Source organism: Streptomyces sp. NPDC059255, assembly GCF_042752355.1.
Taxonomy (GTDB): domain Bacteria; phylum Actinomycetota; class Actinomycetes; order Streptomycetales; family Streptomycetaceae; genus Streptomyces.
In genome coordinates this window covers 79,966-137,141 of sequence record NZ_JBHYZP010000007.1, presented here as the reverse complement: position 1 = coordinate 137,141, position 57,176 = coordinate 79,966, and the positions used below count along the sequence as shown (strand labels likewise).

The 57,176-nt window shown below is 71.4% G+C and carries 50 protein-coding genes (2 of these 50 only partly in view); 16 read left to right on the top strand and 34 right to left on the bottom strand.

Annotated elements, in window-relative coordinates; translation table 11 throughout:
• From ACFXKG_RS12240 to ACFXKG_RS12215, 6 genes are all read right to left on the bottom strand, one after another.
• A protein-coding gene (locus ACFXKG_RS12240; protein WP_382889352.1) for a cysteine desulfurase crosses the window boundary here: on the bottom strand, positions 1–174 show its 5' portion. The gene continues 1,083 nt to the left of window position 1, outside the view; 174 of the gene's 1,257 nt are visible here — the first part of the coding sequence; it begins with the start codon at positions 172–174; the stop codon falls past the left edge of the window.
• The gene (gene sufC / locus ACFXKG_RS12235; RefSeq protein WP_382889350.1) at positions 171–935 is read right to left on the bottom strand and encodes a Fe-S cluster assembly ATPase SufC; all 765 of its coding nucleotides are present in this window, start codon (positions 933–935) and stop codon (positions 171–173) included. Before sufC ends, ACFXKG_RS12240 begins: the two co-directional genes overlap by 4 nt.
• Before the next feature lie 7 nt (positions 936–942).
• On the bottom strand, positions 943–1,260 hold the full coding sequence (locus tag ACFXKG_RS12230) for a non-heme iron oxygenase ferredoxin subunit (RefSeq protein WP_384836209.1): 318 nt from the start codon (positions 1,258–1,260) through the stop codon (positions 943–945).
• Positions 1,260–2,441 carry a Fe-S cluster assembly protein SufD gene (sufD, locus tag ACFXKG_RS12225; RefSeq protein ID WP_384836206.1) on the bottom strand — a complete coding sequence of 394 codons (1,182 nt, stop codon included), beginning with the start codon at positions 2,439–2,441 and terminating at the stop codon, positions 1,260–1,262. The genes ACFXKG_RS12230 and sufD overlap by 1 nt, the downstream gene beginning before the upstream one ends.
• A 140-nt stretch (positions 2,442–2,581) precedes the next feature.
• Complete coding sequence (gene sufB / locus ACFXKG_RS12220) at positions 2,582–4,003, bottom strand: Fe-S cluster assembly protein SufB (protein ID WP_384836203.1); 1,422 nt, start codon at positions 4,001–4,003, stop codon at positions 2,582–2,584.
• Positions 4,000–4,767 (bottom strand): helix-turn-helix transcriptional regulator, encoded by a 768-nt coding sequence (locus tag ACFXKG_RS12215; RefSeq protein ID WP_384836200.1) that lies wholly within the window; start codon positions 4,765–4,767, stop codon positions 4,000–4,002. Before ACFXKG_RS12215 ends, sufB begins: the two co-directional genes overlap by 4 nt.
• A gap of 179 nt (positions 4,768–4,946) precedes the next feature.
• On the opposite strand from ACFXKG_RS12215, the gene ACFXKG_RS12210 reads away from it, so the two are divergent.
• The 3 genes from ACFXKG_RS12210 (at position 4,947) to ACFXKG_RS12200 (ending at position 7,844) form a co-directional block, all read left to right on the top strand.
• A complete protein-coding gene (locus ACFXKG_RS12210) occupies positions 4,947–5,930 on the top strand; it encodes an ABC transporter ATP-binding protein (protein ID WP_384836197.1) in 984 nt (327 codons plus the stop codon).
• Positions 5,927–6,730, top strand: coding sequence for an ABC transporter permease (locus ACFXKG_RS12205; RefSeq protein ID WP_384836194.1), 804 nt, complete (start codon positions 5,927–5,929; stop codon positions 6,728–6,730). Before ACFXKG_RS12210 ends, ACFXKG_RS12205 begins: the two co-directional genes overlap by 4 nt.
• 145 nt (positions 6,731–6,875) lie before the next feature.
• Positions 6,876–7,844: a heme A synthase gene (locus ACFXKG_RS12200; RefSeq protein WP_384836191.1), complete on the top strand. Its 969-nt coding sequence runs from the start codon at positions 6,876–6,878 to the stop codon at positions 7,842–7,844.
• A gap of 26 nt (positions 7,845–7,870) precedes the next feature.
• Here the strand turns inward: ACFXKG_RS12200 and ACFXKG_RS12195 are convergent, their stop codons facing one another.
• The 3 genes from ACFXKG_RS12195 to ACFXKG_RS12185 form a co-directional block, all read right to left on the bottom strand.
• Positions 7,871–8,977 carry an amidohydrolase gene (locus ACFXKG_RS12195; RefSeq protein WP_384836188.1) on the bottom strand — a complete coding sequence of 369 codons (1,107 nt, stop codon included), beginning with the start codon at positions 8,975–8,977 and terminating at the stop codon, positions 7,871–7,873.
• 259 nt (positions 8,978–9,236) lie between these two features.
• The gene (locus ACFXKG_RS12190; protein WP_384836185.1) at positions 9,237–9,653 is read right to left on the bottom strand and encodes a hypothetical protein; all 417 of its coding nucleotides are present in this window, start codon (positions 9,651–9,653) and stop codon (positions 9,237–9,239) included.
• Between the two features lie 119 nt (positions 9,654–9,772).
• Positions 9,773–10,726, bottom strand: coding sequence for a heme o synthase (locus ACFXKG_RS12185; protein WP_382889331.1), 954 nt, complete (start codon positions 10,724–10,726; stop codon positions 9,773–9,775).
• Positions 10,727–11,049: 323 nt separating this feature from the next.
• On the opposite strand from ACFXKG_RS12185, the gene tkt reads away from it, so the two are divergent.
• The 5 genes from tkt to pgl are packed head-to-tail and all read left to right on the top strand — an operon-like array spanning position 11,050 to position 17,643.
• Positions 11,050–13,140 (top strand): transketolase, encoded by a 2,091-nt coding sequence (tkt, locus tag ACFXKG_RS12180; RefSeq protein WP_384836182.1) that lies wholly within the window; start codon positions 11,050–11,052, stop codon positions 13,138–13,140.
• A 34-nt stretch (positions 13,141–13,174) separates the two neighbouring features.
• Complete coding sequence (gene tal, locus ACFXKG_RS12175) at positions 13,175–14,293, top strand: transaldolase (RefSeq protein ID WP_384836179.1); 1,119 nt, start codon at positions 13,175–13,177, stop codon at positions 14,291–14,293.
• 4 nt (positions 14,294–14,297) lie between these two features.
• Complete coding sequence (gene zwf, locus ACFXKG_RS12170; protein ID WP_384836176.1) at positions 14,298–15,830, top strand: glucose-6-phosphate dehydrogenase; 1,533 nt, start codon at positions 14,298–14,300, stop codon at positions 15,828–15,830.
• Positions 15,827–16,864 carry a glucose-6-phosphate dehydrogenase assembly protein OpcA gene (gene opcA, locus ACFXKG_RS12165; protein ID WP_384836173.1) on the top strand — a complete coding sequence of 346 codons (1,038 nt, stop codon included), beginning with the start codon at positions 15,827–15,829 and terminating at the stop codon, positions 16,862–16,864. Before zwf ends, opcA begins: the two co-directional genes overlap by 4 nt.
• Positions 16,861–17,643 carry a 6-phosphogluconolactonase gene (gene pgl / locus ACFXKG_RS12160; RefSeq protein WP_384836170.1) on the top strand — a complete coding sequence of 261 codons (783 nt, stop codon included), beginning with the start codon at positions 16,861–16,863 and terminating at the stop codon, positions 17,641–17,643. Before opcA ends, pgl begins: the two co-directional genes overlap by 4 nt.
• A 129-nt stretch (positions 17,644–17,772) precedes the next feature.
• Here the strand turns inward: pgl and ACFXKG_RS12155 are convergent, their stop codons facing one another.
• The 16 genes from ACFXKG_RS12155 to ACFXKG_RS12080 all read right to left on the bottom strand — a co-directional run bounded on the left by ACFXKG_RS12155 (position 17,773) and on the right by ACFXKG_RS12080 (position 36,790).
• Positions 17,773–19,464, bottom strand: a complete 1,692-nt coding sequence (locus ACFXKG_RS12155) for a PH domain-containing protein (RefSeq protein WP_384836167.1) — start codon at positions 19,462–19,464, stop codon at positions 17,773–17,775.
• On the bottom strand, positions 19,461–19,958 hold the full coding sequence (locus ACFXKG_RS12150) for a PH domain-containing protein (protein ID WP_384836164.1): 498 nt from the start codon (positions 19,956–19,958) through the stop codon (positions 19,461–19,463). Before ACFXKG_RS12150 ends, ACFXKG_RS12155 begins: the two co-directional genes overlap by 4 nt.
• A gap of 4 nt (positions 19,959–19,962) precedes the next feature.
• Complete coding sequence (pgi, locus tag ACFXKG_RS12145) at positions 19,963–21,615, bottom strand: glucose-6-phosphate isomerase (protein WP_384836546.1); 1,653 nt, start codon at positions 21,613–21,615, stop codon at positions 19,963–19,965.
• A 90-nt stretch (positions 21,616–21,705) separates the two neighbouring features.
• Entirely contained in the window at positions 21,706–22,917 is a 1,212-nt protein-coding gene (locus tag ACFXKG_RS12140; protein ID WP_384836161.1) for an MFS transporter, read from the bottom strand.
• 167 nt (positions 22,918–23,084) lie between these two features.
• Positions 23,085–23,420 (bottom strand): RNA polymerase-binding protein RbpA, encoded by a 336-nt coding sequence (locus tag ACFXKG_RS12135; protein ID WP_078854845.1) that lies wholly within the window; start codon positions 23,418–23,420, stop codon positions 23,085–23,087.
• A 183-nt stretch (positions 23,421–23,603) separates the two neighbouring features.
• Complete coding sequence (gene secG / locus ACFXKG_RS12130; protein ID WP_030353663.1) at positions 23,604–23,834, bottom strand: preprotein translocase subunit SecG; 231 nt, start codon at positions 23,832–23,834, stop codon at positions 23,604–23,606.
• A 275-nt stretch (positions 23,835–24,109) separates the two neighbouring features.
• A complete protein-coding gene (tpiA, locus tag ACFXKG_RS12125; RefSeq protein ID WP_384836157.1) occupies positions 24,110–24,904 on the bottom strand; it encodes a triose-phosphate isomerase in 795 nt (264 codons plus the stop codon).
• A gap of 6 nt (positions 24,905–24,910) precedes the next feature.
• Entirely contained in the window at positions 24,911–26,122 is a 1,212-nt protein-coding gene (locus tag ACFXKG_RS12120) for a phosphoglycerate kinase (protein WP_384836154.1), read from the bottom strand.
• A 138-nt stretch (positions 26,123–26,260) separates the two neighbouring features.
• Positions 26,261–27,265, bottom strand: a complete 1,005-nt coding sequence (gene gap, locus ACFXKG_RS12115) for a type I glyceraldehyde-3-phosphate dehydrogenase (protein WP_365808621.1) — start codon at positions 27,263–27,265, stop codon at positions 26,261–26,263.
• A 224-nt stretch (positions 27,266–27,489) separates the two neighbouring features.
• Positions 27,490–30,462 carry a M14 family zinc carboxypeptidase gene (locus ACFXKG_RS12110; protein ID WP_384836151.1) on the bottom strand — a complete coding sequence of 991 codons (2,973 nt, stop codon included), beginning with the start codon at positions 30,460–30,462 and terminating at the stop codon, positions 27,490–27,492.
• Between the two features lie 195 nt (positions 30,463–30,657).
• A complete protein-coding gene (whiA, locus tag ACFXKG_RS12105) occupies positions 30,658–31,647 on the bottom strand; it encodes a DNA-binding protein WhiA (RefSeq protein WP_046495602.1) in 990 nt (329 codons plus the stop codon).
• Positions 31,638–32,672: a uridine diphosphate-N-acetylglucosamine-binding protein YvcK gene (yvcK, locus tag ACFXKG_RS12100; RefSeq protein WP_382889306.1), complete on the bottom strand. Its 1,035-nt coding sequence runs from the start codon at positions 32,670–32,672 to the stop codon at positions 31,638–31,640. Before yvcK ends, whiA begins: the two co-directional genes overlap by 10 nt.
• On the bottom strand, positions 32,669–33,607 hold the full coding sequence (rapZ, locus tag ACFXKG_RS12095; RefSeq protein WP_384836147.1) for an RNase adapter RapZ: 939 nt from the start codon (positions 33,605–33,607) through the stop codon (positions 32,669–32,671). Before rapZ ends, yvcK begins: the two co-directional genes overlap by 4 nt.
• The gene (gene uvrC / locus ACFXKG_RS12090) at positions 33,600–35,696 is read right to left on the bottom strand and encodes an excinuclease ABC subunit UvrC (protein ID WP_384836144.1); all 2,097 of its coding nucleotides are present in this window, start codon (positions 35,694–35,696) and stop codon (positions 33,600–33,602) included. The genes rapZ and uvrC overlap by 8 nt, the downstream gene beginning before the upstream one ends.
• 74 nt (positions 35,697–35,770) lie before the next feature.
• Positions 35,771–36,199, bottom strand: coding sequence for a Rieske (2Fe-2S) protein (locus ACFXKG_RS12085; protein WP_384836543.1), 429 nt, complete (start codon positions 36,197–36,199; stop codon positions 35,771–35,773).
• A gap of 96 nt (positions 36,200–36,295) precedes the next feature.
• Positions 36,296–36,790 carry a MarR family winged helix-turn-helix transcriptional regulator gene (locus ACFXKG_RS12080; RefSeq protein ID WP_384836141.1) on the bottom strand — a complete coding sequence of 165 codons (495 nt, stop codon included), beginning with the start codon at positions 36,788–36,790 and terminating at the stop codon, positions 36,296–36,298.
• 149 nt (positions 36,791–36,939) lie between these two features.
• Here ACFXKG_RS12080 and ACFXKG_RS12075 point away from each other — a divergent pair, with 149 nt between their 5' ends.
• Complete coding sequence (locus tag ACFXKG_RS12075; RefSeq protein ID WP_384836138.1) at positions 36,940–38,157, top strand: cytochrome P450; 1,218 nt, start codon at positions 36,940–36,942, stop codon at positions 38,155–38,157.
• Positions 38,158–38,251: 94 nt separating this feature from the next.
• Here the strand turns inward: ACFXKG_RS12075 and ACFXKG_RS12070 are convergent, their stop codons facing one another.
• Positions 38,252–39,124, bottom strand: coding sequence for an alpha/beta fold hydrolase (locus ACFXKG_RS12070; RefSeq protein WP_384836135.1), 873 nt, complete (start codon positions 39,122–39,124; stop codon positions 38,252–38,254).
• Positions 39,125–39,281: 157 nt separating this feature from the next.
• On the bottom strand, positions 39,282–42,284 hold the full coding sequence (gene uvrA, locus ACFXKG_RS12065) for an excinuclease ABC subunit UvrA (protein ID WP_384836132.1): 3,003 nt from the start codon (positions 42,282–42,284) through the stop codon (positions 39,282–39,284).
• 229 nt (positions 42,285–42,513) lie between these two features.
• Here uvrA and ACFXKG_RS12060 point away from each other — a divergent pair, with 229 nt between their 5' ends.
• Together ACFXKG_RS12060 and ACFXKG_RS12055 are read left to right on the top strand one after the other, a co-directional pair.
• Entirely contained in the window at positions 42,514–43,200 is a 687-nt protein-coding gene (locus ACFXKG_RS12060) for a maleylpyruvate isomerase family mycothiol-dependent enzyme (protein WP_384836129.1), read from the top strand.
• 62 nt (positions 43,201–43,262) lie between these two features.
• Entirely contained in the window at positions 43,263–43,916 is a 654-nt protein-coding gene (locus ACFXKG_RS12055; protein ID WP_384836126.1) for an MBL fold metallo-hydrolase, read from the top strand.
• Between the two features lie 196 nt (positions 43,917–44,112).
• Here the strand turns inward: ACFXKG_RS12055 and ACFXKG_RS12050 are convergent, their stop codons facing one another.
• From ACFXKG_RS12050 to ACFXKG_RS12030, 5 genes are all read right to left on the bottom strand, one after another.
• Positions 44,113–45,117, bottom strand: coding sequence for a TerC/Alx family metal homeostasis membrane protein (locus ACFXKG_RS12050; protein WP_384836123.1), 1,005 nt, complete (start codon positions 45,115–45,117; stop codon positions 44,113–44,115).
• 274 nt (positions 45,118–45,391) lie between these two features.
• A complete protein-coding gene (locus ACFXKG_RS12045) occupies positions 45,392–47,380 on the bottom strand; it encodes a TerD family protein (RefSeq protein WP_384836540.1) in 1,989 nt (662 codons plus the stop codon).
• A gap of 184 nt (positions 47,381–47,564) precedes the next feature.
• Entirely contained in the window at positions 47,565–48,131 is a 567-nt protein-coding gene (locus ACFXKG_RS12040; protein WP_365808823.1) for a TerD family protein, read from the bottom strand.
• 191 nt (positions 48,132–48,322) lie between these two features.
• Positions 48,323–50,452, bottom strand: coding sequence for an excinuclease ABC subunit UvrB (gene uvrB / locus ACFXKG_RS12035; RefSeq protein ID WP_384836120.1), 2,130 nt, complete (start codon positions 50,450–50,452; stop codon positions 48,323–48,325).
• An 88-nt stretch (positions 50,453–50,540) separates the two neighbouring features.
• Positions 50,541–51,434 carry an MHYT domain-containing protein gene (locus tag ACFXKG_RS12030; protein ID WP_384836117.1) on the bottom strand — a complete coding sequence of 298 codons (894 nt, stop codon included), beginning with the start codon at positions 51,432–51,434 and terminating at the stop codon, positions 50,541–50,543.
• Between the two features lie 300 nt (positions 51,435–51,734).
• Here ACFXKG_RS12030 and ACFXKG_RS12025 point away from each other — a divergent pair, with 300 nt between their 5' ends.
• The 4 genes from ACFXKG_RS12025 to ACFXKG_RS12010 all read left to right on the top strand — a co-directional run bounded on the left by ACFXKG_RS12025 (position 51,735) and on the right by ACFXKG_RS12010 (position 55,288).
• Complete coding sequence (locus ACFXKG_RS12025; RefSeq protein WP_384836114.1) at positions 51,735–52,637, top strand: glycerophosphodiester phosphodiesterase; 903 nt, start codon at positions 51,735–51,737, stop codon at positions 52,635–52,637.
• Between the two features lie 97 nt (positions 52,638–52,734).
• The gene (locus ACFXKG_RS12020) at positions 52,735–53,301 is read left to right on the top strand and encodes a methylated-DNA--[protein]-cysteine S-methyltransferase (protein ID WP_384836111.1); all 567 of its coding nucleotides are present in this window, start codon (positions 52,735–52,737) and stop codon (positions 53,299–53,301) included.
• A 104-nt stretch (positions 53,302–53,405) separates the two neighbouring features.
• The gene (locus ACFXKG_RS12015) at positions 53,406–54,374 is read left to right on the top strand and encodes a pseudouridine-5'-phosphate glycosidase (RefSeq protein WP_384836108.1); all 969 of its coding nucleotides are present in this window, start codon (positions 53,406–53,408) and stop codon (positions 54,372–54,374) included.
• Positions 54,371–55,288 (top strand): carbohydrate kinase family protein, encoded by a 918-nt coding sequence (locus ACFXKG_RS12010; RefSeq protein ID WP_384836105.1) that lies wholly within the window; start codon positions 54,371–54,373, stop codon positions 55,286–55,288. Before ACFXKG_RS12015 ends, ACFXKG_RS12010 begins: the two co-directional genes overlap by 4 nt.
• A gap of 66 nt (positions 55,289–55,354) precedes the next feature.
• Here the strand turns inward: ACFXKG_RS12010 and ACFXKG_RS12005 are convergent, their stop codons facing one another.
• Both ACFXKG_RS12005 and ACFXKG_RS12000 read right to left on the bottom strand, forming a co-directional pair.
• On the bottom strand, positions 55,355–55,996 hold the full coding sequence (locus tag ACFXKG_RS12005) for a uridine kinase (protein ID WP_384836102.1): 642 nt from the start codon (positions 55,994–55,996) through the stop codon (positions 55,355–55,357).
• Between the two features lie 100 nt (positions 55,997–56,096).
• Positions 56,097–56,789, bottom strand: a complete 693-nt coding sequence (locus ACFXKG_RS12000) for a winged helix-turn-helix transcriptional regulator (protein ID WP_384836099.1) — start codon at positions 56,787–56,789, stop codon at positions 56,097–56,099.
• Between the two features lie 81 nt (positions 56,790–56,870).
• Between ACFXKG_RS12000 and ACFXKG_RS11995 the strand changes: the two genes are divergently transcribed.
• Positions 56,871–57,176 carry the 5' end (the start) of a pyridoxal phosphate-dependent aminotransferase gene (locus ACFXKG_RS11995; RefSeq protein ID WP_384836096.1) on the top strand. 906 nt of this gene lie beyond the right edge of the window, so the window shows 306 of its 1,212 coding nt (coding positions 1–306); the start codon lies at positions 56,871–56,873; its stop codon lies beyond the right edge, outside the window.

Genomic DNA, 57,176 nt, shown 5'->3' with positions numbered 1-57,176 from the left:
CGCGTTGTGCCGCTCGTAGTACTGACTCAGCGCGTCGAGTACCTGGCGCGGCTTCTGCGAGGTCGCTGCGGAGTCCAGGTACACGAGCTTCTTGCCGTCATGGATCACCCGGTCCAGGATCGGGAAGTCCTTACGGATCGCCTCGGTGTCGAGAAGGCCCGGCAACTGTGTCACGCGGTGACGCCACCCTTCACGTATGCCTCGTAGCCCTCGTTCTCCAGCTTGTCGGCCAGCTCCGCACCGCCGGACTCGGCGATCCGGCCCTGCGCGAAGACATGCACGAAGTCGGGCTTGATGTAGCGGAGAATCCGCGTGTAGTGCGTGATCAGCAGGGTGCCGACCTCGCCGGTCCCCCGGACGCGGTTGACGCCCTCGGAGACGACCCGCAGCGCGTCCACGTCGAGGCCGGAATCGGTCTCGTCCAGGACGGCGATCTTGGGCTTGAGCAGTTCGAGCTGGAGGATCTCGTGGCGCTTCTTCTCGCCGCCGGAGAAGCCCTCGTTCACGTTGCGCTCGGCGAAGGCGGGGTCCATCTGGAGGCGCTCCATGGTCTCCCGGACCTCCTTCACCCAGGTGCGCAGCTTGGGGGCCTCGCCGCGCACGGCGGTGGCGGAGGTGCGCAGGAAGTTGGAGACCGAGACGCCGGGGACCTCGACGGGGTACTGCATCGCGAGGAAGAGACCGGCGCGGGCGCGCTCGTCGGCGGTCATCTCCAGCAGGTTCTCGCCGTCCAGCGTGGCGGTGCCCCCGGTGATCGTGTACTTGGGGTGGCCCGCGAGGGAGTACGCGAGAGTCGACTTGCCGGAGCCGTTGGGGCCCATGATGGCGTGCGTCTCGCCCTGCTTGACGGTCAGGTCGACGCCCTTGAGGATCTCGCGGGCGCCGTTCTCCGCCTCGACGGAGACGTGCAGGTCGTGGATTTCAAGCGTTGCCATGGGTGACTCAGGACTCCTGGGTGACGGAGACGAGCACATCGTCCCCTTGGATCTGTACGGGGTATACGGGGACGGGGCGCGTCGCGGGAAGACCGGACGGCTTTCCGGTACGGAGGTCGAAGCGGGAACCGTGCAGCCAGCACTCGATCGTGCAGTCGTCCACCTCGCCCTCCGAGAGGGAGACGTTGGCGTGCGAGCAGATGTCGTTGACCGCGAACACCTCGCCCCCGGTGCGCACGAGGGCGACCGGCGTGCCGTCGAGTTCCACCCTCTTGGGGGTGTCCTCCTCCAGCTCGCCGAGCGCGCAGACACGGACGAAGGTCATCAGACGGACGCCTCCAGTTCCGTCTCGATCTTGGCCAGCAGGCGCTCCTCGACGTCCGGCAGTCCGATCTGCTGGACCAGCTCGGCGAAGAAGCCGCGGACGACGAGGCGGCGGGCCTCGGTCTCCGGGATGCCGCGGGCCATCAGGTAGAAGAGCTGCTCGTCGTCGAACCGGCCGGTGGCCGAGGCGTGACCGGCGCCGGCGATCTCACCGGTCTCGATCTCCAGGTTCGGTACGGAGTCGACCCGCGCGCCGTCCGTGAGGACCAGGTTGCGGTTCATCTCGTACGTGTCGGTGCCCTCGGCCTGGACGCGGATGACGACGTCACCGATCCAGACGGCGTGGGCGTCGGCGCCCTGGAGCGCTCCCTTGTAGACGGCGTTGGACTTGCAGTGCGGGGCGTTGTGGTCGACCAGGAGGCGGTGCTCCTGGTGCTGGCCCTGGTCGGTGAAGTAGAGGCCGAACAGCTCGGCCTCGCCGCCGGGGCCCGCGTACTGCACGCGCGGGTGGAGCCGTACGACATCGCCGCCGAAGGTGACGACGATGGACTTGAACGAGGCGTCGCGGCCGACCAGCGCGTTGTGCTGGCCGACGTGGACGGCCTTGTCGTCCCAGTCCTGGACGGAGACGACGGTGAGCTTGGCGCCGTCGCCGATCAGGTAGTCGACGTTGGCGGCGAGCACCGCGTCGCCGGTGTGGTCGATGACCACGACCGCCTCGGCGAAGGCGCCCAGCTCGACGACCTGGTGGCCGTAGGCGGTGCCGCCCGCGCCGTGGACGGCGATCCGGATCGGCTCGGCGACGACGGTCTCCTTGGGCACCGAGACGACGGACGCCTTCTCGAACGAGGAGTACGCCTGGGCGGCGACCCGGTCCACCGGGGTGCCCGCCCTGCCGATCCGCGCGTCGTCGCGGCCCACGGTCTCGACGGTGACGCCCTCGGGGGCGCTCACCTCGACCGTGACGCCGCCGTCCACCGCGACGGCGGTGCCGTCGTGCAGCCCGCGCAGCCGCTCCAGCGGCGTGAACCGCCACTCCTCCTCGCGGCCGTGCGGGACGGGGAAGTCCGCCACGTCGAAGGACGGGGGCGCACTCATGCGCGTGGCGACGGTCGACTCGGCGGCCACCGCGATCGATCCGGCGGTCGTGGAGCCCGCCGGAATGTTCTGAGCCTCAGCCATGGCTGTCGTCGTGCTCTCTCTCTGCCTCTGCGTAAGGAAATCGGTCCGCTGCTCCGGTACGCCGATCCGGTCGTACGGGCCGCGGGGTCCTGCTCCGTCGGGCCGGCCGGCCCGACGGAATGACCCGGACTGGTGGGCGGCTAGCCGACGGAGCCTTCCATCTGGAGCTCGATCAGCCGGTTCAGTTCCAGCGCGTACTCCATGGGCAGCTCCTTGGCGATCGGCTCGACGAAGCCGCGCACGATCATCGCCATCGCCTCGAACTCGGAGAGACCGCGGCTCATCAGGTAGAAGAGCTGGTCCTCGGAGACCTTGGAGACGGTCGCCTCGTGGCCCATCGACACGTCGTCCTCGCGGACGTCGACGTACGGGTACGTGTCGGAGCGCGAGATGGTGTCGACGAGCAGCGCGTCGCAGAGCACGTTGGACTTGGAGCCCTCGGCGCCCTCGCCGATCTCGATCAGACCGCGGTAGGAGGTACGGCCACCGCCGCGCGCCACCGACTTGGAGACGATGTTCGACGAGGTGTTGGGGGCCATGTGGACCATCTTGGCGCCCGCGTCCTGGTGCTGGCCCTCGCCCGCGAAGGCGATGGAGAGCGTCTCGCCCTTGGCGTGCTCGCCCATCAGGTAGACGGCCGGGTACTTCATCGTGACCTTGGAGCCGATGTTGCCGTCGACCCACTCCATGGTCGCGCCCTCGTACGCCACGGCACGCTTGGTGACCAGGTTGTAGACGTTGTTCGACCAGTTCTGGATCGTCGTGTAGCGGCAGCGGCCGCCCTTCTTGACGATGATCTCGACGACGGCGCTGTGCAGCGAGTCCGAGGAGTAGATCGGGGCGGTGCAGCCCTCGACGTAGTGGACGTAGGCGTCCTCGTCGACGATGATCAGCGTCCGCTCGAACTGGCCCATGTTCTCCGTGTTGATACGGAAGTAGGCCTGGAGCGGGATGTCGACCTGCACGCCCTTCGGCACGTAGATGAACGATCCGCCGGACCACACGGCCGAGTTCAGCGACGCGAACTTGTTGTCGCCGACCGGGATGACCGTGCCGAAGTACTCCTGGAAGAGCTCCGGGTGCTCCTTCAGCGCGGTGTCGGTGTCGAGGAAGATGACGCCCTGTTCCTCCAGGTCCTCACGGATCTGGTGGTAGACGACCTCCGACTCGTACTGGGCGGCGACACCGGCCACGAGGCGCTGCTTCTCCGCCTCCGGGATGCCGAGCTTGTCGTACGTGTTCTTGATGTCCTCCGGCAGTTCCTCCCACGAAGCGGCCTGCTTCTCGGTGGAGCGGACGAAGTACTTGATGTTGTCGAAGTCGATGCCCGACAGGTCGGAGCCCCAGTTCGGCATGGGCTTCTTGTCGAACAGCCGCAGACCCTTGAGCCGCAGCTTCAGCATCCACTCCGGCTCGTTCTTCTTCTCCGAGATGTCGCGCACGACAGCCTCGGAGAGGCCGCGCTTGGCCGCGGCGCCGGCGGCGTCGGAGTCCGCCCAGCCGAATTCGTACGTACCCAGGCCTTCGAGCTCAGGATGGGCAGTCTCGGTGGGGAGCGTCATGCGGGGTTCCTCCCGGCTGTGCTTTCGGATGCGTGATCGGTGGTCTGTGGGGTGGCTGTCTGGGGGGTAGCTGGGGCGGCGCGCGGAATGAAGGTCGTGCACACGCCGTCGCCGTGGGCGATGGTGGCGAGCCGTTGCACATGTGTCCCGAGAAGCTGGGAGAAGAACTCCGTCTCCGCCTCGCAGAGCTGCGGGAACTTCTGGGCGACATGTGCGACCGGGCAGTGGTGCTGGCAGAGCTGCTCGCCCTGCTGGCCGGGAGCGCCGCGCGCCGTAGCAGCGTACCCGTCGGCGCTCAGCGCCTTCGCGAGCGCCTCGGTGCGCCCGCCGGGCCCGGCGTCGTCGACCGACTTCCGGTAGCTCTCGGCCTGGGCGGCGATCCGGGCCCGGGCGAAGGCGGCGACGGCCGCCTCACCCTGCGCCCCGCCGCCGGCGGAGGCCGCGATCCACTTCAGCGCGTCGGCGGCGAGCTGGTCGTAGGACTGGTCGAAGGCGTCCCGGCCGCAGTCGGTCAGGGCGAACACCTTGGCGGGCCTGCCGCGCCCGCGCGAGCCGTAGACCCGCTGGTCGCGCGGCTCCACCACGGAATCGGCGGCCAGCGCGTCGAGATGCCGGCGGACGGCCGCCTGGGTGAGCCCGAGGCGCTTCGCCAGGTCGGAGACGGTGGAAGGGCCGTGGTCCAGGATGGAGCGCGCGACCCGGTTGCGAGTGGAGTGCTCACCGGTCGCGAGTTCCTCCTGCGGAGCCTCGCCCACGTATTTCACAACGCCATTGTTGCGTAATTCCTTCGGCGCTGACAACCGAGGTGACGGACGGCCTCCGGTGCCCTTCATCACTTAGGGTCACCTAAGCAAGGTTGGTTCCGGCCCTCCTGGCGCCCTTTTCACCCACCTCACGCCCCCGCCGGGCCGGGGTGCCCACCGCCCTGCCTACACTTCCCGGCATGCGCAGCGTCTTCCCGGGCGGCCCCCTGCCCGACAGCGGCACGACCTCGGGCCCGCCCCCGGGAACACCCCTCGTGGAGGTCCGTGGCCTGGTCAAACGGTACGGCACCACCACCGCCGTGAACGGCCTCGACCTGGTGGTACGGGCCGGTACGGTCACCGCGGTCCTCGGTCCCAACGGCGCCGGCAAGACCACCACCGTCGAGACCTGCGAGGGGTACCGGGTGCCCGACGCGGGCTCGGTACGGGTCCTCGGTCTCGACCCGGTCGCGGACGCCGCCGCGCTGCGCCCGCGCATCGGCGTGATGCTTCAGTCGGGCGGCGTGTACTCGGGCGCCCGTGCCGACGAGATGCTCCGCCACATGGCCCGGCTGCACGCCCACCCGCTCGACGTGGACGCCCTGATCGAACGGCTCGGCCTCGGCGGCTGCGGCCGGACGACGTACCGGCGGCTCTCCGGCGGCCAGCAGCAGCGGCTCGCACTGGCGCTGGCCGTCGTCGGCCGCCCCGAGCTGGTCTTCCTGGACGAGCCGACCGCCGGACTCGACCCGCAGGCCCGCCGCGCCACCTGGGAACTGGTCCGCGAGCTGCGCGCCGACGGCGTCGGCGTGGTGCTGACCACGCACTTCATGGACGAGGCCGAGGAGCTCGCCGACGATGTCGTGATCATCGACGCGGGCCGGGTCATCGCCCAGGGCAGCCCCGAGGAGCTGTGCCGCGGCGGTGCGGAGAACACCCTGCGCTTCACCGGGCGCCCCGGGCTCGACCTCGGCTCGCTGCTGAAGGCGCTGCCCGACGGCTCCGAAGCCGCCGAGCTGTCGCCGGGCGCGTACCGCATCAGCGGCTCGGTCGACCCGCAGCTCCTGGCGACGGTGGCGTCCTGGTGCGCGCAGCACGGCGTCATGGCGGACGGGATCTCCGTCGAGCGGCACACCCTGGAGGACGTCTTCCTCGAACTGACCGGCAAGGAGCTGCGGCCATGAGCACGAGCACGGACGGCGCCGCGGGCGGGGGCGCGGGCAGGGGTACGTACGCCCCGGCGCCCGGCGCGGCGCCGCTGGCGCGCATGATCGCGGCGCAGACGGCGTTCGAGACGAAGCTGCTGCTGCGCAACGGCGAGCAGCTGCTGCTGACCGTGATCATCCCCTCGCTGCTGCTGGTGCTCTTCTCGACGGTCGACGTGGTCGACACGGGGAAGGGCGAGGCGGTCGACTTCCTCGCGCCGGGGGTGCTGGCGCTCGCGGTGATGTCCACGGCGTTCACCGGACAGGCCATCGCCACCGGCTTCGAGCGGCGGTACGGGGTGCTCAAGCGGCTCGCGGTGTCGCCGCTGCCGCGCTGGGCACTGATGACCGCGAAGACGTTCTCCGTGCTGGTCACGGAGGTCCTCCAGGTCGTGCTGCTGGCGGTGATCGCGCTGGGGCTGGGCTGGTCGCCGCAGGGCAACCCGCTCGGCGTGCTGCTGCTGCTCGTGCTCGGGACCGCCGCGTTCTCCGGGCTCGGGCTGCTGATGGCGGGCACGCTCAAGGCGGAGGCGACGCTGGCCGCCGCCAATCTGGTCTTCCTGCTGCTCCTGGTCGGCGGCGGGGTGATCGTGCCGCTGGACAAGTTCCCCGACGCGGCGCGCGCGGCGCTGGAGCTGCTGCCGATCTCGGCGCTCTCGGGCGGGCTGCGCGACATCCTGCAGCACGGTGCGGGGCTGGACTGGGGCGGTGTCGGGGTGCTGGCCGTCTGGGCCGTGCTCGGCCTGGGCGCGGCGGGCCGGCTCTTCCGCTGGGAGTAGGGGGCGGGGAGCGCCCGGCGGGCGGCCGCAGGAGTGTCGGGGGAACGGTTCCGGGAGCGTCGACGGCGCCTCCGGAAGCGGCGTCCACCTGCGTGAATGAGGCATACGTACCCCTCGTGAAATCCTGCACAAGCTCCGTCCTACGATGGTGGCCGTGTTGAACCCCCTCGCGTACATCGCCCAGCGCTGGACCCCCTCACCCCGTATGCTCCGGCGTGCCGCGCTCAGCGCCGTCGTGATGAGCGTGGTGATCATCGTGACCGGCGGCGCGGTCCGGCTGACCGGGTCCGGCCTCGGCTGCGACACCTGGCCCAAGTGCACGGACGACAGCCTCATCGCCACACCCGAGCAGGGGCTGCACGGCGCGATCGAGTTCGGCAACCGGATGCTGACGTACGTGCTGAGCGCGGCGGTCGGCTGGGCGATCATCGCGGCGCGCTCCGTCAAGCCCCGGCGGCGCGCTCTGAGCAGGCTCGCCTGGTCACAGTTCTGGCTCGTCATGTTCAACGGCGTCCTCGGCGGCATCACGGTCCTCACGGAGCTCAACCCGTGGACCGTCGCGGGCCACTTCCTGGCCGCCAGCGCCCTGCTCACGGTCACCACCCTCACCTGGCTGCGTACCCGCGAGGGCGACGGCGCGCCGCGCCCGCGCGTGCCGCGTCCGGTGCGCAAGCTCTCCTGGGCACTGGTCGTCTCGTCGGGGGTGCTCATCGCCGCGGGCACGCTGGTGACGGGCTCGGGGCGGCACGCGGGCGACAGCAGCGATGTGCCGCGAATGCCCTTCGACTACGTCACCGTCGCCCATGTGCACGCGGTGTTCGCCTGGGTCGTCTGCGCGCTGGCGGTCGCGATGTGGCTGGTGCTGCGGGTGGTGGACGCCCCGGCCGACACCCGGGCGCGCGCCCGCGATCTGCTGCTGGTGCTGCTCGCGCAGGGCGCCATCGGTTATGTGCAGTACTTCACCGACACCCCTGAGCTGTTGGTCGGTGCCCACATGCTCGGCTCGTGCGTGGTGTGGATCGCGGTACTGCGGGTCGCGGTCAGCATGCGGGAGCGTCCCCGTACGACGGCGGAGATCCCCGCCCAGGCTGACCAGACGCCCGCGACCGTCTGAGGCCGGTGGCCCTTACGGGGCCGGGCTCAGACCTCTGCGAGGCCGTGGACGCGGCGGGCGTTGCCCGCCGCGATCAGCCCGGCCACCCGCCGGGCGTCCGCCGCCGACCAGGCCCCGTCGCGCACCCAGCCGCCGAGGGCCCGCTCCAGCGCCACCCGGAAGACCCGGGCCCCCACCAGATGCAGCTCGGGCAGACCCCGCGCGCCGGTCGAGAAGAGCAGCTTCCCGAACGGCGCGCTCTCCAGCATCTCGGCCAGCACGCCCGCGGCCCCGGCACCCGTACGGGTGAGGACGGAGCCCAGGTCGACGTGGACCTGCGGGAAGAGGCCGGCCAGCAGCGCCGCGTCACGGTGGTACGGATACGTGTCCCGCAGCACGAGCGCGCCGCCGGTCCCGGCCGTGGCGGCGGCGAAGGGGTACGGGTCGGCCCCGCCGCCCGCGCCGAGGTGCAGCGGCAGCCCGGTGCGGACGGCGCTCCAGTGGAGGTGGCGCAGGAGTACGGGGTCGGTGAGCCCTCCGTCACCGGGGCCGCCGCGGGCGCGGGCGGAGAGCCAGCGGCCGGCCGCGCCGCGTACCTCCCCGGGCCCCGGCGGCTCGGGGTCGAGCGCGTGACCCGGGTGGGTCGTGGCGGCGGCGCTGAGGGCGGCGGCCGAGGCGGCGGCGGTGTGGACGGCCTCGGCGAGCCCGGTGAGGAAGGCGCCCACGCCGCCCGCGGTGGCGGCGACCCGCGCGGCGAGGGGTTCGAGCCGGACGATCTCCCGGCCGCAGGCCGCCCCCGCCGCGGCGGTCCCGGCGGCGCCGGTCAGCTCGCCGGCCGGGCTCGTGGCCCCGGGGCCCGTGTCGACCAGATAGGTGGAGATCCCCGTGGCGCGCAGCAGCCGCCGGGTGACCTCCGGGGTGCCGAGTTCCCGGCGGCGGGCGAGGTAGCGGGCCGGTGTGCAGTGCGGCTCCAGGCCGAGCAGCGGCGGGCACCAGCGCCGTACCGCCGCCCCGAGCTGGGTGTCGAAGAAGGTGGTGCCGGGGGCGGGCAGGGCGGCGGCCCCGCCGAGCTGGGCCTCGAAGGCGCCGAGCCCCAGCTCCGTGGTGAGTACGCCGTGGCAGTACTGGTCCACGAGGGACGCTGTCTCGATCATCGGGATTCCCGTCGTGGACCGTGGATCATGGACCGCATGACCGACTGAACCGGTGACCGACGGTCTGACGACCTGGTGCGCGACAACGAGCGGGCTCGCGACGCCAGGCCGTACTCCTACAGTCCTAACGGGTGAACCCGGGTTCCGGTGGCGTCTCGGGGATCTCTCCGGGAGCGCGCGGGGAGCATTTCAGGGGCGCACCCCTGGATCAGGGGCGCACCCCTGGATCAGGGGCGCACCGCCGGATCAGGGGCGCGCTTCAGGCGGGCCGGCGGTCGTCGGGCCGGCCGCCGAGCTGGAGTCCGGCCATCCGTCGCCACTCGTACGGTCCGGTGCGCACCTTGGCCGCGAACTCGCCGTCGAAGGAGTCGTGCACGGTGAGCCCGGCCCGCTCGGCCGCGGCGCTCGCGACCGCGTGCGTGGGGGCGACGAGATCGCCCCACGTGCCGTCCTCACCGACGAGCACGATCCGGGTGCCGGCCTGTCCCAGGTACGCGAGCTGTCCCTCGGCACCGCCGTGCTTCCCCGCGAAGGCGCCGATCTGCTTCGCGAGCCGGGCGGCCGTGCGCGCGGCGCGCGCCTCGTGCCGGCTCCGCGCGCGCTTGTCGACAGTCCCGCCGGTCCCACCGGTCCCGCCGTCGCCGCCGTTCTGATCTGCCTGCTGGGTCTCTGCCATGCACGGGATGCTACCGACGGGTAGATCAACTGGCGACGGGCGGGCCACGTGGCCTTGACCACGTACCCGCCCGTCACCGGAGAGTCTTTTACGCCCCGCACGAAGGCCAGGGGCGGCTGCTAACGGAGGAAGGGGTCCACCGCGACGGCCACGAAGAGCAGCGACACATAGGTGATGGACCAGTGGAACAGCCGCATCTCCTTGAGCTTGGCGCCCGACTCCCCGGCCTTGGCGCGCGACTGGAGCCCGTGCGCCTCCCAGAGCCAGAAGCCGCCGGACAGCAGCGCCACCACCGTGTAGAACCACCCGGTGTACCCCAGCGGCGTCAGCAGCAGCGAGACGCCGACCATCACCCAGCTGTAGAGGACGATCTGGCGGGCCACCACGCGGTTGGTCGCGACGACCGGCAGCATGGGGACGCCGGCCCGCTCGTAGTCCGCCTTCACGCGCATCGACAGCGGCCAGTAGTGCGGCGGGGTCCAGAAGAACATGACCAGGAAGAGGATGACCGCGGCCCAGGACATCGAGTTCGTCACGGCCGACCAGCCGATGAGCACCGGCATGCAGCCCGCGATCCCGCCCCAGACGATGTTCTGGGCGGTACGGCGCTTGAGGATCATCGTGTAGACGACGACGTAGAGAAGGAGCGCCCCCAACGAGAGTGCCGCGGACAGCCAGTTGACGAGAAACCCGAACCAGAGGGTCGATACGACCGTCAACGTCAGGCCGAAGACGAGTCCCTCACGCGGCGAGACCATTCCCGTGACAAGGGGGCGCTGCGACGTCCGGTCCATCAGCGCGTCGATGTCGCGGTCGATATACATGTTGAGCGCATTCGCGCCACCGGCGGAGAGGTAACCGCCAATACACGTAGTGAGCACCAGCAGCAGATTCGGTACGCCCTGCTGCGCCAGGAACATCACCGGAACGGTGGTGATCAGCAGCAGCTCGATGATCCGCGGCTTGGTCAGCATCACGAACGCCTTGACGCGGGCACCGAACGGCCGGTGGCCCCCCGAGCTCGGAGTCAAGGCGACCCCTGCGGGTCGGGACTCGACGGCCGTCACGCACACCCCTGACAGAGAAATCCCAGCAAGCATCCGGGCGTGAAGGCCCCGTAAAGACTTGCGCTTACCACGCCACTCTAGACGTTGCCCATATCGCGATTGCCGCCGGGGTCGGAGCGTGCGGACCCGTGTTGAACGCCGGGTTGAACGCGGTCCCGACCTGTCCCGTACACCCTGCCGACAGCTTGCCGAGAGGCGAAGTCCCCGCACGCACCGCACCCTGGAAAGACGCTCGGAAAGATGTCGGTTGCTGCGGGTAGGCTCGACAATGAACCGGTGCGCCCTCAGACACCGGGATTCGAACATGTGGAGAGGAGCCCTGACTCAGGGTGAGCACCAAGCCGACCACCACAGACCTTGAATGGACCGAATTGGACCGTCGGGCTGTAGACACCGCCCGCGTCCTGGCCATGGATTCCGTACAGAAGGTCGGCAACGGCCATCCGGGTACGGCCATGAGCCTGGCTCCGGCCGCGTACGTGCTGTTCCAGAAGCTGATGCGGCACGACCCCTCCGACGCGCAGTGGACCGGCCGTGACCGGTTCGTCCTCTCCGTGGGCCACTCCTCGCTGACGCTGTACATCCAGCTCTACCTGGCCGGGTACGGCCTGGAGCTGAACGACCTGGAGTCCTTCCGCACCTGGGGTTCGAAGACCCCGGGCCACCCGGAGTACGGACACACGGTCGGCGTGGAGACCACGACGGGCCCCCTCGGCCAGGGTGTCGCGAACGCGGTGGGCATGGCGATGGCCGCCCGGTACGAGCGCGGGCTGTACGACCCGGACGCCGCGGCGGGCACGTCGCCGTTCGACCACACCATCTACGCGCTCGCGGGCGACGGCTGCCTCCAGGAGGGCATCTCCGCCGAGGCGTCCTCGCTGGCCGGGCACCAGAAGCTCGGCAACCTGGTCCTGCTGTGGGACGACAACCACATCTCGATCGAGGGTGACACGGAGACCGCGGTCTCCGAGGACACCATGAAGCGGTACGAGGCGTACGGCTGGCACGTCCAGCGCGTCGAGCAGTCCGCCGACGGCGACCTCGACCCCCAGGCGCTGTACGCGGCGCTGGAGGCGGCCAAGGCCGAGACGGAGCGCCCGTCGTTCATCGCGGCGCGCTCGATCATCGCCTGGCCCGCGCCGCACGCGCAGAACACCGAGGCGGCGCACGGCTCGGCGCTCGGCGCCGAGGAGGTCGCCGCGACGAAGAAGGTCCTCGGCTTCGACCCCGAGAAGTCCTTCGACGTCGCCGACGAGGTCATCGCGCACACCCGTGAGGCGCTCGACCGGGGCCGTGAGGCCCGTACGGCGTGGGAGAAGACCTTCGCCGCGTGGCGCACCGCCAACCCGGAGCGCGCGGCCACGTTCGACCGCGTGCGGGCGGGCGAGCTGCCCGAGGGGTGGCAGGACAAGCTGCCCGCGTTCGAGACCGGCAAGGCCGTCGCCACGCGCGCCGCGTCCGGCAAGGTCCTCCAGGCGCTGGGCGAGGTCATCCCCGAGCTGTGGGGCGGCTCCGCCGACCTCGCGGGCTCGAACAACACCACGATCGACAAGACGTCGTCGTTCCTGCCCGTGGGCAACCCGCTGCCGGAGGCGTCGCCCTACGGCCGCACGGTGCACTACGGCATCCGCGAGCACGCCATGGGCTCGACGATGAACGGCATCGCGCTGCACGGCAACACCCGTATCTACGGCGGCACGTTCCTCGTGTTCTCCGACTACATGCGCCCCGCCGTCCGGCTCGCCGCGCTGATGCGGGTCCCCGTCACGTACGTGTGGACGCACGACTCCATCGGCCTCGGCGAGGACGGCCCGACGCACCAGCCGGTCGAGCACCTGTCGGCGCTGCGCGCCATCCCGGGGCTGAACATCGTCCGCCCGGCCGACGCCAACGAGACGGCGATCGCCTGGGGCGAGATCCTCAAGCGCCACGACAAGGGCGCCCCGCACGGCCTGGCGCTGACCCGCCAGGGCGTGCCGACGTACGAGGCCAACGAGGACGCCGCCAAGGGCGGTTACGTCCTGTTCGAGGCGACGGGCGCGGACGGACAGGCCACGGCCCCCGAGGTCGTGCTGATCGGCACGGGCTCCGAGGTGCAGCTCGCGGTGGAGGCGCGCGAGCAGCTCCAGGCGTCCGGGGTGCCGGCGCGGGTCGTCTCGATGCCGTCGGTCGAGTGGTTCGACGAGCAGGACCAGGCGTACAAGGACAGCGTTCTGCCGCCGTCGGTGAAGGCGCGGGTGGCGGTCGAGGCCGGCATCGGGCTCACCTGGCACCGTTTCGTGGGCGACGCGGGCCGCATCGTGTCGCTGGAGCACTTCGGGGCTTCGGCGGACGCCAAGGTCCTCTTCCGCGAGTTCGGTTTCACCGCCGACGCGGTGGCCGCCGCCGCGCGGGAATCTCTTGAGGCCGCGGCGCGCTGACGCCCATATACGAACTGTAGGAGATGCAAACCTCATGACAGACGCACTCAAGCGCCTCTCCGACGAAGGCGTCGCGATCTGGCTCGACGACCTGTCGCGCAAGAGGATCACGTCCGGGAACCTGGCCGAGCTCCTCGACCAGTCCCACGTGGTGGGCGTGACGACCAACCCGTCGATCTTCCAGAAGGCCATTTCGGGCGGCGACGGCTACGAGCCCCAGCTGACCGACCTGGCGGCCCGGAAGGTCACCGTCGAGGAAGCCGTCCGCATGATCACGACGGCGGACGTCCGGGACGCCGCCGACATCCTGCGCCCCGTCTTCGACGCCACTCAGGGCCAGGACGGCCGGGTCTCCATCGAGGTCGACCCCCGTCTGGCGCACAACACCACGGCGACCATCGCCGAGGCGAAGCAGCTCGCCTGGCTGGTGGACCGCCCGAACACCCTCATCAAGATCCCGGCGACGAAGGCGGGGCTGCCCGCGATCGCCGAGACCATCGGCCGGGGCATCAGCGTGAACGTGACGCTGATCTTCTCGCTGGAGCGGTACCGCGAGGTCATGGACGCCTACCTGACGGGCCTGGAGAAGGCGAAGGCCGCCGGCCTCGACCTCTCCAAGATCCACTCGGTGGCGTCCTTCTTCGTGTCCCGCGTGGACACGGAGATCGACAAGCGGCTCGACGCGCTGGGCACGCCGGAGGCCAAGGAGGCCCGCGGCAAGGCGGCGCTGGCCAACGCGCGGCTCGCGTACGAGGCGTACGAGGAGGTCTTCTCCTCGGACCGCTGGGCCGCCCTGGACCGCGCGCAGGCCAACAAGCAGCGTCCGCTGTGGGCCTCGACGGGCGTCAAGGATCCCGCGTACAAGGACACGCTGTACGTGGACGAGCTGGTCGCGCCCAACACGGTGAACACCATGCCGGAGGCCACGCTGGAGGCCACGGCGGACCACGGGCAGATCACCGGTGACACGGTGCGCGGCACGTACGACCAGGCGCGCGCCGAGCTGGAGGCCGTCGAGAAGCTGGGCGTCTCGTACGACGAGGTCGTCCAGCTCCTGGAGGACGAGGGCGTCGAGAAGTTCGAGGCGTCCTGGAACGATCTGCTCAAGTCGACCGAGGCGGAGCTCAAGCGCCTTGCTCCTTCGGAGGGCTGAACCCTTGACCGCAACCCACGGAGCGAACCCGCTCCGTGACGCCGCGGACCGACGGCTCCCGCGTATCGCGGGGCCGTCGGGCCTGGTCATCTTTGGCGTCACGGGCGATTTGTCCCGCAAAAAGCTGATGCCTGCGGTGTACGACCTCGCCAACCGTGGTCTGCTGCCGCCGGGCTTCTCGCTCATCGGCTTCGCCCGCCGCGAATGGCAGGACGAGGACTTCGCGCAGGAGGTGCACGACGCGGTCAAGGAGCACGCGCGTACGCCGTTCCGCGAGGAGGTCTGGCATCAGCTGGTCCAGGGCATGCGCTTCGTCCAGGGCGACTTCGACGACGACGACGCGTTCGAGAACCTGAAGACGACCATCGCCGAGCTGGACAAGGCCCAGGGCACGGGCGGGAACTTCGCGTTCTACCTCTCCGTGCCGCCGAAGTTCTTCCCGCAGGTCGTCCAGCAGCTCAAGAAGCACGGGCTGGCCGACCAGAAGGAGGGCTCCTGGCGCCGCGCGGTCATCGAGAAGCCCTTCGGTCACGACCTGACCTCCGCCAAGGAGCTGAACAAGGTCGTCCACGAGGTCTTCCCGTCCAACGAGGTCTTCCGGATCGACCACTACCTGGGCAAGGAGACCGTCCAGAACATCCTGGCGCTGCGGTTCGCCAACACCCTCTTCGAGCCGATCTGGAACCGGTCGTACGTCGACCACGTGCAGATCACCATGGCCGAGGACATCGGCATCGGCGGCCGGGCCGGCTACTACGACGGCATCGGCGCCGCCCGTGACGTCATCCAGAACCACCTCCTCCAGTTGCTCGCGCTGACCGCGATGGAGGAGCCCGCCTCCTTCGACGCGGACGCGCTGGCCGCGGAGAAGACCAAGGTGCTGGGCGCGGTGAAGCTGCCCAAGGACCTGGGGGCGGACACGGTGCGCGGGCAGTACGCCGCGGGCTGGCAGGGCGGCGAGCAGGCCGTCGGCTATCTCCAGGAGGACGGGATCGACGCCCGTTCGAAGACCGACACCTACGCCGCGGTGAAGCTGGAGATCGACAACCGCCGCTGGGCGGGCGTCCCCTTCTACCTCCGCACCGGCAAGCGGCTCGGCCGCCGGGTCACGGAGATCGCGGTCGTCTTCCAGCGCGCGCCGCACTCCCCCTTCGACCACACGACCACGGAGGAGCTGGGGCAGAACGCCCTGGTCATCCGCGTCCAGCCGGACGAGGGCGTGACGATGAGGTTCGGTTCGAAGGTCCCCGGCACCTCGATGGAGGTCCGGGACGTCTCGATGGACTTCGCGTACGGCGAGTCCTTCACGGAGTCCAGCCCCGAGGCGTACGAACGGCTCATCCTCGATGTGCTGCTCGGCGACTCGAACCTCTTCCCGCGGGTGGAGGAGGTCGAACTGTCCTGGAAGATCCTCGACCCGATCGAGCACTACTGGGACAAGCACGGCAAGCCCGCGCAGTACGAGTCCGGGACCTGGGGTCCGGTCGAGGCGGACGAAATGCTCGCACGAGACGGACGGAGCTGGCGCCGGCCATGAAGATCGACCTTACGGACACCACGTCCAGCAAGATCAACAAGGCGCTCGTACAGGGGCGCCGCGCGATCGGCACCCCCGCGGTCGGCATGGTCCTCACGCTGGTCATCGTCACCGACGAGGAGAACGCGTACGACGCGCTCAAGGCCGCCAACGACGCGTCCCGCGAGCACCCGTCGCGCAAGCTCGTCGTCGTGAAGCGGATCTCGCGCTCGGCGCGCGACCGGGCCCAGGCCCGGCTCGACGCCGAGGTGCGGGTCGGCACGGACGCGGGCACCGGCGAGACGGTCGTCCTGCGGCTGTACGGCGAGGTGATGGACCACGCCCAGTCGGTGGTGCTGCCGCTGCTGCTGCCCGACGCCCCCGTGGTGGTGTGGTGGCCGGTCAACGCGCCGGTCAACCCGGCGAAGGACGCGCTGGGCAGGCTGGCCCAGCGCCGGGTGACGGACACGTACGCCGCCGAGCACCCGGTGCAGGAGCTGACGGCCCGCGCCGACGCCTACACCCCGGGCGACACGGACCTGTCCTGGACGAGGATCACCCCGTGGCGCTCGATGGTCGCGGCGGCCCTGGACCAGGTGGACTGCTCGGTCACCTCGGTGGAGGTGGAGGGCGAGGAGCACAACCCGAGCGGTGAGCTGCTCGCGATGTGGCTGGCGAACCGGCTGCGGGTGCCGGTGCGGCGCTCGGTCTCGGCGGGCCCCGGGCTCACGGCCGTACGGATGGAGACGACCTGCGGGCCGATCACGCTCGACCGGGCCGACGGCGCGCTCGCCACGCTCTCCATCCAGGGGCAGCCGGACCGCGCGGTCGCGCTGAAGCGCCGGGAGACCTCGGAGCTGATCGCGGAGGAGCTGCGCCGGCTGGACCCGGACGACACCTACGCCTCGGCGCTGAAGTTCGGTGTGCACCGGCTGGGGGAAGCGAAGTCCTCCCTGCCGCCGCTGCCGACGCGGGAGGCGGGGTCGTCGGAGCACGCGCCCGCGCATCCGGTCACGCCCGCGAGCATGCCGGTGAAGAAGGCGGCGTCGAAGTGAGCGCTCCCCAGCTCGTCGTGCACCGCGACAAGGAGCTGATGGCGCAGGCCGCGGCGGCCCGGCTGATCACGAAGATCGTGGACGCCCAGGCCGCGCGCGGCTCCGCGTCGGTGGTCCTGACGGGCGGGCGCAACGGCAACGGTCTGCTGGCCGCGCTCTCGGCGGCGCCCGCCAAGGACGCGATCGACTGGTCGCGGCTCGACCTCTGGTGGGGCGACGAACGCTTCCTCCCGGAGGGCGACCCGGAGCGCAATGTCACCCAGGCGCGGGAGGCACTGCTCGACTCGGTGCCGCTGGATCCGAGGCGGGTGCACGCGATGGCCGCCTCGGACGGTCCGTACGGCAGCGATGTGGAGGCGGCGGCCGCCGCGTACGCCACGGAGCTGGCGGCGGCGGCCCGGCCCGAGGACCACGGCCCGGTACCGACGTTCGACGTGCTGATGCTGGGCGTCGGCCCCGACACCCATGTCGCGTCGCTCTTCCCGGAGCTGCCGGGTGTCCGGGAGACCGAGCGCTCGGTGGTCGCGGTGCACGGCGCGCCCAAGCCGCCGCCGCTGCGGATCTCCCTCACCCTGCCCGCGATCCGCGCGGCGCACGAGGTCTGGCTGCTGGCGGCGGGCGAGGACAAGGCGAAGGCGGCGGAGATCGCGCTGTCCGGCGCGGGCGAGATCCAGGCCCCGGCGGCGGGCGCGTACGGCCGCAGCCGCACGCTGTGGCTGCTGGACGCGGCGGCGGCCTCGGCCCTCCCCCGCGCCCTGTACCCCCCTGCCTCCGCCTGAGGTCGCCCACGCCCGCCCGTACGCGCGGCCCGGCTCGCCTTTCCGGCGGTCCGGGCCGCGCGTGCGTGTGTACGGCCCGGCTCTGTGTACGGCCCGGCTGCGTGTACGACCGGCCCCCGTCGGGCGGATTCAGTGCTTCGGCGGCGCCATCGGCGCCTTCGGCTCTGTCGGCTCGACCGGCTCCAGGAACGGCGTCAGCAGGCCCGGGACCGCCCTCTCCGCGAAGGCGAGCGCCTCGCTCTCCGCGGCGTCGTACACGTGGTACGCGCCCTCTCCCGCGGCCGTCGTCGCCGTCAGGGTGACCAGGCCGGCCCGGCGCTGGAAGAGGGACTGCCTGACGGTCCAGCCGATCACCCCGGAGCGCTGGAGCGCCACCGTCGAGCGGCGGACCGTGCCCGAGCGGGCCACCAGATAGCCGCCGCTGAGTCCGTGGCCGAGATTGCGGTAGGCGTCGAGCGCGAGCAGGACCGCCGCGGGGAGCAGCAGCACCGCGCAGACCGCCGCCACCCGCAGGAGTACGTCGGTCAGCAGCAGCCCGAGCCCCGCGAGCAGCGCCACCGGGAGCAGGGCGGCGGCCAGGGACCAGCGCAGCCGGCGGCCCCGGGCGGCACGCGGGTGATGGGTCAGCGGCGCCCCGCCCGCCGGGTCCGTCGGGGAGACGGCCTCGCGCAGCACGCGCGCGGCCACCGCGTGGGCCACCGCGCGGGGCGCGGCGGGCAGCAGCGCCTTGTTGTCGGCGTGCTCGTCCTCCTCGTCCTGGGTCAGGCCGGTGGCGACCGCGTCGACCCGCGCCGCGCCGGCCAGCCGGACGCCCAGCGGTTCCACGAGTTCCACGCCGCGCAGCCGGCGTTCCTCGATGGAGACCGAGCGGGAGGTGAGCAGTCCGCGGCGGACCCGCAGGGTGCCGCCCGGCTCGCGCTCCAGCCGGTAGTTCCACCACATCTCGACCCACAGACCGAGCGCGCCGACGATGCCCGCGAGGGCCGCCGCCGCCACCAGGGCCAGGATCGTCCAGACGAGCGGGGTGGTTTCGAAGAGGTCCCGTACCCAGTCGATGACCTGGGTCTGCGCGCCGAACCACTCGCTGATCTGGAGCAGTCCGCCGGCCGCCGCGCCGCCGAGCACCGGGGCGACGAAGGAGATCGGCGCGTACCGGATCCAGCCGGGGTCGAGGGCGGCGAGCATGCCCTCGGGGTGGGTCCCCGGCTCACCCGGTGGCCGGTCGAGCAGTTCCGTACGGAGCCGTTCACCCTCGGCGCGGGTGACCGGGTCGAGTTCCAGTGTCGATTCGCCGCCGGAGTGTTCGCCGGTGCCGATACGGACCTTCACCAGGCCGAGGATCCGCAGCAGCGGATGCGCGGTCAGGTCGACGCTGCGGATCCGTTCCCGGGCCAGTGAGCGGCGCTTGACCAGGAACAGCCCCGTGTGGAGTTCGGCGCGCTCGGGCCCTATCCGGTAGCGGGTGCGGCGCCAGCGGACGTACTCGCCGCCCGTGCCGGCGACGACCAGCAGCGCGGCCCCGGCCACCACCCAGGCCACCGACTCCCACAGCGGCATCCGGCCGGCCATCCCGACGGCGGTGGGCAGCCCGGCGCCGAGGACGACCCCGGCCAGGACGAGGGCGGTGACCAGCAGGGTGCGCCGATCGAGCCGCCGCCATTCCGCCTCGGGAGCGGTGAAATCAGCCGCGGAAGCCGGGGTATCCGCCCCAGGGACCGGGACGGGGACGGGACCCACGGCCTCCGCCTCGGGAGCGGTGACCGGAGCCGGGACCGGAGCCGGACCCACCGCCTCCGGCGCCGGTTCCGGAGGGCCGCTCATGTCGCGTCCCCCGGCGTGGCCTCGGTGATGTGGGTCAGGCGCTCGGCGAGGTCCGCCGCCAGCTCGTGGTCGAGGCCCCGGATGTGCACGGCGCCCTTGGACGAGGCGGTCGTGACGATGACCGTGGAGAGCTTGAAAAGCTGCTCCAGCGGGCCGCGCACGGTGTCCACGGTCTGGATCCGGGACATCGGCGCGATCCGCCACTCCTGCCGGAAGAAGCCGGTCCGGACATAGACGGCCTCGTCCGTCACCTCCCAGCGGTGCACCCTGAACCACCACACGGGTATGAGCGCCGTACCGGCGAGGCCCAGCACCGCGAGGACGGCCGCCGGGCCCAGCAGCCATCCCCGCGCGGGGGCGATGAACACGCCGAGCGCGGTCAGCACGGCCACCGGGACCAGGGTCGTCAGCAGGCACTGCGCGCGCCACCAGCCGACGGCCCGCTCGTCCAGCGTGTTGTTCGGCGGCCGCAGCCTTCGCACCCCCTCCCCCATCGGCTCAGCGGCCCCGCAGCGAGCGGTAGGTGGCGACGAGCGCCGCGGTCGAGCCGTCGAGCTGATCGCCCGGGGCCTCTCCGGTGAGCACGGGCTCGATCTTCTTGGCGAGGACCTTGCCGAGTTCGACGCCCCACTGGTCGAAGGAGTCGATGTTCCACACGGCGCCCTGGACGAACACCTTGTGCTCGTACAGCGCGATCAACTGGCCCAGGACGGACGGGGTCAGCGTCTCCGCGAGGATCGTCGTGGTCGGGTGGTCGCCCCGGAACGTCTTGTGCGGCACCAGCTCCTCGGCCACCCCCTCGGCCCGTACCTCCTCGGGCGTCTTGCCGAAGGCGAGCGCCTGGGTCTGGGCGAAGAAGTTGGCCATCAGCAGGTCGTGCTGGGCGACCAGGCCCGGCAGCAGATCGTCCACGGGCCGGGCGAAGCCGATGAAGTCGGCCGGGATGACCTTCGTCCCCTGGTGGATGAGCTGGTAGTACGCGTGCTGGCCGTTGGTGCCCGGGGTGCCCCAGACGACCGGCCCGGTCTGCCAGTCCACCGGATTGCCGTCCCGGTCCACGGACTTGCCGTTGGACTCCATGTCGAGCTGCTGGAGGTAGGCCGTGAACTTCGACAGGTAGTGGCTGTACGGCAGGACGGCGTGCGACTGGGCGTCGAAGAACGCTCCGTACCAGACCCCCAGCAGCCCGAGCAGCAGCGGCGCGTTCTCCTCGGGGGGCGCGGTGCGGAAGTGCTCGTCGACGAGGTGGAAGCCGTCCAGCATCTCGCGGAACCGGCGGGGACCGATCGCGATCATCAGCGAGAGCCCGATGGCCGAGTCGTACGAGTAGCGTCCGCCGACCCAGTCCCAGAACTCGAACATGTTCGCCGTGTCGATGCCGAAGTCGGCGACCTTCTCGGCGTTCGTGGAGAGCGCCACGAAGTGCTTGGCGACCGCCTCGGGGCCGAACCGGCCCTCCGTCAGCAGCCAGTTGCGGGCCGAGGTGGCGTTGGTGATGGTCTCGATCGTGGTGAACGTCTTGGACGCGACGATGAAGAGCGTCTGGGCCGGGTCCAGGTCCCGTACGGCCTCGTGGAGGTCCGCGCCGTCCACGTTCGAGACGAAACGGACCGTCAGGTCGCGGTCGGTGAAGGAGCGCAGCGTCTCGTAGGCCATGGCGGGGCCGAGGTCGGAGCCGCCGATGCCGATGTTGACGATGTTCCTGATGGGCAGACCGGTGTGGCCCGTCCACTCGCCGTGCCTGACCTGGTCGGCGAAGGCGCCCATCCGGTCGAGGACGGCGTGCACCGCCGGCACGACGTTCTCCCCGTCGACCTCGATCACGGCGTCGCGCGGGGCGCGGAGCGCGGTGTGCAGGACGGCGCGGTCCTCCGTGGTGTTGATCTTCTCGCCGCGGAACATCGCGTCCCGCAGCTCCGTGACCCCGGTGGCCGCGGCCAGCTCGCGCAGGAGCGCCAGCGTCTCGTCCGTCACCAGGTGCTTGGAGTAGTCCAGGTACAGGTCACCCACCTGGAGGGTGTAGCCGGTGCCGCGCGCCGGGTCGGCGGCGAACAGCTCCCGCAGGGAGGTCCCCGCCAACTGCTCCCGGTGCTTGCCCAGGGCGCTCCACTCGGGCGTCCGGTTGAGCCTGGTACGGCTTTCCGCGTTCATCTCGGACATCAGCCCACTTCTTCTCGTGCCTGTGTGCGTGCGTGTCTGTGTACGCCTGCGAGTCTGTCTGCCCCCACTGCCGGTCCCAACTTAATTGATCAGAGTGCCGAGCGAGGCGACAGCCAGTACGAAGAGCCCGGCGGCGAGCAGGGCAGGGGTGTTCAGTCCCCAGCCGGCCGCCGCGGCCCCTGCCAGCAGCGCGCCGAGCGGCGCCCCGGCGAACGAGAGCGTACGGAAGGCCGAGCTGATCCGGCCCAGCATCTCGCGGGGGCTGCGCTCCTGCATCAGGGTGGTCTGGCTGACGTTCCACACCATGTTCATCGTGCCGAACACCCCGAGGCAGAGGGCGGGCACCCAGATCTCCCGCACCGAGCCCAGCGCCACCAGACAGCAGATCTGCAAGGACCCGGCCAGGAACATGGCCCGGAGGCGCCCGATCCGCTCGGTGAGCCGCCCGGCGAGCAGACCGCCCACCACGCTCCCCGCGCCGAAGGCCGTGAGGGTCAGCGCGTACGCCCGGTCGCCGCCGCCCAGCCAGCCCGTGACGTGCAGCACCAGCGTGGCGATCAGTCCGCCCATCGCGACGTTGCAGAGCGTCGTGGCCAGGCACAGCCCGCGCAGCGTCCGGTCCGCCACCAGGAACCGGATCCCCGCCGCGATCTCGGCGCGCAGGGTGGATCCCGACGTGCGGGGCGGCCGCTCCGGCGCCGCGATCCGCAGGGAGGCGATCAGCAGGGCCGCCACCCCGTACGTGAGGGCATTGGCCGCGTGCGGCGCGGCCACCCCCACGACCAGCAGCACGGGGACCAGCGGGGCGGCGAGGAAGCCGCTCGCTATCTGCTGCCCGGTCATCAGCCGGGCATTGGCACCGGCGAGGGCCGGCTGCGGCACGAGCGAGGGCAGCAGGGCGGTGGCCGCGTTGTCGAAGAGCGTCTGGAACGTCGTGAGGAGAAAGGCGAGGGCGAGGAGGAGCGCGATCGACGCGTGGCCGAGGCCGACCGCCACGGCGAACGCCGCCATCAGCGCGCCGCGCACCAGGTCGACGCCCCACATCGCCCGCCGCTGGTCCACCCGGTCCGCGACCGCCCCGCCGACCAGTCCGAACAGCAGCCAGGGCAGATAGCCGCAGGCCGTCACCGAGGCGATCAGCAGGGGATCGTCCGTGAGCGAGGTGGCGAGCAGCGGCAGGGCCGCCGTCCGCAGCGCGTCGCCGAACCGCGAGACGACCGCGGCCGACCACAGCCGCCCGAACCCCCCGCGCCAGGCGGGCGCCCGTACCTCCACCGTGCCGACAGCCGTCATCACCGCTCCCCTCAGGTCGACTGCTGCAGACCGTAAGGGGTGCCACTGACAATGCGGCCGGAGAGCGGCGGCGCCGAAAGGACGCGACGCGGGCAAAAACGGTTCGGCCGGACACGCGCCACGTGTCCGGCCGGAAAATCTCTCCCGTACCGGAAGCGGTACGGTCCTTAAAGTTCGCCGCGCAGTTTGGCGAGGGCTTCGGCGAGAATCGCCTCGCCGTCCGCGTCACTGCGCCGCTCCCGCACATAAGCGAGATGGGTCTTGTACGGCTCCGTGCGCGGCGGGTCCGGCGGATTGTCCCGGTCCTGACCGGCCGGGAATCCGCAGCGCGGGCAGTCCCACGTCTCCGGAACCTGTGCGTCACTGGCGAAGCTCGGCACCGTCTCGTGCCCGTTCGAGCACCAGAAGGAGATGCGCAGGCGGGGCGCGGACTCGCCGCGCTCGGCCTCACCCATCGGCCCCGCTCCGACCCGGCTTCCCCGGATCGCGTTGCCACTTGCCACGGTCGTAACTCCCTGCGTGATGGTGCCGCAAAGCATCGGTAGGCAGCTCCGCTGCCGGGCGCCCCAGTCTACGTAAGGCCCAACGCGCGTCCAGTGAAGGGAGTTACCCTCCTGCCGCCGGTCGCGCAACCCATGATAGGCCGCGCCCGCGGCCCCGTACCGCGGCCGTACCCGGGGTCCGGGTCAGCTGTCCAGCTTGAGTACGAGGCCAAGCACGACAATGCACGCGAACCACAGCAGCCCGACCACGACGGTGATGCGGTCGAGGTTGCGCTCGGCGACCGAGGACCCGCCGACGGAGGACTGCATGCCGCCACCGAACATGTCGGAGAGGCCGCCGCCCTTTCCCTTGTGCATCAGCACCAGCAGCATCAGCAGCAGGCTGAAGACGATGAGGGCGATCGAGAACCCCATAACCACGGCTGGACCAACTTCCTCGGACTGATCGACCTGACAGAACGACCCGACGGAACGACCGGGCGGATCGAACTGATCCGACCGATCTGACCGATCGGCTTGATCGAACTGACAGGATCAACGGGACTGATTATCGGCAGAACGCATAAAGCATAAAGAACAGCGGGGGCCGGGTGGCATCTCCCGCGATAACGCACCGGAAATACCCACTCGACCCCCGCCAGGGTACGACGGATCCGCGTCCCCGCATACCGGGACCGACCGGGTCGGTCCTACTGGTCGCGGAACCTGACGATCTTGACGAACTCGTCGGCGTCCAGCGCCGCGCCGCCCACCAGAGCACCGTCCACATCGGGCTGCGCCATGATCGCGGCGACGTTCCCGGACTTCACCGAGCCGCCGTACTGGATCCGGACCCGGTCGGCCAGCTCCTGGGAGTACAGCTCGGCCAGCCGGCCGCGGATCGCGCCGCAGACCTCCTGCGCGTCCTCGGGGGTGGCGACCTCGCCGGTGCCGATCGCCCACACCGGCTCGTACGCGATCACCACGGACTCGGCCTGCTCGGCCGGGATGTCCTTGAGGCCGCCGTCGAGCTGGCTGAGCGTGTAGGAGACCTGGTCACCGGCCTTGCGGATGTCCAGGCCCTCGCCGACGCAGAGGATCGGGGTCAGGCCGTGCTTGTACGCGGCCTTCACCTTGGCGTTGCAGATCTCGTCCGTCTCGGCGTGGTACTGGCGTCGCTCGGAGTGACCGACGGCCACGAAGGTGCACTTCAGCTTGGCCAGCATGGGGCCGGAGATCTCGCCGGTGTACGCGCCGGAGTCGTGCGCCGAGATGTCCTGGGCACCGTATTTGATCTTGAGTTTGTCGCCGTCGACGAGCGTCTGTACGGAGCGCAGGTCGGTGAAGGGCGCCAGCACGGCGACCTCCACGGCGTCGTAGTCCTTGTCGCCCAGGGCGAAGGCGAGCTTCTGGACGTGGGCGATGGCCTCAAGGTGGTTGAGGTTCATCTTCCAGTTGCCCGCCATCAGCGGCGTGCGGCCGGTCTTCTCGGTCGAAGCGGTCATGCGGGTTCAGTCCTCCAGTGCGGCGAGGCCGGGAAGCGTCTTGCCTTCGAGGTATTCGAGGCTCGCGCCGCCACCGGTCGAGATGTGGCCGAATGCCTTCTCGTCGAAGCCCAGGATCCGGACGGCGGCGGCGGAGTCCCCACCGCCGACGACCGAGAAGCCCGGGGAGTCGACGAGCGCCTGGGCGACGGCCTTGGTGCCCTCGGCGTAGTCGGGGTGCTCGAAGACGCCCATGGGACCGTTCCAGAAGACGGTCGCCGCGTCGGCGAGCTTCGAGGCGTACAGCCGGCCGGTCTCGGGGCCGATGTCCAGGCCCATCTGTCCGGCCGGGATGGCGTCCATGGCCACGGTCGTGGGGTGCGTGGGCGCCTTGGCCTTGAGGTCCGGGAACTCGGCGGAGACGAGGACGTCGACGGGGAGCACGAACTCCACGCCGCGCTCCTCGGCCCGCTTGAGGTAGCCCTGGACGGCCGGGATCTGGTCCTCCTGGAGGAGCGAGGTGCCGATCTCGTGGCCCTGCGCCTTCAGGAAGGTGTAGGCCATGCCGCCGCCGATCAGGATGCGGTCGGCCTTCTCCAGCAGGTGGTCGATGACGCCGAGCTTGTCGGAGACCTTGGCGCCGCCGAGCACGACGGCGTACGGCCGCCGCACGTCGTCGGTGAGCCGCTTGAGGACGCCGACCTCGGTGGCGATGAGTCCGCCCGCGGCGTGCGGCAGCCGGGCCGGGAGGTCGTAGACCGAGGCGTGCTTGCGGTGCACGGCGCCGAAGCCGTCGCCCACGTACACATCGGCCAGCGCGGCGAGCTGGTCGGCGAAGGCGCCGCGCTCGGCGTCGTCCTTCGCGGTCTCGCCCGCGTTGAAGCGGAGGTTCTCGATGACGGCGACCCGGCCGTCGGCGAGAGCGGCGACGGTGGCGCGGGCGGAGTCGCCGACCGTGTCGGTCGCGAAGGCCACCTCGGCGCCGAGGAGTTCACCGAGGCGCGCGGCGGCGGGAGCGAGCGAGAAGGCCGGGTCGGGGGCGCCCTTGGGGCGGCCCAGGTGCGAGGCGACGACGACCCGGGCGCCGGCCTCGGCGAGCCGTGCGACCGTCGGCTGTACGGCGCGGATCCGGCCGTCGTCGGTGATGGTCGTGCCGTCGAGCGGCACATTGAGGTCGGCACGGACGAATACGCGCCGGCCGGCGACCCCTTCTGCGAGGAGTTCGTCGATCGTCTTCACTGCTGCTGGGCTCCTTGGGATCTCTGGACAGACAGACCAACAGGGCTCGAACGGCGCCTCACGTGCGCCGGCCGAGCCCTGTCACTCATATCGAGGTGCCCAGGGCGTGTCGCCCTGGTGCGTGTCGCGGAGTGTCCGTCAGAGCCGGGCGCCGACGAAGACGGTCAGGTCGACCAGGCGGTTGGAGTAGCCCCACTCGTTGTCGTACCAGCCGATGACCTTGACGCTCTTGCCCTGGACCATGGTCAGGGAGGAGTCGAAGGTGCAGGACGCCGGCCAGTTGACGATGTCCGAGGAGACGATCGGGTCCTCGGTGTAGTCCAGGTAGCCCTTGAGCTCGCCCTGGGCGGCCTTCTGGAACGCGGCGTTGACCTCGTCCTTGGTCACCACGCGCTCCGTCTCGACGACCAGGTCGGTGACGGACCCCGTCGGGACCGGCACACGCATCGCCATGCCGTTGAGCTTGCCGGCCAGCTCCGGGATGACCAGGCCGAGGGCCTTGGCGGCGCCGGTGCTCGCCGGAATGATGTTCTCGGCGGCGGCGCGGGCCCGGCGCAGGTCCTTGTGCGGGAAGTCCTGGAGACGCTGGTCGCTGGTGTAGGCGTGGACCGTGGTCATCAGGCCGGAGACGATGCCGAAGTTCTCCAGGAGGACCTTGGCCATCGGCGCCACACAGTTGGTGGTGCAGGAGGCGTTGGAGATGATGTGGTGGTTGGCCGCGTCGTACTTGTCCTCGTTGACACCCAGCACGATCGTGATGTCCTCGTCCGAGGCCGGAGCCGAGATGAGGACCTTCTTGGCGCCGCCCGCGATGTGCTTCTCGGCGTCGGCCTTCTTGGTGAAGATGCCGGTCGACTCGATGACGATGTCGACGCCCAGCTCACCCCACGGGATGTCGGCCGGGTTGCGCTCGGAGAGCACCTTGATGGTGTGACCGTCGACGGTGATCGTGTCGGCGGTGTGGGTCACCTCGGCTTTGAGGCGGCCCAGGATGGTGTCGTACTTCAGCAGATGTGCCGTGGTCGCGGTGTCACCCAGGTCGTTGACAGCCACGATCTCGATGTCTGCACCCTGCTCCAGCAGCGCGCGGAAGTAGTTACGACCGATGCGGCCAAAGCCGTTGATGCCTACGCGGATCGTCACGAACCGATCTCCTCGTTAGGTACGCCGGGTTTCGACGCCGGCGAGTTGTATGGGATGTCCCCGACCGCTTACGACCCTACCTCTCCACGGCCCCGCCGGTGACATCGAGTGTCCCCGGAAACCGGCGGCGGTCCGTACCCGGCGCGCGCCCGGCCCGGTACCCGTGCCGGCACACGGCCGCCGGCACGGGTACGGGCGCACGCGCCCGGCGCGCGATGGCTGAATCAGCGCCGGAGCGAGCGCAGCGCCTTGTCCAGGAGCGCGGCGCGCTCCCCCGCGTCGGTCAGGTGCTCCAGGCCGAATCCGAGGAGCACGGTGTCACGCGTGGTGACCGAGGCGTACGAGGCGAAGAGCGTCCGGGAGCGTGCCCAGTCCCCCGCGACCGCCGGGGAGCCGGCCGGCGGTCCGGGCACGGTCCAGGCGCCCAGCGAGGTCTCGAAGCCCTCGGTCTCCCGCTCCGCGCCGCCGACGACCAGGCGCGCGTCGTCCGCGAAGAGACCGCGTCCGCCGCTGCCGGGGTCGGTGACATAGCTCAGCGACAGCTCGGCCTTGGTGCCCGCGTAGGCGCTCAGGTCGAAGGCGACCTGCTGCCAGCCGTCGGAGGCGCCGGTAAGGCTGTTCCAGGCGCCGCTGGTGCCGGTGGCGGTGCAGCCGTCGGCGCCGAGCGTGAGGTAGTGGCCGAGGAACGGGTGGCCCTGGAGGAAGAAGCCCGCCTCGCACTCGGCGGGTACGGCGGTGCTGCTCGCGCCGCCGGCCTCGGGCAGGGTGGTCCAGTCCTCGCCGCCGCTGGTGCGGGCCTCCAGGAGGGCGTGGTCGTACCCCTCCTCCGTGTTCCAGTTGAGCGCGAGGCGCAGCTGAGGCCGGTCGGCCGCGCCGACCCCGGTCAGGTCGACGGTGCGGGTGAGGCGGCGCCAGGCGTTGTCCTGGTGGGCGGTGGCGGCCATCCACTGGCCGGCGTAGGGCGCGTACGGGTTGCTCACGCCCGCGTACGAGCCCGCCTGGGCGCTGGCGAACTGCGGATACGCCGCCGGGTCCAGCGTGTCGGAGGTGACGGTGTACGCGCCCACCGGGTTCAGCGGGCTGCCGGGCAGCGCGGTCAGGGCGCCGCCCGCGCCGGTGAGCGTCCCGGCGCCGGTGAAGCCGGTGGCGCCGGGGGTGGTGGTGCGGCCGTACGCGCCGAAGTAGTACTGGCTGATGTCGTCGGTGGCGGCGCGGCCGATCCGGGTGCTGCCGCCGGCGAGCCGGCCGGCCTCGATCAGCTTGCCGCCCTCGTTGAGGAAGGCGCGCAGCGCGAGCTGGGTGGCGCCGCCGGGGGCCGTGGCGCCGGTGTAGTGGACCGCGGCGGAGAAGTGGCCGAGGACGCCGAGCGGGTGCGGGGCGCCCTGGGTGGCGACGTCCCAGACGGCGGCGGTACGGCCGGTGGCGCGCAGCGCGTCGACATAGGCGCCGGTCCGCTGGGCGGGGGCGCCCTCCTCGGCGATCACGAGGGTGTCGGCGCGGGGGCGTTCGGCCACGGTGTAGCTGAAGTGCTCGCTGGCGGTGGGCTTCCCGCTCGCCGTGCGCGCGGTGAACCAGACCTCGACCTTGTCACCCGTACGAGCGAGGCCGGTTGTCCCGCGGTACTCGTCGAAGTGGAGGTTGTCCTCGCCGCCGTAGGTCTCGCCGCCCTTCCAGGCGTGGAGTTTCCCGGTCTGGACGCGGCCGCCGTTGACGCGGTACTTGAGCTCCTTGTTCCGGAGCGACTTACGGGCGGTGACGGAGACCTCCTGGCCCGTGCCGCGCGCGTACGAGGTGGTGAAGGGGTCGGTGGTGAAGTCGGGTGCGGTCAGGCCGACCGCGGAGGACGGCCGGTCGGGGTGGGCGGCGGTCTCGGCGACGGAGAGCGCGAAGGGGATGTTCTTGGCGAACTCGCTCTGGATCAGCTTCTCGTCGTCGGGGAAGTTGAAGCCGGAGCGGCAGTCCTTGGCCTCCCAGGCGTCGTTCGGGTCAAGCGCGGAGGCGGTCTGACAGGTCGTCATCTCCGGGGTGAACATCATGGTGCCGTTGACGTTCGCGGCGTGCCCGTCGGCCTCGCCGTTGGTGGTGTACAGCTCGGAGGAGACCTGCGGGTAGTAGCCGGGGACCGCCGGGTTCTCCGGGGTGCCCGCGAGTGCCTTGTAGAGCACGTCGTCGGGGGTCGGGGTGGCGACCTGCCAGCCGACGCCGTAGAGGAGCAGTTCGGCGGCGGAGTGGTAGTTGATGCCGTAGTCGAAGCCGATGCGTTTCTGGAACCGGTCGATGGCCTGGGTCTCCGGCTCGGAGCCGGGGCCGTCGCCGCGGTAGGTCTCGCTCGCGGGCCGGGGGGACGAACCCTCGTCGTCGTAGCCCCACTTGTAGGCGAAGTTCCGGTTGAGGTCGACGCCGTCCCCGGAGGTGATCTGCCCGTCCCCGTTGACGTCACGGAGGTTCTTGCGCCACAGCCGGTTGCTGTCAGTGCTGTCGGTGCTATGGGTGAAGTCGTAGCCGTCGGGGTTGGCGGAGAGGACGAACCACAGCTCGGTGGAGTCGACGATCTTCGTGATCCGCCGGTCCTTGCCGTAGTTGTCGATGTAGTGGTGCATCAGCCGGCGGGTCATCTCGGGAGTGATCCACTCCCGGGCGTGCTGGTTGGACATGTACAGCACGGACGGCTTGGCGCCGTCCTTGGTGGTCCGCGCGCCCTTGCTGAGCTTGAGGGCGAGGATGTCCTGGCCGCGCAGGGTCTTGCCGAGGGAGACGACCTTCGCTATCCGGGGGTTGGCCTGCCCGGTGCTGACGATCTCCTCCTGGAGGTTGCCCGCGCCGCTGTACAGGCGGAAGACCCCGTCCCCGGCGGCCCGCAGCCGCCCGGCGGTCCCGGCGGACACCGTGCGTTCGGTGACGGTGACGCCCTGCCGCTCCAGGTCGCGCGCCTGGGCGTCGGTGAGGAAGACCTCGACCTTCGCCGTGCCCTTCTCGGGGGCCCGTTCGCTCAGTTCGTGCGCGTCCTGGCCGGCCGCGAGGAGCAGGGGGACCTGCTCCTTGGTGACCTCGGCGTCGAAGACCTTCACCGCGTCGGCAGCGGTCCCCTCCCCTGCCGTCGCGCCGGGTGCCGGCTGTGCCTGGGCGGCGGTGGCCGCCGTCATTCCGCCCAGCAGCAGCGCGCCCGCCACCAGGATCGATCCCGCTCTTCGTCTCATGTGCCCCTCTTGCCGTCGACGTCGACTGCCATGTCCATGAACAGACGTCAGGCTGACCAGGCTTCATGATCATGTCAAGAGTGCCCCAAGGGGCCGCAAAATACCTGCTGCCGGCACCTTTCGGTACCGGCAGCGGTGGTGCGCGAGGGCACGGCCGAGGCCCGGGTGGTGCACCGGGGCACGGGCGAGTCCCGGCTACCCGACGAGGCCGTCGGCCAGCTCCTCGCTCAGATTGGACTCCGTCCCCGGGATCCCGAGGTCCTGCGCCCGCTTGTCGGCCATCGCCAGCAGCCGCCGGATCCGGCCGGCCACCGCGTCCTTCGTCAGCGGCGGGTCGGCGAGCGCGCCCAGTTCCTCCAGCGACGCCTGCTTGTGCTCCATACGGAGCCGGCCCGCGGCGGCGAGATGCTCGGGCACCTCCTCGCCCAGGATCTCCAGCGCGCGCTGCACCCGGGCCCCCGCGGCCACCGCCGCGCGGGCGGAGCGGCGCAGGTTGGCGTCGTCGAAGTTGGCGAGCCGGTTGGCGGTGGCCCGGACCTCGCGGCGCATCCGCCGCTCCTCCCAGGCCAGCACCGACTCGTGCGCGCCGAGCCGGGTGAGCAGCGCGCCGATGGCGTCACCGTCCCGTACGACCACACGGTCCACCCCGCGCACCTCGCGCGCCTTGGCGGCGATCTGGAGCCTGCGGGCCGCGCCGACCAGCGCGAGCGCGGCCTCCGGGCCCGGGCAGGTCACCTCCAGCGAGGAGGAGCGGCCGGGTTCCGTGAGCGAGCCGTGCGCCAGGAACGCGCCACGCCAGGCGGCCTCCGCGTCACAGGTGGCCCCCGAGACCACCTGGGGCGGCAGCCCCCGGATCGGGCGTCCCCGGCCGTCGACCAGACCGGTCTGACGAGCGAGCTGATCACCGCCCGTAATCACCCGTACGACGTAACGGCTGCCGCGGCGCAGCCCGCCGGGCGCCATCACCACGAGCTCGGAGTTGTGTCCGAAGATCTCCAGGATGTCCTTGCGGAGCCGGCGCGCGGCGATGCTGGTGTCCAGCTCCGCCTCGATCACGATGCGCCCGCTCACCAGGTGCAGCCCGCCCGCGAACCGAAGGATCGCCGAGACCTCCGCCTTCCTGCAGCACGTCCGGGTGACGGGGAGGCGGGCGATCTCGTCCTTCACCGCTGGCGTCATCGCCATGGGCCGATCCTTCCATGCATCCGAAAAATACGGTCGTACGCGGCTGCCAACAGCTCCGGGTCGTGCTTGGGGGAACTGCCGGTCGCTGCCACCGGCGCCAGCTCGACGGCGGCACCGAACCGCCGGGCGGCATCGGAGAGCGATTCGCTGTCGGGCACGGCGGCCTCGTCGGCCAGCACCACGTCCAAGGCGAGTTTAGGGGCGTGTCGCCCCAAAACCTCCAAATGACGCTGCGGTGAGAAGCCATCGGTTTCGCCGGGTTGCGGTACGAGGTTCAGCGAGAGGACCCGGCGGGCCTTCGTCTCGACGAGCGCGTCGAGCAGTTCGGGCACCAGAAGATGCGGGATCACCGAGGAGAACCAGGAGCCGGGGCCGAGCACCACCCAGTCGGCGTCCAGGACGGCGGCGACCGCCTCGGGGACCGCCGGCGGGTCGTTCGGCACCAGGTGGACGGACTGCACCTCACCGGGGGTGAGCGCGACGGTCGCCTGGCCGCGCACCGTGTCGACCTCGTCCGGGCGCGCCGGGTCGTGGCCCCGTACCAGCGCCTGGAGCTCCAGGGGTACGGCCGACATGGGCAGCACCCGGCCGTGCGCGCCGAGCAGCTTGCCGACCAGGTCCAGCGCCTGGACATGGTCGCCGAGCTGCTCCCAGAGCGCGACGATCAGCAGATTGCCGACCGCGTGCTCGTGCAGGTCGCCCTGGGACTGGAAGCGGTGCTGGATCACCCTGGCCCAGGTCTGGCCCCAGTCGTCGTCGCCGCAGAGCGCGGCGAGGGCCTTGCGCAGGTCGCCGGGGGGCAGCACCCCCAGCTCCTCGCGGAGCCGGCCGCTGGAGCCGCCGTCGTCGGCCACCGTGACGACCGCCGTGAGATCGCCGGTGATCCGGCGGAGCGCGGCGAGCGACGCGGAGAGCCCCATGCCGCCGCCGAGCGCGACGACCTTGGGCTGGGCGGCCGCTCCGCGCCCCGACAGCGCGGGGATGCCCCGGCGCAGCCGGCGCATCCGGAAGGTGCGTCCGGTCACTCGCGCCCCATGTCCCGGTGGACGACGACGGTCTCCATGCCCTCGGAGACGAGACGGGCACCGAGCTTCTCGGACATGGCCACGGAGCGGTGCTTGCCGCCCGTACAGCCGACGGCGACGGTCACGTACCGCTTGCCCTCACGCCGGTATCCGGCGGCGATGAGCTGCAGCAGCTCGGTGTAGCGGTCGAGGAACTCCTTGGCGCCCGGCTGGTTGAAGACGTACGCGGAGACCTCGTCGTTCAGCCCGGTGAAGGGGCGCAGCTCGGGGACCCAGTGCGGATTGGGCAGGAAGCGGCAGTCCACCACCAGGTCGGCGTCGACCGGCAGGCCGTACTTGTAGCCGAACGACATGACCGTGGCCCGCAGCTCCGGCTTCTCGTCGCCGGCGAACTGGGCGTCCATCTTGGCGCGCAGCTCGTGGACGTTGAGGCTGGAGGTGTCGATCACCAGGTCGGCGTCGCCGCGCAGCTCCCTGAGCAGATCGCGCTCCGCCTCGATGCCGTCGACGATCCGGCCGTCGCCCTGGAGGGGGTGCGGGCGGCGTACGGACTCGAAGCGGCGCACCAGCGCCTCGTCGGAGGACTCCAGGAAGACGATGCGGCGGGTGACCTGCTTCGCGTCGAGGTCCGCCAGTGATTCGCGGAGGTTGTCGAAGAAGCGCCGGCCGCGGACGTCCACGACGACGGCGATCCGCGCCACGTTGCCCTGCGAGCGGGCGCCCAGCTCCACCATGGTGGGGATCAGCGCGGGCGGCAGGTTGTCCACGACGAACCAGCCGAGGTCCTCCAGGCACTTGGCCGCGGTGCTGCGGCCCGCGCCGGACATGCCGGAGATGATCACCAGCTCGGGGATGGCCGCCTCGACGGCCTCGCTGTTCTCCTTCGTGGTGCCCGTACTCACGTGCCCTGCTCCGTCCCGGTCGTGCTCAGTCATGCGCCGTTCCCCCGTTGTCTTCCATGATCTCTCCTGTCGCCGTGTTCACGGCGGGTGCCGCGGGGGCCGCCGCGGCCAGGGCCACGGCGACGGACTCGGCCGTCTTGCGGCCCACCCCCGGCACCTCGCAGATCTGGTCGATTGTCGCCTGCCGGAGCCGCTTCACCGAGCCGAAATGCTTGATGAGCGCCTGTTTGCGGGACTCACCGAGGCCGGCCACGTCGTCCAGCGGGCTCGTCCTGACCCGTTTGGCCCGCTTCGCCCGCTGATAGGTGATGGCGAAGCGGTGCGCCTCGTCCCGTACCCGCTGGAGGAGGTAGAGGCCCTCGCTGGAGCGGGGCAGCACCACCGGGTCGCTCTCGTCGGGCAGCCAGACCTCTTCGAGGCGCTTGGCGAGACCGCAGACGGCGACGTCGTCGATGCCCAGCTCGTCCAGGGCCCGCTTGGCCGCCGCGACCTGGGGCTGTCCGCCGTCGACGACGAGCAGCTGGGGCGGGTAGGCGAAGCGCTTGGGCCTGCCGTCGTCCTCGGTGAAGGGCTCGGACCGCTGGTCGGGCTGCTGCTCGGACCGCGGCTCGGGCTCCTGGTCGGACCGCGGCTGGGTCTGCTGTCCGGGCAGGGCGGCCCCGGCCTGTTGCTCGGACTGCTGTTCCGCCTGTTCCGACCACTCCCCGGTCTTCTCCTTCTCCAGGAGATAGCGGCGGAAGCGGCGGCTGATCACCTCGTGCATCGACCGGACGTCGTCCTGGCCCTCGAAGGTCTTGATCTGGAAGCGGCGGTACTCGCTCTTGCGGGCGAGGCCGTCCTCGAAGACCACCATCGAGGCCACGACGTCGTCGCCCTGGAAGTGCGAGATGTCGTAGCACTCGATGCGCAGCGGCGCGCTGTCCAGGCCGAGCGCCTCGGAGATCTCCTCCAGGGCGCGGGAGCGGGTGGTGAGGTCGCTGGCGCGCTTGGTCTTGTGCAGGACGAGGGACTGCTGGGCGTTCCGCCCGACGGTCTCCATCAGGTCCTTCTTGTCGCCGCGCTGCGGGATCCGCAGGGAGACCTGGGCGCCGCGCCGCTCGCTCAGCCACTCGGTGAGGGCCTCGGTCTCGGCGGGGTCCGTGGGCAGCGCGGGGACCAGCACCTCCTTGGGAACCGCGTCGCCGCGCTCCTCCCCGTAGAGCTGCTGGAGGGCGTGCTCGACGAGGCCGGCCGTGCTGACGGCCTCGACCTTGTCGGTGACCCAGCCGCGCTGGCCGCGGACCCGGCCGCCACGTACGTGGAAGATCTGGACGGCGGCCTCCAGCTCGTCCTCGGCGACCGCGATCAGATCGGCGTCGGTGGCGTCGGCGAGCACGACCGCGTTCTTCTCCATCGCGCGGCGCAGCGCGCCTATGTCGTCACGCAGCCGGGCGGCCTTCTCGTACTCCATCTCCTCGGCCGCCTCCGTCATCCGCCGCTCCAGACGGCGGATGTACGCGCCGGTGCGGCCGGCCATGAAGTCGCAGAACTCCTCGGCCAGTTCGCGGTGCTCCTGCGGGGTGACGCGGCCGACGCAGGGCGCCGAGCACTTGCCGATGTAGCCGAGGAGGCAGGGCCGGCCGGTGCGTGCCGCGTTCTTGAACACCCCGGCGGAGCAGGTCCGTACGGGAAAGACACGGAGCATCAGGTCGACCGTCTCGCGGATGGCCCAGGCGTGTCCGTACGGTCCGAAGTAGCGCACGCCCTTCTTCTTGGCTCCGCGCATGACCTGGACGCGCGGGAACTCCTCGTTGAGCGTGACCGCGAGCGACGGATAGCTCTTGTCGTCGCGGTACTTGACGTTGAAGCGGGGGTCGAACTCCTTGATCCAGGAGTATTCGAGCTGCAGCGCCTCGACCTCGGTGGAGACGACGGTCCACTCGACGGAGGCGGCGGTGGTGACCATCGTGCGGGTACGCGGATGCAGACCCGCCAGGTCCTGGAAGTAGCTGGCGAGCCGCTGCCGGAGGCTCTTCGCCTTCCCGACGTAGATCACCCGGCGGTGATCGTCGCGGAATTTGTAGACCCCCGGCGAGTCGGGGATCTGTCCCGGCTTGGGGCGGTAGCTGGAGGGGTCGGCCATGCACTCCACCCTACTGTCGGGGACCGACAGCAGGACCTCCGCGCGGCCTCGGGCCGGGGGTGCCCGACCGGCTCTCAGGCCTCGGGGCCCGCGACGAGCTTTCCGTCCCGCTCCGTGACGGGCACCTCGGACAGCGGGACGGTGGCCGGGCCGTGCAGCACCTGCCCCGTCGTGACGTCGAACTTGCTGCCGTGGCACGGGCAGTCGCCCACCGTGCCCTCCAGCTCCCCGAGCAGACAGCCCGCGTGGGTGCACTGCGCGCTGAACGCCTTGTACCGGCCCTTCGCCGGGCAGCTCACCACGACGCGCTGCTTCTTGTAGAGCTTGGCGCCGCCGACGGGCACGTCGGAGGCCGCGCCCAGCTCGACGGGGGTGGTGGGCGTGGGCGTCTCCGCGTGGCCGAGCTTCGACTCGGTGGAGCAGGCCGCCACCCCCAGCCCGGCGGCACCGGCGAGCGCGGCGCCCTTCAGCACGGTACGGCGGGGGGCGGGCGAGCCGGCCATGGTGTCTCCACTGTTCTGGGGGTCCGAACGGGTGCCCTCGGTACGGAGGGGTGTCGGTGACATACGTGACGATACCGGGGCCGTTCCGGCGGCTGTTCAGCGGCCGCCGACGAGCGGATCGCCCGGCCGGCGGGCGCCCGAGATCCGGCGCAGCACCTCGATCGCGTGACCGATCCGGTCGGCGGGCACTCCTTCGAGGCTCTCCGCGAGCAGCGCCTGGGCCGCCCGGTCGAGCCGCGCGAGGGTGTCGAGCCCCTTGCCGGTGGGCGCCACCCGCTGGGCCCTTCGGTCCGCCGCCTCCGCCACGCGCACGAGGAGCCCCTGCCGCTCCAACTCCCTGACCTGCCGGGTGACATGCGGAGCGCGGACGCCCAGCCGCTCCGCGATCCGGCCGATGCGCAGCGGCTCTCCCTCGTGGGCCAGGACGCGCAGCAGCGCGACGCCCGCCCGGTCGACGGGGGCCCCGGCCATGCTCACGAGCAGTTCGTGGGAGCGGGGCCGGGTGATGTCGTACGCGAGGGCACTCAGCAGAACCTGCAGTTCGGCGATGCCGCCGGGGGCATCGCGCTCGCGGGCAGGGGGACCGTCCATCCGCCCCATCATGCCGGTTCCGGATGGCCGAAGAAGCACTTGCCCCATACACGCACCTGGAGTAGAAAATACTTTGGGTAACTAACATCCAAGCTCGCACCGCCCCTCACCGCCTCGCACCGCCCCCGCTCCGCCCCGGAGGACGTGTCATGACCGAAACGGCCATTCCCGCCTTTCCCCTCAGCCGCGCGGCCGGCTGCCCCTTCGACCCGCCGCCCCGGTACGCGGCGCTGCGCAAGGAAGCGCCCGTCTCCCCGATCCGGCTGTGGAACGGCGCCGTGGCCTGGCTCCTCACCCGTTACGAGGACCAGCGCGCCGTGCTCGCCGACCCGCGGTTCAGTGCGGACGTCACCCGTCCGGGGCACCCGGTCCAGAGCGCGGGCGTCCACGCCCGGCGCGACCCCGACCATCTGCCCTTCCTCGTCCAGGACGACCCCGAGCACCACCACACGCGGCGCATGTTCACCTCCCACTTCACGGTCAAACGCATCGCCGCCATGAAGCCCCGTATCCAGGAGGTCATCGACCAGCTGCTGGACGCCATGGAGGCGGCGGGCCCGCCGGCCGACCTGGTGAGCGCGTTCGCCCTGCCGATGCCCTCCCTGGTCATCGGCGAACTCCTCGGGGTCCCCCACCGGGATCACGCCCTCTTCCAGCGCGCCGCGCGCACCCTCGTCACGCTCGGCAGCACACCGGAGGAGGCGAAGGCGGCCGCCGGGGAACTCGCCGGATATCTCGATGATCTGATCACCGTCAAGGACCGGGATCCGGCCGACGATCTGCTCAGCACCCTGATCGTGGAGCGGGTACGCACCGGTGAGCTGGACCGGGCGCAGCTCGTCGAGAACGCGGTCCTGCTGCTGGCGGCCGGGCACGAGACCACCGCGAACATGACCGCCCTGGGCACGCTGGCCCTGCTCCACCACCCGGAACAGCTCGCCGCGGTCCGGGACGGCGAGGACCCGGCCCGGGTGGCCAACGCGGTGGAGGAGCTGCTGCGCTACCTCACCATCACCCACAGCGGGCGCCGCCGGGTGGCCACCGAGGACGTGGAGGTCGCGGGCACGCTCATCCGCGCGGGTGAGGGGGTCGTCCTGGCCAACGACGCGGGGAACCGCGACGAGACCGTCTTCCCCGATCCCGACCGGCTCGACATCGACCGCCCGGAGGCACGGCGCCACCTCGCGTTCGGCCACGGCACCCACCAGTGCCTGGGCCAGAACCTGGCCCGCGCCGAGCTGCAGCTCGCCTATCCGGCGCTGCTGCGGCGCTTCCCGGGTCTGCGCGCCGCCGTCCCCGACAGCGCGCTCCGCTTCAAGGAGGACATGCTCGTGTACGGCGTCCACGAACTGCCCGTGACCTGGTGAGGGAGCCTTCGTCCGGGCGCGGGCACCGGGGACGGGTAACGGGCACGGGATGACGGGCACCGGATGGCGGGTGACGGGGGACGGGGGACGGGGCTCAGCCGAGGAACGCGGCGACCGCGGCGCGGAAGCCCTCCGGGTCCTCCGTCCACGGCAGGTGGCCGGCACCGGCCAGGGTGGTCCTGGCCACCCGCGGCAGGGCCTGCTCCAGCGAGTCCACCGCCCAGCGGGGCCTGATGTCCCGCTCGCCGTCCACGATCAGTACGGGGACCTCCAGCGCCGCGCACCGTTCGCGCGGCGCGCCGGTGGCGAGGCTCTGCCGCATCTCCGCGACCAGGGCGGTGTTGCACGGGTAGTTGACGTCGAACCAGGGGGTCGCCATGGCCTCGGCGTACTCCCGTGCCCGGTCCGGTGCGGCCTCGAAGTCCACCGACCACTGGAGGACGGCCAGTTCACGGCCCTCCTCCGGGGTGCGGTCCTCGCCCCGGTCGCACAGCTCCTCCCAGCGCCGCCGGTGCGCGCCCAGCTTCCGGTGGAGGGCCTCCTGGTAGTGCGGGTGCCAGGTGGCGTCCTCGTCGATGCCTGTGCCCGAGACGTAGATCAGCGCGCTGACCCGGGCGGGGTGGGCCAGGGCGTAGCTCAGGGCGAGGTGCGCGCCCCAGGAGTGGCCGAGCAGCGCCGTGCGCTCCAGGCCGAAGTGGCGCCGTACGGTGTCGAGATCGGCCACCGAGCGGTCGGCGCGGTACGGCCCGGAGCGCTGGGAGCGTCCGCAGCCCCGCTGGTCCCACCGGACGACGGGCCGGCCCCATGTCCCCTCGCCGCCGGTGCCGGCCAGCAGCGCGGCCGGGGCCTCCAGGGTGTCCCAGAGGCCCGGGCCGCCGTGGCAGAGGATCACGGGCTCGCCCGGCCCGTCCGCCGCCCGCGTGGCCCAGAGCCGCACCCCGTCGTCCGTCCGCACCGTCTCGTCCATCCTGCGGATTGTGCCGGATCCGGACCGGACGGCACGGGCGTACGAGCGGACCGGGGCCCGGGGCCGAGGGCCGGGAGGGCGGGCTCCGGCCCACAGCCGCGCCCGCGCCCGCACCGGCGCGCGGGCGCGGGTGTGGGCGCGGCCGGGGCCGCCGGGGTCAGGAGCGGCGCGAACCGGTGGCGGACTTCTTGGCCGGAGCCTTCTTCGCGGTGACCGTCGTCCGCGCGGCGGCCGTCCTGGCCGCCGCCGTCGCCTTCTTGGCCGCCGTTTTTCTCGCCGGGGCCTTCTTCGCCGGGGTCGCCGCGTCGCTGATCCGCTCGGGGTCCAGGATCTCCCGCAGGAACTTGCCGGTGTGGCTGGCCGGAACCCCGGCCACCTGCTCCGGAGTGCCCTCCGCGATGACCAGCCCGCCCCCGTTGCCGCCCTCGGGCCCCATGTCGACCACCCAGTCCGCCGTCTTGATGACGTCCAGGTTGTGCTCGATGACGATCACCGAGTTGCCCTTCTCGACCAGTCCCGACAGCACCGCGATCAGCTTGCTGATGTCCTCGAAGTGCAGACCCGTCGTGGGCTCGTCCAGGACGTAGACCGTACGGCCCGTGGAACGCTTCTGCAGCTCGCTCGACAGCTTCACCCGCTGTGCCTCGCCGCCGGAGAGGGTCGGCGCGGACTGGCCGAGCCGGACATAGCCGAGGCCCACCTCGTTGAGGGTCCTGAGGTGGCGCGAGATCGTCGGCACGGCCTCGAAGAAGTCCAGCGCCTCCTCGATCGGCATGTTCAGCACTTCGGCGATGGACTTGCCCTTGTAGTGGACCTCCAGCGTCTCCCTGTTGTAGCGGTCGCCGTGGCAGACCTCGCAGGGGACGTAGACGTCCGGCAGGAAGTTCATCTCGATCTTGATCGTGCCGTCGCCCGAGCAGTTCTCGCAGCGGCCGCCCTTGACGTTGAAGGAGAAGCGACCCGGGAGGTAACCGCGGACCTTCGCCTCCATCGTCTCCGCGAAGAGCTTGCGGACATGGTCGAAGACACCGGTGTACGTGGCCGGGTTGGAGCGGGGCGTACGGCCGATGGGCGACTGGTCGACATGGACCACCTTGTCGACCAGATCGTCGCCGTCGACCCGCGTGTGGCGCCCCGGCACCGACTTCGCGCCGTTCAGCTCCCGGGCGAGATGTGTGTACAGGATGTCGTTGACCAGCGTCGACTTGCCGGAGCCCGAGACGCCCGTGACCGCCGTGAACACCCCCAGCGGGAAGGACACGTCGATGTCCCGGAGATTGTTCTCCCGGGCGCCGTGCACCGTGAGCCGCCGTCCCGGGTCGACGGGCCGGCGCACGTCGGGGGTGGGGATGGACCGCTTGCCCGAAAGATACTGGCCGGTCATCGACTCCTTGTTGGCCAGCATCCCCTTCAAGGGTCCCGAGTGGACGACCTTGCCGCCGTGCTCACCCGCGCCGGGGCCGATGTCGACCACCCAGTCGGCCACCTTGATCGTGTCCTCGTCGTGCTCCACGACGATCAGGGTGTTGCCCATGTCGCGCAGCCGGACGAGGGTCTCGATCAGCCGGTGGTTGTCCCGCTGGTGCAGTCCGATGGACGGCTCGTCCAGTACGTACAGCACCCCGACCAGACCGGAGCCGATCTGCGTGGCGAGCCGGATGCGCTGGGCCTCACCGCCGGAGAGGGTGCCCGCGGCGCGGTTCAGCGAGAGGTAGTCGAGGCCGACGTCGACCAGGAACCTCAGCCGTTCGTTGACCTCCTTGAGGACCCGCTCGGCGATCTTCTTGTCGCGCGCGTTGAGCGTGAGCCTGGCGAGGAAGTCGGCGCAGTCGCTGATCGAGAGCGCGGAGACCTCGGCGATGGACTTGTCCATGACCGTGACGGCCAGCACGATCGGCTTGAGCCGGGTCCCCTCGCAGGTCGGGCAGGGCACCTCGCGCATGTACCCCTCGAAGCGCTCCCTGCTGGTGTCGCTCTCGGCCTCGGTGTGGCGCCGCTTGACGAAGGAGACCGCCCCTTCGAAGGCGGGGGTGGTGTAGGCGCGCTCGCGCCCGTACCTGTTCCGGTAGCGGACCTCGACCTGCGTCTTGTGGCCGTGGAGCAGGGCCTTCTTGGCGCGCTGCGGCAGGCCGGCCCAGGGGATGTCCGTACGGAACCCGAGGGCCTGGGCGAGGCCGCCGATCATCCGTCCGAAGTACTCCTTGGTGTGGCCGTGGGACCAGGGGTGGATGGCGCCCTCGTCGAGGGACTTCTCCTCGTCGGGGACGATCAGCTCCGGGTCGACCTCCATGCGCGTACCGATGCCGGTGCAGTCGGGGCAGGCGCCGAAGGGCGAGTTGAAGGAGAAGGAGCGGGGCTCCAGCTCCTCGAAGGAGAGGTCGTCGTACGGGCAGTACAGGTGCTCGGAGTACATCCGCTCGCGCTCGGGGTCGTCCTCCGGCAGGTCCACGAAGTCGAGCACGACCATGCCGCCGGAGAGCCCGAGCGCGGTCTCGACCGAGTCGGTCAGCCGCCGCTTGGCGCTGTCCTTCACCGTGAGGCGGTCGACGACCACCTCGATGGTGTGCTTCTCCTGCTTCTTGAGCGTGGGCGGCTCGGTGAGCTGGATCGTCCGGCCGTCGACCCTGGCCCTGCTGTACCCCTTGGTCTGGAGGTCCGCGAAGAGGTCCACGAACTCGCCCTTGCGCTCGCGCACGAGCGGCGAGAGGACCTGGAAGCGGCTGCCCTCGGGCAGTTCGAGCACCCGGTCCACGATGGCCTGCGGCGACTGGCGGGAGATCGGCCGGGAGCACTCGGGGCAGTGCGGCTTGCCGATCCGGGCGAAGAGCAGCCGGAGGTAGTCGTAGACCTCGGTGATCGTGCCGACCGTCGAGCGCGGGTTGCGCGAGGTCGACTTCTGGTCGATGGAGACGGCCGGGGAGAGCCCCTCGATGAAGTCGACGTCCGGCTTGTCCATCTGACCGAGGAACTGCCGGGCGTACGAGGAGAGCGACTCGACGTACCGGCGCTGCCCCTCGGCGAAGATCGTGTCGAACGCGAGGGAGGACTTGCCCGATCCCGAGAGCCCGGTGAAGACGATGAGTGAGTCACGGGGCAGGTCGAGCGAGACGTTCTTGAGATTGTGCTCGCGCGCGCCACGGACGATGAGACGGTCGGCCACGCCGGTCCGCACCTTTCTGAAGAGAAGCAAGGGCAGAGCCCCCGTCCCAGAGTACGGGGGACCGCCAGAAGGATGAATTTGCGAGAGACGGAGCGCCCGGCGCGGGAGTGCCGGACGGGATTCTCCTCTTGGCCAGGTTGCCTCCGCCGAGCTTATAGCACGCGCATTCGATTTACGGCGACTCTCCACCTACTTCACCCGATCGGGTGGCGGCGCTATCGTCGGCGCCATGATCGACCACGCGCGCGACCTGGCAGCAGTACGCGAAGCGACCGAGCGACTCCTCAGCGCGGCCGCCGCACTGGACAACGCGGCCGTCGCCGCACCGTCACGGCTCCCGGGGTGGAGCCGCGGCCACGTCCTGGCACATATCGCCAGGAACGCGGACGCACTGGTCAATGTCCTCGAAGGCCGGCCGATGTACCGGGACGCGGCGACCCGTGACGCGGACATCGAGCGGGACGCCCCGAGGCCGCTCGCCGCGCACCTCGCCGACGTACGCGACTCCGGCGACCGTTTCCTGGAGGCCGCCGGGCGGCCCGCCGACTGGGGCCGCGTACTCACCCTGCGCAACGGCGTCACCGACGTGGCGGCCCGGGTGCCGTTCCGGCGGCTGGCCGAGGTCGAGCTGCACCATGTCGACCTGGGGATCGGCCGGGCGCTCGAAGATCTGTCCGAGGAGTTCACCGGACGGGAGATCGACTTCCTGGTGGAGCGGTTCGCCGGCCACGCCGAGGTCCCGCCGCTGGCCCTGACCACCCCCGACGGCGGCCACTGGCGGACCGGAGGCCCGGACGGCACCCCCCTCACCGTCACCGGCCCCGCGCCGGAGCTGATGGGCTGGCTCGCGGGCCGCCGCGAGGGCACGGCCCTGACCTCCCCGGCCGCCCCCCTGCCCGTACTGCCGCCGCTCTAAGCCCTGTCGTACCCCTCGCCTTCCCCGGCCCATGACGCGCCGACTCACCTAGGGTGATCCATATGACATACAGCGGAACCGTGACGGTCGGCGGACCGGCGGACGTCCATGAACTGCCCGCCCTGATGATCTCCAAGGTGGCCGTAGGGCCGATGGAGAACAACGCCTATCTGCTGCGCTGCCGGGCCACCGGCGAACAGCTCCTGATCGACGCGGCCAACGACGCCGCCACCCTGCTGACCCTGATCGGCGACGGGGGCATCGCCTCCGTCGTCACCACCCACCGGCACGGCGACCACTGGCAGGCCCTCGCCGAGGTGGTGGCGGCCACCGGGGCACGGACCTACGCGGGCCGGTACGACGCGGAGGGCATCCCCGTGCCGACCGATGTGCTCGTCGACGACGGGGACACGGTCCGGGTCGGTGAGGTCTCGCTCACCGCCGTCCATCTCGTCGGGCACACCCCGGGGTCGATCGCCCTCGTCTACGACGACCCGCACAACCACGCCCATGTCTTCACCGGCGACTGCCTCTTCCCGAGCGGCCCCGGCCGGACCACGGACCCGGCGGACTTCGCGTCGCTGCTGGACGGCCTCGAAGCGAAGATCTTCGGGAAACTGGCCGACGAGACCTGGATCTACCCCGGCCACGGCAACGACTCCACCCTCGGTGCGGAGCGCCCGCATCTCGCGGAGTGGCGGGCGCGCGGCTGGTGACCCCCGTCGCCGGGGCGCCGGCGAAGCGGCGAGGCGCGCCGTAACAGCACGAAGCGGGGGGGGGGGGGGGTGATGGCCCCCGCCCCCGGGGCCGGTGGGGGGGGGACCCCCGGGGGCGGGGGGGGGCCGGGAAGGGGGTGGCAGTACTGCCACCCGCCCCGCTTCCGTGGTGCCGGCGTCCCGCCGGCGCGCGGGCTCAGGCCTCGATGCTGTCCTTGGCCTTGCCGTCGCCGGCCGCCGCCTCGGCCGCCTCGCGCTCCGCCTGCTTCTTGGATGCGATGAGGCTGGTGATCGTGGTGACGATCAGGACACCGCAGATGACGCCCAGCGACACCGGGATGGAGATGACGGGGACATGCACCCCGGCCTCATGCAGCGCGTGCAGCACGAGCTTCACGCCGATGAAGCCGAGGATGACCGACAGGCCGTAGCTGAGGTGCACCAGCTTCTTCAGCAGTCCGCCGATGAGGAAGTAGAGCTGCCGCAGACCCATCAGGGCGAAGGCGTTGGCCGTGAAGACGATGTACGGGTCCTGGGTCAGGCCGAAGATCGCGGGGATGGAGTCCAGCGCGAACAGCACGTCGGTGGTGCCGATGGCGAGCATGACCACCATGAGCGGGGTCAGGATCCGCTTGCCGTTCTCACGGATGAAGAGCTTCGTGCCGTGGTACCGGTCGGCGACGCCGAAGCGCTTCTCGACCGACTTGAGGAGACGGTTCTCCTCCCACTCCTCCTCGTCGTCGTCCGCGCGGGCCTCCTGGACGAGCTTCCAGGCGGTGTAGATCAGGAACGCGCCGAAGATGAAGAAGACCCACGAGAAGCTGGAGATGATCGCGGCGCCCGCCGCGATGAAGATCGCGCGCAGCACCAGCGCTATCAGCACGCCGACGAGCAGCACGCGCTGCTGGAGGTGCGAGGGCACCGAGAACTTCGCCATGATCAGGATGAAGACGAAGAGATTGTCGACACTGAGCGACTTCTCGGTGACGAACCCGGCGAAGAACTCGCCGGAGGCCTGGGCCGAGCCGAAGAGCAGCAGGCCGAGGCCGAACAGCGCGGCAAGGGCGATCCAGACGGCCGTCCAGATACCGGCTTCCTTCGTCGACACGTCATGGGGCTTGCGCCCGATGAAGAAGTCGACGGCTATCAGGGCGCTCAGACCAAGAATGGTCAGCACCCACAGGGTCGTGGAGACTTCCACTGTTCCTCCGGCTTCGTACGGCTACTGATCAGCGTCGTCGCTGCCGGAGGTCTCTTCCACCCGGGCGGCACTGCCGCTCCACGGGCCGACGCCCCGGGACCGATGGCGATCCGTATTGACGGGCACGTCGCGATGTGGGAGTACTCCCCTCCGCTGCCTGGAACAGTACAGGAAAGACCAAGGGAAGGTAAAGAAAAAGGTAAAGGATCTTCAAGTGTGCTGCTCAGCACATTCCGCAGGTGTACGAGTCAGCGCCCCGCATCCGGGGTAGGGCTCAGCGCCCTCCCGTCCGCCGGGACTCCGCGACGCGGTCCAGCACCTGCCGGAGCACCTGGCTGCCGGGCGGGACCACCGGAGGCTCGTACGTCCAGGCGTGGCCGACCCACGGGTCGGCGAGATGGTCGTCGGGCACGGGGCTGATCCGGAGCAGCGAGCGCCAGAGCGGGTCGAGCACCGGTCCGTACGCGCTCGCGTCCTCGCGGTTCGCGACCATCAGCAGATGGACGCCGACCGCCGGGCCCTCGTCGGCGAGGTAGCGGAGCTGGGTCACCGCGCGGTCGTCGAAGCCGTGCGGGAAGTCGTTGACGATCAGGAGCTGCTCGGCGGTGTCCAGGTCAGGCGGCAGCGAATCGGCGGCGCCGCCCCGTAGCGCCATCTGGACAAGGTCCACCCGCTGGATGAGGCGCGCGAGCACGGCGGACACCCCGGCGGCGCCCGCGGCGGGCGGCCGGTCGAGCGCGCCGGACGTCGCCAGCGGCGCGAGCGGGACGGCGGCGGAACCGGCCGGGTCGATCACATGGACGGTGAACTCGCCCGGCGGGTAGACCGCGAGGAGCCGGGCGGCGAGGGTGACCGCGGTGTCCACGGCCGCCGCGCGGAGCTGGGCGTCGTCCGTCATCAGGGCCGCGTCGGAACCGGACCGGCCGCTGTCGATCCACAGCCCGCGCTCCAGCGGCAGCCGTACGAGCATCGGGATCCGCAGGTCCGGACGCTCGGGCAGATGGACGTCGCCGAGGCGCAGCGCCATCGGGATCTCCATCGGCACGCGGTAGGCGTGCCAGACGGGGCTGTCCCAGCGGGCGTACGCGGGCGGCAGCGCGGGCTCGACGACCTCGGACTCGGCGGCGAGCTGAGCGAGGTCGCGGTCGAGGACCTCGCGGGCCTGGGCGGCGAGCCGGTCGTGTCGGGCGCGGGCCTCCGCGCGGGCGGCGTCGCCCGCGCCGCCGATCCGCTGCCGGGGGTCGGAGAGGGCGCGGTCCAGCTCCTGGTCCAGCCGGGACTCGGCGAAGTCCATGGCGCTGCGGTAGGCGGCGACGGTACGGGCCAGGTCCTCGAACATGCCCCAGACCTGGTTGTAGAGGCGTTCGTCCATGGACCAGCCCGTGGCGTCCCCGGCGACGGGGCGGGGTGGCTCTCCGGGCGGGGTGGGCGACGCGGCCGGCGGCGGGGTGGGGGGCGCGGCGGTCCTGCGCCCCGGATGCGTGTAGTTGACCGCGCCACCGGCCCCGCCCGTGCCGGCGCTCGCGCCGGGTGCGGCGGATTCCCCGGGGGCGGCGGACGGCCGGCGGCCCTCGCTTCTGGCCCGTGCGCCGTCCTGCGCACCGGGCGCGGCGGTGGCACCCGTGGTGCCCGTCGTACGGGTCGTGCCCGTCGCGCCGGTGGTGCCCGTCGTGCCGGTCGTGCCGGTCAGCGGGGCTTGTACGGCGCCGGCGAGGTGCCGGGCGACGGCCTCCTGGACACCGGCGGCGAAGCCCGCGGCCTCCGGCAGGCCCTGGTCGGCGAAGAGCGCGGCGAGGCCGCCCGCGTACCCCTGGCCGACGGCACGGACCTTCCAGGCGCCCTGCCGGCGGTAGAGCTCCAGCGCGACCACCGCGGACTCGGTGTCCAGGCCGGTGAGGGTGAAGGTCGCTATCTCGGTGCCGTCGGTGGCGGTGACGGCGGCGAAGGGCGCGGCGGTGGTGCCGAACCGGTCGGGGCCGCCGGTCCCCTCGGGGAGCGCGAGCAGCACGTGGACGAGATGCACCTGCCCGGGCAGGGCCCCCAGATCGAGGTGGAAGCGCAGTCCGGCCGCGGCCTGGCGGGACACCTCGATCCCGGGCAGGCGGGGCGAGCCGGGGTGGACGATCCACTCCGGGCCGGCCACGGCGCCCTGGTCGTCGGCGAGCGTGGCACAGGCCATCACCGGAGCGCCGGCCGTCACCCGGATCTCCAGTCGGGTGTGGGGCAAGGGGTGGTTCTGCCCCCGGACCAGCTCCGCCGTCATCGCCTCTGTCCCCTCGTCGATCACGCGTCGTTCTTCAGATGTGGGTGTCGCGGGCACCGGGTGGGTGTCGCGGTGGCATCGCGGGTGTGGCGGGCATCGCGGGTGCGGCGGCGCGGCTCCCGGCGGTCCGGGCAGGGCCGGGCCGCCGGGCATCGCGCGTACGCTCGCGTACGCCCGCCGGTTCCTACAGGTGCGGCAGGATCGACGGCATCAGGTCCTGGAACGTGCGGCCGTTGGCCGGGTTGCCGAGGGCCGTCATCTGCCAGCCGCCGCCCACCCGGTGGACCTTCGCCATGATCTGGGCGGTGTACTGGCCGCCGCCGTCGAGCGTGTAGCGCGCCAGTTCCTGGCCGTTGGTCTCGTCGACGATGCGGCAGAAGGCGTTCTGCACCTCCTGGAACGTCTGCCCGGTGAAGGAGTTCACCGTGAAGACGATCTGGTCGATATGGACCGGAACCCGCGCCAGATCGACGAGGATCGCCTCGTCGTCGCCGCCCTGTCCCGCGCCGCCGACCAGATTGTCCCCGGTATGCCGGACCGAACCGTCGTCGCTGACGAGGTGACGGAAGAAGACCACGTCGACCGGCTGCTTGTCGGCGAAGAGGACCGCCGAGGCGTCCAGATCGATCTCCCGGGTGCGGGAGCCGAACAGGCCGCGGCGCGGCGCGGCCTGCCAGCCGAGGCCCATGCGCACCGCGGTCAGCGAGCCGCCGCCCTTCTTCTCCAGGCTGATGGCCTGGCCCTTGGTCAGGTTGACCCCGGGTCCCCCGGACGCGCCGCCCTTGGATACGTCCACCACGCGCTGTCCCCTCTCGAATGGTTTCCCCCGCAACCGTCCGTGTGCGGTTACGCGTACGCGGCACCCTACGCAGCCGCGCGGACGGCGCAGGAGGCTTGGACCGTTTTTGTGTCGGTCTTGCAACACACCAGGTGTCCGGTGTGTCAGGCGAGTCCCGCCTCTCTCATCTGCCGCAATTCCTTCTTCAGTTCGCCGACTTCGTCGCGGAGCCGGGCAGCGATCTCGAACTGCAGCTCGGCCGCGGCGGCCCGCATCCGCTCGGTCATGTCCTCGATGATCCCGGCGAGTTCGGCGGCGGGCCGGTCGGTGACCACCGCGCCCGTGCCGGCGGGCTTCCCCCTCTTCGCCGACTGCGCGCCGAGCGAGGGGACCGGTGCGGTCTTCGCCTTGCCGTCCTTGGTCTGCCGGTACCCCGTGCCGAGGAGGGCTTCGGTGTCGACCTCCTCGCGGGCGATGGTCGCGACAATGTCGTTGATCTTCTTGCGGAGCGGCTGCGGGTCGATCCCGCGCTCGGTGTTGTACGCGGTCTGCTTCTCCCGGCGGCGGTTGGTCTCGTCGATGGCCTTCTCCATCGCCGGGGTGATCTTGTCCGCGTACATATGGACCTGCCCCGACACGTTGCGCGCGGCGCGGCCGATGGTCTGGATCAGTGAGGTGCCGGAGCGCAGGAAGCCCTGCTTGTCGGCGTCGAGGATCGCCACCAGGGAGACCTCCGGCAGGTCGAGACCCTCACGGAGCAGGTTGATCCCGACGAGGACGTCGAACTCCCCGGCGCGCAGCTCGCGCAGCAGCTCGACCCGGCGCAGGGTGTCCACGTCGCTGTGCAGGTAGCGCACCTGGATACCCAGCTCCAGGAAGTAGTCGGTGAGGTCCTCCGCCATCTTCTTGGTGAGGGTGGTCACCAGGACGCGCTCGTCCTTCGCGGTGCGCTCGCGGATCTCGTGCACCAGGTCGTCGATCTGGCCCTCGGTGGGCTTGACGACGACCTCCGGGTCGACGAGTCCGGTGGGGCGGATGATCTGCTCCACGAACCCGTCGGAGCGGGAGAGCTCGTAGGTCCCGGGCGTGGCCGAGAGGTAGACGGTCTGGCCGATCCGCTCCTGGAACTCCTCCCACTTCAGCGGCCGGTTGTCGAGGGCGGACGGCAGCCGGAAGCCGTGGTCGACCAGGGTGCGCTTGCGGGACGCGTCGCCCTCGTACATCGCGCCGATCTGCGGCACGGTGACGTGCGACTCGTCGATGACCAGCAGGAAGTCCTCGGGGAAGTAGTCGAGGAGGGTGTTGGGCGCGGTGCCGGGGGCCCGGTCGTCGAAGTGCATCGAGTAGTTCTCGATGCCGGAGCAGGAGCCGATCTGGCGCATCATCTCGATGTCGTACGTCGTCCGCATCCGCAGGCGCTGGGACTCCAGGAGCTTGCCCTGCTTGTCCAGCTCGGCCAGGCGGGACTCCAGCTCCCGCTCGATGCCGTTGACCGCCTTCTCCATGCGCTCGGGTCCGGCCACGTAGTGGCTGGCCGGGAAGATGTACAGCTCCTGGTCGTCGCTGATGACCTCGCCGGTGAGCGGGTGCAGCGTGGAGAGCGCCTCGATCTCGTCGCCGAACATCTCGATGCGGACGGCCAGCTCCTCGTAGACCGGGAAGATCTCGATGGTGTCGCCGCGGACGCGGAAGGTGCCGCGGGTGAACGCCAGGTCGTTGCGCGTGTACTGGATGTCGACGAAGCGGCGCAGCAGCTGGTCCCGGTCCAGCTCGGCGCCGACCTTCAGCGGCACCATCCGGTCCACGTACTCCTGGGGGGTGCCGAGGCCGTAGATGCAGGAGACCGAGGCGACCACGATCACGTCGCGGCGGGTGAGGAGGGAGTTGGTCGCGGAGTGCCGCAGCCGCTCGACCTCCTCGTTGATCGAGGAGTCCTTCTCGATGTAGGTGTCCGACTGGGGGACGTACGCCTCGGGCTGGTAGTAGTCGTAGTACGAGACGAAGTACTCGACCGCGTTGTTGGGCAGCAGCTCACGGAATTCGTTGGCGAGCTGGGCGGCGAGGGTCTTGTTCGGCGCCATCACCAGGGTGGGGCGCTGAAGCTTCTCGATCATCCAGGCGGTGGTCGCCGACTTTCCCGTGCCGGTCGCGCCGAGCAGGACGACGTCCTCCTCCCCCGCGCGCACACGCCGCTCCAGGTCGGCGATGGCCGTGGGCTGGTCGCCGCTGGGCTGGTAGGAGCTGACGACCTCGAAAGGCGCCACCGTACGTTCGATCTTGGAAACGGGCCGCATGAATCCACCGTACGACCCCGCACTGACAGTGGGGTCCCCAGCGGCCCCCGGGCCCCGTGGCGGAGCCTTCCTCGCGCCGTGACCGGGGTCACCAGTCGTGGAGGTCCGGGGCGCCGTGGCGGGAGGCTTTGACCGCGGTCCTGTCGCCAGGGTCGCGGTAGGCGGGGCGCGGCCGGATGCGCTGCGCGGGCACCCCGGACCGCCCGCATCCGGCGGCCGCGGAGCCCCCGCGCCGCTCCCGGTCGCCGCCGCCCGTCACCAGCAGCGGGTCGACCGCGACCGCCACGCCCGCCAGCAGCAGGAAGACCGCGGGGCCGATCAGCATCGGGATGAGCAGTTCGGTGGCCCGCTCGCCGACCGCGGCGCCGCCGGCCTCCTCCAGGTGGACGTGGACGGCGGTCATCGCCGTGTAGTGCATGCCGGTCGACGCGACGCCCATGACCAGACTGGCGGCGAGACTGGCCAGGAACCCCCGGCGCGAGACCACGACCCACAGGGCGGACGTGGCGGCGGCGACCGCGATCAGCACGGAGGCGGCGACCCTGCCGATGTCGTAGTCGATGTTCCCCCCGTCCAGCCGCAGCCCCGCCATGCCGAGGTAGTGCATGGTGGCGATGCCGAGGCCGGTGATGATCCCGCCGGTGATCAGCGCCATGGGTGTCGACGCGCGATAGCCCACGATGAAGATCCCGACACCGACCATGAGGATGCCCACCACGAGGCTGGCGAAGGTCGTCAGCCTGTCGTAGCCCACCGGGGCCTCGGCGACGACGAACCCCGTCATCGCGATGAAGTGCATGGTCCACACGCCGGAGCCGATCGAGGCGGCGCCGAGGGCCAGCCCGCCCGGCTTCCAGGCACGCCGGGTCCGCAGGCATCTCATGGTGCAGCGCAGGCCCAGCGCCGAGCCGAGGACGGCCATGAGAAAGGCCGCCACGGGTGTGACGAGACCGTAGCTGAATCCGTCGATGGTGCCCTGCATATCGGTTTGCCCTTCGCCCCTTGTGCTCACTGTACGGACGCGCTGGTTACGGGAGAGTAGGACGGTCGGCTCCGGATTCAAACAGCTACTCGGTGATTTATCGACATGACTCGGTCCTGACCGACGGATCCACAACTCCCGGACAGCTCTCCCTCGGCGTGTCTTCACGATGCCACCCCACGCTGTGACTTCATGTTGTGGCCAGCCTTCGCCTGTCCTCCGTTGGCCGAAGGCTGACACCCTCGGGCAGATCGTCACCGCACGCCCCCTCACGACCACCTCACGACGCGAGGAGTCCACGTGTACGCACGCACCTCAGTCACCACGGCCGCGGCCCTGCTCGGGGTCTCGGCGCTGGTCCTCCCCGGCACCGCCACGGCCGCCACGGATGCCACCGCCCCCACCACCGCGGACCGGGCGGCACGCTGCGGCAGCCCGCTCGTGATCGCGCACCGCGGTGCCTCCGCCTACGCGCCGGAGAACACCCTCCCGGCCGTCGACGCGGCCGGGGACCTCGGCATCGACTGGGTGGAGAACGACGTCCAGCGGACCAAGGACGGCCGACTGGTCGTGATCCACGACGACAACCTCCGGCGCACCACGGACGTGGAGCAGCTCTTCCCGGACCGGGCGCCCTGGAAGGTCAAGGACTTCACCGCGGCGGAGATCGCCCGGCTGGACGCCGGAAGCTGGTTCGGCGAGAAGTGGGCGGGCACCCGCGTACCGACCCTGGAGCAGTATCTGCGCGCGGTCGAGGCCAACCAGCAGAAGCTGCTCCTGGAGATCAAGGCCCCCGAGCTGTATCCGGGCATCGAGAAGGACATCCTGCGGGTGCTGCGCCAGGAAGGGTGGCTGGACCGGGCGCACGTCAGGAACAGGCTGGTGGTCCAGAGCTTCGGCGCGGACAGCGTCCGGGCGGTGCACGAGAACCGGCCCGACATCACGACGGGCTTCCTCGGCACGCCGCCGGTGGCCGAGCTGCCGTCGTACGCGGCGTTCACGGACCAGATCAACCCGACGTACACCTCGCTGACCGAGGAGTACGTGGCGGCGGTGCACCGGCTGAAGGGCCCGCACGGCAAGCCGCTGACCGTGCACACCTGGACGGTGAACGACGCGGCGGGCGCGGTACGGGTCAGGGACCTCGGCGTGGACGGGATCATCACCAACAACCCCGACGTGGTGCGGGACGCGGTCGGCTGAACCGGACGAGAGCCGCCGGACCGGGGCCCGGGCGGGGTGTCCGGCCGGGTTGCCGCCGGTAGGCCCGTTGTCAGTGCCGGACCGTACGGTGGTTGCCATGAGCGAGTACGGGCGGTCGGCGTCGTCGGTGGCGTCGGCGGCGGCGGAATGGACCGTCATGGAGAGCGGCATCGGGCCGCTGCTGCTGGCCGCGACGGGCCAGGGGCTGGTGAGCGTCGTCTTCCACGCGGGGCCGGGCGTACGGGAGCGTGCGCTCGCCCGGCTCGGTGAGCGGCTGGGCACCGAGCCGGTCGAGTCCGCCTCGGGCCTGCTGGCCGGGGCGATACGCGAGATGTCGGCGTATTTCGCGGGCGACCTGCGGGAGTTCGGCCTGCCGCTGGACTGGACGCTCTCCTCGGGCTTCAACCGGCAGGTGCTGCGCGAACTGGCGGTGGGCGTCCCGTACGGCACGGTGGTCGGCTACGGCGATCTGGCCCGGCGGGTGGGTCAGCCGGCGGCGGCGCAGGCCGTCGGCGCGGCCATGGGTTCCAACCCGCTGCCGGTGGTCGTGCCCTGCCATCGCGTGGTGGAGAGCGACGGCGGGCTGGGCGGTTTCGGGGGCGGGCTGGAGACGAAGCGCCGGCTGCTGGCCCTGGAAGGGGTGCTGCCCGAGCCGCTGTTCTGAGGCGCCCCGCCGCCCGTGGACGGGTGGTGCGCGGTCCGGCCGCCGGGGGTGCCGGTGCGCGTCGGCACGTTTGGGCCGGCCCCACCCGTGCCAGGGATGGGGACATGCCGGACACCGAAACCACCGCATCACAGCTCTCCCCCGAGGTACGGGAGGCACTGGCCGCGGGCCGCCCCGTGGTCGCCCTGGAATCGACGATCATCGCGCACGGTCTGCCGCGCCCCCGCAATCTCGCGGTCGCCGAGGAGCTGGAAGGGCTCGTACGGTCCGGCGGCGCCGTTCCCGCGACCGTGGCCGTGCTCGACGGCAGGCCCCGTGTCGGCCTGGACAAGGAGCAGTTGGCGCGGGTCGCGCGGGACGACTCCGTACGGAAGCTGGGCCATCGCGATCTCGCGCCCGCGATCGCGACGGGCGCGAGCGGCGCGACGACCGTGTCCGCGACGGCGTTTCTCGCCGCGCGCGCCGGGATCCGGGTCTTCGCGACGGGCGGCCTCGGCGGGGTGCACCGCGGCTGGGCCGAGACCCAGGACGAGTCCGCCGATCTGCGGCTGCTGGCCAGGACACGGATCACGGTGGTCTGCGCGGGGGTCAAATCGATCCTGGACGTCCCGGCGACGCTCCAGCGGCTGGAGACGCTGGGTGTCCCCCTCCTCGGCTACGGAACGGACCTCTTCCCCGGCTTCTACCTGTCCTCCTCCGGCGAGCCTGTCGACTGGACGGTGCGGACGCCCGAGGAGGTCGCCGCGGTGATGGGCGCGCAGGACGCGCTGGGCGGCCCGGCCGCGGCGCTCGTCGTCGCCAACCCCGTACCGGAGGCGGACCAGCTCGATCCCGCGCTGCACGACCGCGTCCTCACGGAGGCGCTCGCCGCGTGCGCGGAGCGGGGCATCAGCGGTCAGGCCGTCACCCCGTTCCTGCTGGACCTGCTGATGCGGCGGACCGGGGGCGCCTCGCTGGAGGCCAATCTCGCGGCGGTGCGCGGCAACGTCCGGCTCGCGGCCCGGATCGCCGTCGCGGCCGCGCGGAAGGAAGGCGCGTGGGCGGAAGGCGCACGAACGGAAGGCGCCGGGTGACGGGCCGTCACGGCCGCCCGGACGGCGGACTACTGGTGATCGGGGACGTGGTCACCGACGTGGTGGCGCGGTACGGCACCCCGCTCGCCCACGGGACCGACACCGCCGCCGAGATCCGTACGCTGCCCGGCGGCGCCGGGGCGAACGCCGCCTGCTGGGCGGCGCACTCCGGCTGCGCGGATGTCCGGCTGCTGGCCGGCGTGGGCGCGGACGCCCGCGACTGGCACGCGGAACGGCTGCGGCGCGCCGGGGTACGGGCCCGCCTCGTCGTCGACGCGCGGGCCCCGACGGCCACGGTCATCTGCCTGGTCGACGCGTCCGCCGAGCGCACCCTGCTCACCGACAGCGGCGCCGCGCTGCGTCTGTCACCCGCCGAGTGGTCGCCGGAACTGCTCGACGGGATAGGCCGGCTGCATCTCTCCGGCTATCTGTTCTTCGCCGGTACCAGCCGTCCGCTGGCTCTCGCCGCTCTGGGCTCGGCGCTGGAACGAGGCGTTCCGGTAAGCGTGGACCCCGCGTCGGCAGGCTTCCTCAAGGAGCTGGGGGCGGACCGATTCCTCGCGGTGGCCGAGGGGGTGGAGACCCTGCTCCCCAACGCGGACGAGGCCCGGCTGCTGACCGGCCTGCCGGACCCGGCGGCCGCCGCGGCCGAGCTGAGCCGGCGGGTGCCGGTCGCGGTGGTGACCCTGGGCGCCGACGGGGCACTGGTGGCCGAGCGGGGCGCGGTCACGGCCCGGATCCCGCCGTTGCCGGCGCGGGCCCTGGACTCGACGGGCGCCGGGGACGCCTTCACCGGCGCGTTCCTGGCGGCGCGCCTCGACGGAGCGAGCCCGGCACACGCGGCGGAGGCGGGCTGCCGGGCGGGCGCGCGGGCCGTGGAGATCCCGGGCGGGCGACCGCCGGTGACGGGCTGACGAGCGGCATGGACAGGCCATCCGGCTCCCCAACTGCCCGGCTACGGCGGCTTCCCGGTTACCCGGCTACGCGCCCAGGCCGCCCCACGCCGGGTGGCGCGGATCGTCGGTCCGTACGACCACGTCGGCGGTCGCGGCCAGGTCCACCTCCGTCTCGTACCGCTCGAAGGCGGGGAGCGTCCAGCGCTCGCCGGGGTCCGTACGCCGCCCGAGCGCGCCCGGCGACAGCCGCAGATGCACCGTGAGGTCGAACGGGAACCAGTGCCCCAGCAGCAGGGGCCCGTGCAGCACCAGCACCCCGCCCGGCGCGAGTTCGCGGTGCGGGGAGCGGGTCGCCCGGTCGGTGGCCGGGTCCCAGAGGTCGGGCAGGACGCGACCCGTGCCGCCGGGATCCAGCGGCCCGAGCACCTCGCGCCAGAGGGCGCCGGTGTCGAACCATCCGCTGTAGTACGTGTCGGGGTCCTCGCGCCCGTACTCGTACCGCAGCGACGCCGGGCGCAGGAAACCGCCGGTACCGACGGCCAGCACCGAACGTCCCCGTAGCCGCAGTGCCTCGGCGAGCGCGGCGGCCGGCCGGTCGGGCCGGGCGGCCGGGGCTCCGTCGAAGGCGACGCGCAGCCAGGGGCCGCCGTCGGCCGGCGGGGTCTCCATGACCCGGTCGGCGAGGGCCTCGGTCAGCCGTTCCCAGGTGATCGCTTCGAGTCGCACCGGTCCATCATCGTCCAGCGGCCGGCGCCCCTGGCACGGCTACCACCGGAGCGGGCGCCCACCGGGGAGACCCGGGAGGGCGCCCACCGGACAGGAAACCTCATTTGCCGCGCAGGGCCTTCGCGAGCGCCCCTTCCCCCGTCACCTCGATCCGTCCGTCCCGTACCCCGTCCGCGACCGTCAGCGCGCCCGCACCCAACGCGCGGCAGGTGTCGGCGTCCAGGGTGAGACAGGCGTCGGGACGGGGCGCGGGACCGTCGCCGTACACCGGTCGGCCGTCGTCCGGGGCCGCTCCGCCGTTCCCGAGCCGTACGTGGAACACCCCCTCGTCGAGCCGGACTTCCACCACCCCCTCCGCGGCGTCCAGGACCCCCGCCGCGTCGAGCGGCCCCGACAGCGCCCGCAGCAGCGGCACCGCGAACCAGTGCGCCCGTACCGCGTCCGTCGGCAGCCGCTCGTCCAGCGCCGGAGCGCCCCACTCCGCCAGCGCGGCGAGCACCGGCAGCAGCCGCCGTCCACGCTCCGTCAACACGTAGACGTACGCGGCGGCGGGCGGCGGCAGCCTGCGTCGCGTGGCCAGTTCGTCGCGCTCCATGTCCTTCAGCCGGGACGCGAGCACATCCGTGCTGACGCCGGGCAGATCCGCGTGCAGGTCGGTGTAGCGGCGCGGACCCGCCAGCAGTTCACGGACGATCAGCAGGGTCCATCGGTCGCCCACGGCGTCGAGGGCGCGGGCGGCGGCACAGTACTGGTCATAGCTTCGGCGACGTGGCATGCGACGCAGTCTAGACATGTCGTTGGACTTTCCAAGCTCACACTTGGTAAAACCAAGTATCGCAGTCAAGGTCGGACTCAAGGTCGGGGAGGCCAACGCATGGAATTCCGGCAGTCGAGCAAGCTCAGTGAGGTCTGTTACGAGATCCGCGGCCCGGTGATAGAGCACGCCGACGCGCTGGAGGAGGCGGGCCACAGCGTGCTCCGCCTCAACACCGGCAACCCCGCGCTCTTCGGGTTCGAGGCGCCGGACGAGATCCTGCAGGACATGATCCGGATGCTGCCGCAGGCGCACGGCTACACGGACTCGCGCGGCATCCTCTCCGCACGGCGCGCCGTCGCCCAGCGCTACCAGAACCTCGGGCTGCCGGATGTCACGGTCGATGACGTCTTCCTCGGCAACGGC

Bases quoted from the DNA above. Each gene is read 5' to 3' on its own strand.
- ACFXKG_RS12200 (WP_384836191.1), top strand. From the start codon at position 6,876: ATGGTGGCCGTGTTGAACCCCCTCGCGTACATCGCCCAGCGCTGGACC.
- whiA (WP_046495602.1), bottom strand. From the start codon at position 31,647: ATGGCGATGACGCCAGCGGTGAAGGACGAGATCGCCCGCCTCCCCGTC.
- tal (WP_384836179.1), top strand. From the start codon at position 13,175: ATGACAGACGCACTCAAGCGCCTCTCCGACGAAGGCGTCGCGATCTGG.
- rapZ (WP_384836147.1), bottom strand. From the start codon at position 33,607: ATGACTGAGCACGACCGGGACGGAGCAGGGCACGTGAGTACGGGCACC.
- uvrB (WP_384836120.1), bottom strand. From the start codon at position 50,452: ATGCGGCCCGTTTCCAAGATCGAACGTACGGTGGCGCCTTTCGAGGTC.
- ACFXKG_RS12055 (WP_384836126.1), top strand. From the start codon at position 43,263: ATGACATACAGCGGAACCGTGACGGTCGGCGGACCGGCGGACGTCCAT.
- ACFXKG_RS12110 (WP_384836151.1), bottom strand. From the start codon at position 30,462: ATGAGACGAAGAGCGGGATCGATCCTGGTGGCGGGCGCGCTGCTGCTG.
- ACFXKG_RS12030 (WP_384836117.1), bottom strand. From the start codon at position 51,434: ATGCAGGGCACCATCGACGGATTCAGCTACGGTCTCGTCACACCCGTG.
- ACFXKG_RS12150 (WP_384836164.1), bottom strand. From the start codon at position 19,958: ATGGGGGAGGGGGTGCGAAGGCTGCGGCCGCCGAACAACACGCTGGAC.
- opcA (WP_384836173.1), top strand. From the start codon at position 15,827: ATGAAGATCGACCTTACGGACACCACGTCCAGCAAGATCAACAAGGCG.
- ACFXKG_RS12210 (WP_384836197.1), top strand. From the start codon at position 4,947: ATGCGCAGCGTCTTCCCGGGCGGCCCCCTGCCCGACAGCGGCACGACC.
- tpiA (WP_384836157.1), bottom strand. From the start codon at position 24,904: ATGACCGCTTCGACCGAGAAGACCGGCCGCACGCCGCTGATGGCGGGC.
- sufD (WP_384836206.1), bottom strand. From the start codon at position 2,441: ATGGCTGAGGCTCAGAACATTCCGGCGGGCTCCACGACCGCCGGATCG.
- ACFXKG_RS12080 (WP_384836141.1), bottom strand. From the start codon at position 36,790: ATGGACGGTCCCCCTGCCCGCGAGCGCGATGCCCCCGGCGGCATCGCC.
- ACFXKG_RS12205 (WP_384836194.1), top strand. From the start codon at position 5,927: ATGAGCACGAGCACGGACGGCGCCGCGGGCGGGGGCGCGGGCAGGGGT.
- sufC (WP_382889350.1), bottom strand. From the start codon at position 935: ATGGCAACGCTTGAAATCCACGACCTGCACGTCTCCGTCGAGGCGGAG.
- ACFXKG_RS12045 (WP_384836540.1), bottom strand. From the start codon at position 47,380: ATGACGGCGGAGCTGGTCCGGGGGCAGAACCACCCCTTGCCCCACACC.
- pgi (WP_384836546.1), bottom strand. From the start codon at position 21,615: ATGAACGCGGAAAGCCGTACCAGGCTCAACCGGACGCCCGAGTGGAGC.
- sufB (WP_384836203.1), bottom strand. From the start codon at position 4,003: ATGACGCTCCCCACCGAGACTGCCCATCCTGAGCTCGAAGGCCTGGGT.
- secG (WP_030353663.1), bottom strand. From the start codon at position 23,834: ATGGGGTTCTCGATCGCCCTCATCGTCTTCAGCCTGCTGCTGATGCTG.
- ACFXKG_RS12195 (WP_384836188.1), bottom strand. From the start codon at position 8,977: ATGATCGAGACAGCGTCCCTCGTGGACCAGTACTGCCACGGCGTACTC.
- ACFXKG_RS12020 (WP_384836111.1), top strand. From the start codon at position 52,735: ATGAGCGAGTACGGGCGGTCGGCGTCGTCGGTGGCGTCGGCGGCGGCG.
- ACFXKG_RS12190 (WP_384836185.1), bottom strand. From the start codon at position 9,653: ATGGCAGAGACCCAGCAGGCAGATCAGAACGGCGGCGACGGCGGGACC.
- ACFXKG_RS12015 (WP_384836108.1), top strand. From the start codon at position 53,406: ATGCCGGACACCGAAACCACCGCATCACAGCTCTCCCCCGAGGTACGG.
- uvrC (WP_384836144.1), bottom strand. From the start codon at position 35,696: ATGGCCGACCCCTCCAGCTACCGCCCCAAGCCGGGACAGATCCCCGAC.
- ACFXKG_RS12075 (WP_384836138.1), top strand. From the start codon at position 36,940: ATGACCGAAACGGCCATTCCCGCCTTTCCCCTCAGCCGCGCGGCCGGC.
- ACFXKG_RS12155 (WP_384836167.1), bottom strand. From the start codon at position 19,464: ATGAGCGGCCCTCCGGAACCGGCGCCGGAGGCGGTGGGTCCGGCTCCG.
- ACFXKG_RS12085 (WP_384836543.1), bottom strand. From the start codon at position 36,199: ATGGCCGGCTCGCCCGCCCCCCGCCGTACCGTGCTGAAGGGCGCCGCG.
- ACFXKG_RS12060 (WP_384836129.1), top strand. From the start codon at position 42,514: ATGATCGACCACGCGCGCGACCTGGCAGCAGTACGCGAAGCGACCGAG.
- ACFXKG_RS12070 (WP_384836135.1), bottom strand. From the start codon at position 39,124: ATGGACGAGACGGTGCGGACGGACGACGGGGTGCGGCTCTGGGCCACG.
- ACFXKG_RS12140 (WP_384836161.1), bottom strand. From the start codon at position 22,917: ATGACGGCTGTCGGCACGGTGGAGGTACGGGCGCCCGCCTGGCGCGGG.
- ACFXKG_RS12230 (WP_384836209.1), bottom strand. From the start codon at position 1,260: ATGACCTTCGTCCGTGTCTGCGCGCTCGGCGAGCTGGAGGAGGACACC.
- ACFXKG_RS12000 (WP_384836099.1), bottom strand. From the start codon at position 56,789: ATGTCTAGACTGCGTCGCATGCCACGTCGCCGAAGCTATGACCAGTAC.